Origin of the sequence: Microtetraspora sp. NBRC 13810 (genome assembly GCF_030268685.1) — a bacterium.
Lineage (GTDB): Bacteria > Actinomycetota > Actinomycetes > Streptosporangiales > Streptosporangiaceae > BSRQ01.
Map to the genome: position 1 here is coordinate 1 of NZ_BSRQ01000029.1, position 54,604 is coordinate 54,604.

59 protein-coding genes and 1 pseudogene (1 of these 60 cut by a window edge) are annotated in these 54,604 nt (G+C 71.8%); 37 read left to right on the forward strand and 23 right to left on the reverse strand.

Annotated elements, in window-relative coordinates:
• Positions 1-201 precede the first annotated feature (201 nt).
• The 8 genes and pseudogenes from QSK26_RS37750 (at position 202) to QSK26_RS37785 (ending at position 6,789) form a co-directional block, all read left to right on the forward strand.
• Positions 202-1,401: a cytochrome P450 gene (locus tag QSK26_RS37750; RefSeq protein ID WP_285780154.1), complete on the forward strand. Its 1,200-nt coding sequence runs from the start codon at positions 202-204 to the stop codon at positions 1,399-1,401.
• A 165-nt stretch (positions 1,402-1,566) separates the two neighbouring features.
• Complete coding sequence (locus QSK26_RS37755; RefSeq protein WP_285780155.1) at positions 1,567-2,370, forward strand: barstar family protein; 804 nt, start codon at positions 1,567-1,569, stop codon at positions 2,368-2,370.
• Positions 2,371-2,810: 440 nt separating this feature from the next.
• Positions 2,811-2,948 carry a hypothetical protein gene (locus QSK26_RS37760; protein WP_285780156.1) on the forward strand — a complete coding sequence of 46 codons (138 nt, stop codon included), beginning with the start codon at positions 2,811-2,813 and terminating at the stop codon, positions 2,946-2,948.
• A 163-nt stretch (positions 2,949-3,111) separates the two neighbouring features.
• Positions 3,112-3,783, forward strand: a complete 672-nt coding sequence (locus QSK26_RS37765; RefSeq protein WP_285780157.1) for a hypothetical protein — start codon at positions 3,112-3,114, stop codon at positions 3,781-3,783.
• A gap of 333 nt (positions 3,784-4,116) precedes the next feature.
• Positions 4,117-4,509: an LppU/SCO3897 family protein gene (locus QSK26_RS37770; RefSeq protein WP_285780158.1), complete on the forward strand. Its 393-nt coding sequence runs from the start codon at positions 4,117-4,119 to the stop codon at positions 4,507-4,509.
• 120 nt (positions 4,510-4,629) lie between these two features.
• Positions 4,630-6,108, forward strand: coding sequence for a HEAT repeat domain-containing protein (locus QSK26_RS37775; RefSeq protein WP_285780159.1), 1,479 nt, complete (start codon positions 4,630-4,632; stop codon positions 6,106-6,108).
• Between the two features lie 113 nt (positions 6,109-6,221).
• Positions 6,222-6,296: pseudogene (locus tag QSK26_RS37780) on the forward strand (hypothetical protein); the annotation flags it as partial.
• 163 nt (positions 6,297-6,459) lie between these two features.
• The gene (locus QSK26_RS37785) at positions 6,460-6,789 is read left to right on the forward strand and encodes a VWA-like domain-containing protein (protein ID WP_285780160.1); all 330 of its coding nucleotides are present in this window, start codon (positions 6,460-6,462) and stop codon (positions 6,787-6,789) included.
• A 190-nt stretch (positions 6,790-6,979) separates the two neighbouring features.
• Here the strand turns inward: QSK26_RS37785 and QSK26_RS37790 are convergent, their stop codons facing one another.
• Positions 6,980-7,228: an aroma-sacti cluster domain-containing protein gene (locus tag QSK26_RS37790; RefSeq protein WP_285780161.1), complete on the reverse strand. Its 249-nt coding sequence runs from the start codon at positions 7,226-7,228 to the stop codon at positions 6,980-6,982.
• Between the two features lie 216 nt (positions 7,229-7,444).
• Here QSK26_RS37790 and QSK26_RS37795 point away from each other — a divergent pair, with 216 nt between their 5' ends.
• Both QSK26_RS37795 and QSK26_RS37800 read left to right on the forward strand, forming a co-directional pair.
• Complete coding sequence (locus tag QSK26_RS37795; protein WP_285780162.1) at positions 7,445-8,107, forward strand: RNA polymerase sigma factor; 663 nt, start codon at positions 7,445-7,447, stop codon at positions 8,105-8,107.
• Positions 8,107-9,021 carry a CU044_5270 family protein gene (locus tag QSK26_RS37800; RefSeq protein ID WP_285780163.1) on the forward strand — a complete coding sequence of 305 codons (915 nt, stop codon included), beginning with the start codon at positions 8,107-8,109 and terminating at the stop codon, positions 9,019-9,021. Before QSK26_RS37795 ends, QSK26_RS37800 begins: the two co-directional genes overlap by 1 nt.
• Positions 9,022-9,078: 57 nt before the next feature.
• On the opposite strand, the gene katG is transcribed toward QSK26_RS37800, so the two are convergent.
• Together katG and QSK26_RS37810 are read right to left on the reverse strand one after the other, a co-directional pair.
• Positions 9,079-11,310, reverse strand: a complete 2,232-nt coding sequence (gene katG, locus QSK26_RS37805; protein ID WP_285780164.1) for a catalase/peroxidase HPI — start codon at positions 11,308-11,310, stop codon at positions 9,079-9,081.
• Positions 11,311-11,342: 32 nt separating this feature from the next.
• A complete protein-coding gene (locus QSK26_RS37810; RefSeq protein ID WP_285780165.1) occupies positions 11,343-11,780 on the reverse strand; it encodes a Fur family transcriptional regulator in 438 nt (145 codons plus the stop codon).
• Between the two features lie 120 nt (positions 11,781-11,900).
• On the opposite strand from QSK26_RS37810, the gene QSK26_RS37815 reads away from it, so the two are divergent.
• Positions 11,901-12,389 carry a GNAT family N-acetyltransferase gene (locus QSK26_RS37815; protein WP_285780166.1) on the forward strand — a complete coding sequence of 163 codons (489 nt, stop codon included), beginning with the start codon at positions 11,901-11,903 and terminating at the stop codon, positions 12,387-12,389.
• 68 nt (positions 12,390-12,457) lie between these two features.
• On the opposite strand, the gene QSK26_RS37820 is transcribed toward QSK26_RS37815, so the two are convergent.
• The gene (locus QSK26_RS37820) at positions 12,458-13,039 is read right to left on the reverse strand and encodes a TetR/AcrR family transcriptional regulator (protein ID WP_285780167.1); all 582 of its coding nucleotides are present in this window, start codon (positions 13,037-13,039) and stop codon (positions 12,458-12,460) included.
• Between the two features lie 79 nt (positions 13,040-13,118).
• On the opposite strand from QSK26_RS37820, the gene QSK26_RS37825 reads away from it, so the two are divergent.
• The 4 genes from QSK26_RS37825 to QSK26_RS37840 all read left to right on the forward strand — a co-directional run bounded on the left by QSK26_RS37825 (position 13,119) and on the right by QSK26_RS37840 (position 13,947).
• Positions 13,119-13,313 (forward strand): hypothetical protein, encoded by a 195-nt coding sequence (locus QSK26_RS37825; RefSeq protein WP_285780168.1) that lies wholly within the window; start codon positions 13,119-13,121, stop codon positions 13,311-13,313.
• Positions 13,295-13,525, forward strand: a complete 231-nt coding sequence (locus QSK26_RS37830; RefSeq protein WP_285780169.1) for an SDR family NAD(P)-dependent oxidoreductase — start codon at positions 13,295-13,297, stop codon at positions 13,523-13,525. The genes QSK26_RS37825 and QSK26_RS37830 overlap by 19 nt, the downstream gene beginning before the upstream one ends.
• 111 nt (positions 13,526-13,636) lie before the next feature.
• Positions 13,637-13,795, forward strand: a complete 159-nt coding sequence (locus QSK26_RS37835) for a hypothetical protein (RefSeq protein WP_285780170.1) — start codon at positions 13,637-13,639, stop codon at positions 13,793-13,795.
• 29 nt (positions 13,796-13,824) lie between these two features.
• Complete coding sequence (locus tag QSK26_RS37840; protein WP_285780171.1) at positions 13,825-13,947, forward strand: hypothetical protein; 123 nt, start codon at positions 13,825-13,827, stop codon at positions 13,945-13,947.
• Position 13,948: 1 nt separating this feature from the next.
• On the opposite strand, the gene trpD is transcribed toward QSK26_RS37840, so the two are convergent.
• The gene (gene trpD / locus QSK26_RS37845; protein WP_285780172.1) at positions 13,949-15,046 is read right to left on the reverse strand and encodes an anthranilate phosphoribosyltransferase; all 1,098 of its coding nucleotides are present in this window, start codon (positions 15,044-15,046) and stop codon (positions 13,949-13,951) included.
• 193 nt (positions 15,047-15,239) lie between these two features.
• Here trpD and QSK26_RS37850 point away from each other — a divergent pair, with 193 nt between their 5' ends.
• The 5 genes from QSK26_RS37850 (at position 15,240) to QSK26_RS37870 (ending at position 21,491) form a co-directional block, all read left to right on the forward strand.
• Entirely contained in the window at positions 15,240-16,316 is a 1,077-nt protein-coding gene (locus QSK26_RS37850; RefSeq protein WP_285780173.1) for a sialidase family protein, read from the forward strand.
• A gap of 140 nt (positions 16,317-16,456) precedes the next feature.
• The gene (locus tag QSK26_RS37855; protein WP_285780174.1) at positions 16,457-18,739 is read left to right on the forward strand and encodes a SulP family inorganic anion transporter; all 2,283 of its coding nucleotides are present in this window, start codon (positions 16,457-16,459) and stop codon (positions 18,737-18,739) included.
• Positions 18,740-18,854: 115 nt separating this feature from the next.
• Positions 18,855-19,784 carry an SDR family oxidoreductase gene (locus QSK26_RS37860; protein WP_285780175.1) on the forward strand — a complete coding sequence of 310 codons (930 nt, stop codon included), beginning with the start codon at positions 18,855-18,857 and terminating at the stop codon, positions 19,782-19,784.
• Between the two features lie 80 nt (positions 19,785-19,864).
• The gene (locus tag QSK26_RS37865; RefSeq protein WP_285780176.1) at positions 19,865-20,842 is read left to right on the forward strand and encodes an alpha/beta fold hydrolase; all 978 of its coding nucleotides are present in this window, start codon (positions 19,865-19,867) and stop codon (positions 20,840-20,842) included.
• A 106-nt stretch (positions 20,843-20,948) separates the two neighbouring features.
• Entirely contained in the window at positions 20,949-21,491 is a 543-nt protein-coding gene (locus QSK26_RS37870; protein WP_285780177.1) for a GNAT family N-acetyltransferase, read from the forward strand.
• Here QSK26_RS37870 and QSK26_RS37875 read toward each other — a convergent pair.
• Positions 21,465-22,034 (reverse strand): YceI family protein, encoded by a 570-nt coding sequence (locus tag QSK26_RS37875; protein WP_285780178.1) that lies wholly within the window; start codon positions 22,032-22,034, stop codon positions 21,465-21,467. The genes QSK26_RS37870 and QSK26_RS37875 overlap by 27 nt on opposite strands.
• Before the next feature lie 69 nt (positions 22,035-22,103).
• Here QSK26_RS37875 and QSK26_RS37880 point away from each other — a divergent pair, with 69 nt between their 5' ends.
• Entirely contained in the window at positions 22,104-22,616 is a 513-nt protein-coding gene (locus tag QSK26_RS37880; RefSeq protein WP_285780179.1) for a GNAT family N-acetyltransferase, read from the forward strand.
• Positions 22,617-22,620: 4 nt separating this feature from the next.
• Here QSK26_RS37880 and QSK26_RS37885 read toward each other — a convergent pair whose 3' ends face one another.
• The 3 genes from QSK26_RS37885 to QSK26_RS37895 form a co-directional block, all read right to left on the reverse strand.
• Positions 22,621-22,998, reverse strand: a complete 378-nt coding sequence (locus QSK26_RS37885) for a nuclear transport factor 2 family protein (RefSeq protein WP_285780180.1) — start codon at positions 22,996-22,998, stop codon at positions 22,621-22,623.
• A gap of 36 nt (positions 22,999-23,034) precedes the next feature.
• Positions 23,035-23,460, reverse strand: a complete 426-nt coding sequence (locus QSK26_RS37890) for an NIPSNAP family protein (RefSeq protein WP_285780181.1) — start codon at positions 23,458-23,460, stop codon at positions 23,035-23,037.
• 130 nt (positions 23,461-23,590) lie between these two features.
• Positions 23,591-24,388, reverse strand: coding sequence for a phage baseplate protein (locus QSK26_RS37895; protein ID WP_285780182.1), 798 nt, complete (start codon positions 24,386-24,388; stop codon positions 23,591-23,593).
• Between the two features lie 318 nt (positions 24,389-24,706).
• Between QSK26_RS37895 and QSK26_RS37900 the strand changes: the two genes are divergently transcribed.
• The 5 genes from QSK26_RS37900 (at position 24,707) to QSK26_RS37920 (ending at position 29,281) form a co-directional block, all read left to right on the forward strand.
• Positions 24,707-25,852 carry an acyltransferase family protein gene (locus tag QSK26_RS37900; RefSeq protein ID WP_285780183.1) on the forward strand — a complete coding sequence of 382 codons (1,146 nt, stop codon included), beginning with the start codon at positions 24,707-24,709 and terminating at the stop codon, positions 25,850-25,852.
• 41 nt (positions 25,853-25,893) lie between these two features.
• Positions 25,894-26,643 (forward strand): DUF429 domain-containing protein, encoded by a 750-nt coding sequence (locus QSK26_RS37905; protein ID WP_285780184.1) that lies wholly within the window; start codon positions 25,894-25,896, stop codon positions 26,641-26,643.
• A gap of 105 nt (positions 26,644-26,748) precedes the next feature.
• On the forward strand, positions 26,749-27,435 hold the full coding sequence (locus QSK26_RS37910; RefSeq protein WP_285780185.1) for a DedA family protein: 687 nt from the start codon (positions 26,749-26,751) through the stop codon (positions 27,433-27,435).
• A gap of 77 nt (positions 27,436-27,512) precedes the next feature.
• On the forward strand, positions 27,513-28,646 hold the full coding sequence (locus QSK26_RS37915; protein ID WP_285780186.1) for a sensor histidine kinase: 1,134 nt from the start codon (positions 27,513-27,515) through the stop codon (positions 28,644-28,646).
• Positions 28,637-29,281, forward strand: a complete 645-nt coding sequence (locus QSK26_RS37920) for a response regulator (RefSeq protein WP_285780187.1) — start codon at positions 28,637-28,639, stop codon at positions 29,279-29,281. Before QSK26_RS37915 ends, QSK26_RS37920 begins: the two co-directional genes overlap by 10 nt.
• Before the next feature lie 14 nt (positions 29,282-29,295).
• Here the strand turns inward: QSK26_RS37920 and QSK26_RS37925 are convergent, their stop codons facing one another.
• The 6 genes from QSK26_RS37925 to QSK26_RS37950 all read right to left on the reverse strand — a co-directional run bounded on the left by QSK26_RS37925 (position 29,296) and on the right by QSK26_RS37950 (position 35,990).
• A complete protein-coding gene (locus tag QSK26_RS37925; RefSeq protein ID WP_285780188.1) occupies positions 29,296-30,414 on the reverse strand; it encodes a F420-dependent hydroxymycolic acid dehydrogenase in 1,119 nt (372 codons plus the stop codon).
• A 74-nt stretch (positions 30,415-30,488) separates the two neighbouring features.
• A complete protein-coding gene (locus tag QSK26_RS37930; protein ID WP_285780189.1) occupies positions 30,489-31,190 on the reverse strand; it encodes a histidine phosphatase family protein in 702 nt (233 codons plus the stop codon).
• Positions 31,191-31,197: 7 nt separating this feature from the next.
• Entirely contained in the window at positions 31,198-31,959 is a 762-nt protein-coding gene (locus QSK26_RS37935; protein ID WP_285780190.1) for an SDR family NAD(P)-dependent oxidoreductase, read from the reverse strand.
• A 32-nt stretch (positions 31,960-31,991) separates the two neighbouring features.
• Complete coding sequence (locus tag QSK26_RS37940; protein WP_285780191.1) at positions 31,992-32,999, reverse strand: acetamidase/formamidase family protein; 1,008 nt, start codon at positions 32,997-32,999, stop codon at positions 31,992-31,994.
• A gap of 77 nt (positions 33,000-33,076) precedes the next feature.
• Positions 33,077-34,021: a D-2-hydroxyacid dehydrogenase family protein gene (locus QSK26_RS37945; RefSeq protein ID WP_285780192.1), complete on the reverse strand. Its 945-nt coding sequence runs from the start codon at positions 34,019-34,021 to the stop codon at positions 33,077-33,079.
• A gap of 61 nt (positions 34,022-34,082) precedes the next feature.
• On the reverse strand, positions 34,083-35,990 hold the full coding sequence (locus QSK26_RS37950) for a sigma-70 family RNA polymerase sigma factor (RefSeq protein ID WP_285780193.1): 1,908 nt from the start codon (positions 35,988-35,990) through the stop codon (positions 34,083-34,085).
• A gap of 536 nt (positions 35,991-36,526) precedes the next feature.
• Between QSK26_RS37950 and QSK26_RS37955 the strand changes: the two genes are divergently transcribed.
• From QSK26_RS37955 to QSK26_RS37975, 5 genes are all read left to right on the forward strand, one after another.
• Positions 36,527-38,029 carry a DUF1996 domain-containing protein gene (locus QSK26_RS37955; RefSeq protein WP_285780194.1) on the forward strand — a complete coding sequence of 501 codons (1,503 nt, stop codon included), beginning with the start codon at positions 36,527-36,529 and terminating at the stop codon, positions 38,027-38,029.
• 100 nt (positions 38,030-38,129) lie between these two features.
• Positions 38,130-38,771, forward strand: coding sequence for a DUF305 domain-containing protein (locus QSK26_RS37960; protein WP_285780195.1), 642 nt, complete (start codon positions 38,130-38,132; stop codon positions 38,769-38,771).
• 12 nt (positions 38,772-38,783) lie between these two features.
• A complete protein-coding gene (locus tag QSK26_RS37965; RefSeq protein WP_285780196.1) occupies positions 38,784-40,229 on the forward strand; it encodes a ferredoxin reductase family protein in 1,446 nt (481 codons plus the stop codon).
• A 51-nt stretch (positions 40,230-40,280) separates the two neighbouring features.
• Positions 40,281-41,681, forward strand: coding sequence for a dihydrolipoyl dehydrogenase (gene lpdA / locus QSK26_RS37970; RefSeq protein WP_285780197.1), 1,401 nt, complete (start codon positions 40,281-40,283; stop codon positions 41,679-41,681).
• 240 nt (positions 41,682-41,921) lie between these two features.
• Positions 41,922-42,845: an MOSC domain-containing protein gene (locus QSK26_RS37975; protein ID WP_285780198.1), complete on the forward strand. Its 924-nt coding sequence runs from the start codon at positions 41,922-41,924 to the stop codon at positions 42,843-42,845.
• A 21-nt stretch (positions 42,846-42,866) separates the two neighbouring features.
• On the opposite strand, the gene QSK26_RS37980 is transcribed toward QSK26_RS37975, so the two are convergent.
• Both QSK26_RS37980 and QSK26_RS37985 read right to left on the reverse strand, forming a co-directional pair.
• Complete coding sequence (locus tag QSK26_RS37980) at positions 42,867-43,100, reverse strand: DUF397 domain-containing protein (RefSeq protein WP_285780199.1); 234 nt, start codon at positions 43,098-43,100, stop codon at positions 42,867-42,869.
• A 150-nt stretch (positions 43,101-43,250) separates the two neighbouring features.
• Positions 43,251-44,132, reverse strand: coding sequence for a Sco1979 family transcriptional regulator (locus tag QSK26_RS37985; RefSeq protein ID WP_502888798.1), 882 nt, complete (start codon positions 44,130-44,132; stop codon positions 43,251-43,253).
• A 307-nt stretch (positions 44,133-44,439) separates the two neighbouring features.
• Here QSK26_RS37985 and QSK26_RS37990 point away from each other — a divergent pair, with 307 nt between their 5' ends.
• The 3 genes from QSK26_RS37990 to QSK26_RS38000 all read left to right on the forward strand — a co-directional run bounded on the left by QSK26_RS37990 (position 44,440) and on the right by QSK26_RS38000 (position 46,374).
• Positions 44,440-44,838: an ATP-binding protein gene (locus tag QSK26_RS37990; protein ID WP_285780201.1), complete on the forward strand. Its 399-nt coding sequence runs from the start codon at positions 44,440-44,442 to the stop codon at positions 44,836-44,838.
• Positions 44,839-45,062: 224 nt separating this feature from the next.
• On the forward strand, positions 45,063-46,127 hold the full coding sequence (locus QSK26_RS37995; protein WP_285780202.1) for a quinone-dependent dihydroorotate dehydrogenase: 1,065 nt from the start codon (positions 45,063-45,065) through the stop codon (positions 46,125-46,127).
• A 43-nt stretch (positions 46,128-46,170) separates the two neighbouring features.
• On the forward strand, positions 46,171-46,374 hold the full coding sequence (locus tag QSK26_RS38000) for a heavy-metal-associated domain-containing protein (RefSeq protein WP_285780203.1): 204 nt from the start codon (positions 46,171-46,173) through the stop codon (positions 46,372-46,374).
• Positions 46,375-46,381: 7 nt separating this feature from the next.
• Here the strand turns inward: QSK26_RS38000 and QSK26_RS38005 are convergent, their stop codons facing one another.
• From QSK26_RS38005 to QSK26_RS38020, 4 genes are all read right to left on the reverse strand, one after another.
• Positions 46,382-48,001 carry a beta-N-acetylhexosaminidase gene (locus tag QSK26_RS38005; protein WP_285780204.1) on the reverse strand — a complete coding sequence of 540 codons (1,620 nt, stop codon included), beginning with the start codon at positions 47,999-48,001 and terminating at the stop codon, positions 46,382-46,384.
• Positions 48,002-48,033: 32 nt separating this feature from the next.
• Complete coding sequence (locus QSK26_RS38010; protein WP_285780205.1) at positions 48,034-48,906, reverse strand: N-acetylmuramoyl-L-alanine amidase; 873 nt, start codon at positions 48,904-48,906, stop codon at positions 48,034-48,036.
• 65 nt (positions 48,907-48,971) lie between these two features.
• Positions 48,972-49,223, reverse strand: a complete 252-nt coding sequence (locus QSK26_RS38015; RefSeq protein WP_285780206.1) for a hypothetical protein — start codon at positions 49,221-49,223, stop codon at positions 48,972-48,974.
• Between the two features lie 283 nt (positions 49,224-49,506).
• Positions 49,507-50,595 carry a LacI family DNA-binding transcriptional regulator gene (locus tag QSK26_RS38020; RefSeq protein WP_502888797.1) on the reverse strand — a complete coding sequence of 363 codons (1,089 nt, stop codon included), beginning with the start codon at positions 50,593-50,595 and terminating at the stop codon, positions 49,507-49,509.
• A 154-nt stretch (positions 50,596-50,749) separates the two neighbouring features.
• On the opposite strand from QSK26_RS38020, the gene QSK26_RS38025 reads away from it, so the two are divergent.
• Positions 50,750-51,457 (forward strand): TetR/AcrR family transcriptional regulator, encoded by a 708-nt coding sequence (locus QSK26_RS38025; RefSeq protein WP_285780208.1) that lies wholly within the window; start codon positions 50,750-50,752, stop codon positions 51,455-51,457.
• A gap of 180 nt (positions 51,458-51,637) precedes the next feature.
• On the opposite strand, the gene bldC is transcribed toward QSK26_RS38025, so the two are convergent.
• Together bldC and QSK26_RS38035 are read right to left on the reverse strand one after the other, a co-directional pair.
• Complete coding sequence (gene bldC / locus QSK26_RS38030) at positions 51,638-51,841, reverse strand: developmental transcriptional regulator BldC (RefSeq protein WP_013133571.1); 204 nt, start codon at positions 51,839-51,841, stop codon at positions 51,638-51,640.
• A gap of 320 nt (positions 51,842-52,161) precedes the next feature.
• Positions 52,162-53,088, reverse strand: coding sequence for a DUF8083 family protein (locus QSK26_RS38035; RefSeq protein WP_285780209.1), 927 nt, complete (start codon positions 53,086-53,088; stop codon positions 52,162-52,164).
• A gap of 117 nt (positions 53,089-53,205) precedes the next feature.
• On the opposite strand from QSK26_RS38035, the gene QSK26_RS38040 reads away from it, so the two are divergent.
• The gene (locus tag QSK26_RS38040) at positions 53,206-54,309 is read left to right on the forward strand and encodes a Leu/Phe/Val dehydrogenase (protein WP_285780210.1); all 1,104 of its coding nucleotides are present in this window, start codon (positions 53,206-53,208) and stop codon (positions 54,307-54,309) included.
• A gap of 151 nt (positions 54,310-54,460) precedes the next feature.
• A protein-coding gene (locus QSK26_RS38045; RefSeq protein WP_285780211.1) for a DUF3073 domain-containing protein crosses the window boundary here: on the forward strand, positions 54,461-54,604 show its 5' portion. The gene runs 96 nt beyond the window's last position; 144 of the gene's 240 nt are visible here — the first part of the coding sequence; it begins with the start codon at positions 54,461-54,463; its stop codon lies beyond the right edge, outside the window.

The following is a 54,604-nucleotide window of genomic DNA, read 5'->3' on the forward strand; positions in this document are numbered from 1 at the left end:
GGTGCGCGCCTTCGCCGAGAACCAGCCGGTGACCTCCATCGTCAACGCCATCCGCGACCTGTTCACCCGGCAGCCGGTCGGCACCGACATCTGGATCGCCCTCGCCTGGTGCGTCGGCATCCTCGTCATCGCCTACGCCTTCGCCATGAACACCTACCGCCGCAAGATCTCCTGAGTTGCCAGGAACTCCGAGGAATGACCATGGAACACACCATCACGACGCTGCCGACCGCGCGTCGGTCCGGCTGCCCCTTCGACCCGCCGGCAGAGCTGATCGAGGCACGCCGGCACAGCCCCATCAGCCGCTTCCCCTTCCCCGACGGACACGAGGGCTGGCTGATCACCGGCTACGACCTGGTCAGGTCGGTCCTGGCCGATCCGCGGTTCAGCTCACGCAAGGAGCTTCTGCGCCACCACCCGCTGATGGACCTCAGCGGCATGGACTTCCCCCCGGCGCCGCCCGGTGAGTTCCTGCTGATGGACGAGCCCCAGCACAGCCGGTACCGCAAACCGCTGGTGGGCAAGTTCACCGTACGGCGGATGCGGCAGCTCACCGAACGCGTCGAGCAGATCACCGCCGACCAGCTGGACGCCATGGAGAAGGCCGGGCCGCCGGCGGACCTGGTGACCGCGTTCGCCAAGCCCATCCCCGTCATCGTGATCTGTGAGCTGCTGGGGGTGCCGTACGAGGACCGGGGGCGCTTCCAGGAGCAGATCGACTCGTGCCTCGGCGGGGAGACCAGTGAGGAGGAGCTGATCGCGGCCTACACCGCGACTCAGCAGTACCTCGCGGAGCTGGTGGCCGCCAAGCGCGCGAACCCCGCCGACGACGTGCTCAGCGACCTCATGGACAGCGATCTGACCGATGAGGAGCTGCAGGGGATGAGCCTGATCCTGCTGTCGGCCGGGTTCGACACCACGGCGAACATGCTGGGGCTGGGCACCTTCGCGCTGTTGCGGAACCCGGCGCAGCTGGCCGCGCTGCGCGCCGACCCCGCGCTCACCGACCAGGCCGTCGAGGAGCTGCTGCGGTATCTGAGCGTCGTCAAGACGTTCATGCGGACGGCACTGGAGGACGTCGAGGTGGGCGGCCGGACCATCAAGGCCGGTTCGGTGGTCATCCTGTCGTACAACACCGCCAACCGTGACCCCGAGCGCTTCGCCGATCCGCACGTTCTCGACATCCGGCGCCAGGCCACCGGGCACCTGGCCTTCGGCCACGGCATCCACCAGTGCCTGGGGCAGCAACTGGCGCGCGTCGAGATGCGGGTCGCCCTCCCCGCGCTGGTCAACCGCTTCCCCACGCTGCGCCTGGCCGTACCCGCCGACGAGGTCGATCTGCGGCCGGAGACCGCGGACGTCTACGGGGTCAAGAGCCTCCCGGTCACCTGGGACGGGTGACCGCCGGCCGGTGACCGGTGCGGCCGCGATGGTGGCGCAGGCAGGGGGATCGAAGGCAACGGGGGTTCGCCGCGGCACCGGCGGACCCCCTTCGAACCGGGGCAGGGGGCAGGCCGGCGCCCGCCGGGCCCTTCCTGGATGAAAAGGCGGTATTTCTAGAGTGTGATGCCTGGGGAATCTGTCCGGCCGAAGTTCCTGCTGATCGATGGGGATGACCTGGTTCTGGGGGAGTGCCTCGATGCCGAAGGACTCTTCGTCGAGTCGAGGGATGACGACGAGCCCGTGACGATTGAGCTGCTGGGGTGCCTGCCGGTCCAGCGGATGCGTGACTACCTCAGCGGGTCCAAGCGCTATCGCCGGCGGAACCCACTGGGCCTGGAAGGGTTGCGGATGCTCGACGCCGCTGGGGAACCGCTGGTGGACCTGTGGCTGAGTCAGATCATCGACTGTCGTCCGTCGGCGCTCGGTTCTGAGCGCGTGGATCTGGTCGGCGAGTGGGGATACGACAGCCCCCTTGCCTGCGCGCGTGATGTTTGGGAGCGCTGGCTGACGGCCAGACCTGACCGGCCCAATCTGTGGGCCGGATACGAGGGGGCGGCCAGAGAGGAGTGGCTGACTCTCGTCCGTCGCGACCGGCGCGCGCCCACGGACCGGCCTGACCGTTCCCCAGGGCGAACCTATGATCTCGACGGATCGCACATCACCGACAAGGCCGGCTTCTACCTCGCGATCGGAGAGGCGATCAACGGGCCGGGCGGCTACTTCGGTTGCAACCTCGATGCGCTGAACGACTGCCTACGCGGGAGGTTCGGGGCACAGACGCCGTTCACGCTGATCTGGCACGATTCCCACATCGCTCGGGAGTCGCTCGCGACTCCGATGGAGCGGCCGGACGGACACTCCACCTACTTCGACGTCATACAGGACATCTTCCGCGAGCACGGTGTGGACGTCACGCTGAGGCGATGAAGAGCCGGACGGCCGATCGGTCGATGACGCCGGCCACAGAAAGGTGCCAGGGCCCGTTCCTGATGCCGGACGCCGAGCCGCGCGGGTCGGATCAGGCGCTGGCCCTGGGAGGCCGCTGACGGGGGCGGGGGCGCGCTCCACCCATGTGGCGGTGTGGGGGTGGGTGAGACTGTTCGTACGCGGCCGGGTCGAACGCGGCGAAGTCGTCGCCGACACCCCGTTCCAAATGTGGAACTACAGGACGTCTTTGCGGGAAAACCCAGGTCAGGTAACGGATCCTGGCTTACCCCATGAACTTCATGGCGCTCTTCCGTCGCGAACGATCTCCCGGGCGGCACATACTGGAGGGGATGAAGCCAGCTAGCGGCGCGCCCCGTCGTCACCTGCCGACAAGTCCCTTCAAGCCTCCGCCCCCCGCCCCGCCTGCCGAGCGGTTCAGCATGAACGACCAGGTGACCCATGACCGATATGGTCTTGGCGTCGTCATCGGCGTAGAAGACGAGGTCGCCGTGTTGGTCGACTTCGGCTCGCGGCGGGAACGCATCACGACGCCATTCCACAAGCTGTACAAAATCTGACCCCTTTGCACCGTGGGGAAGCATCCGACGCGCGTACATCCACGCCGGTCGGAGATTTGAGCATGCTGTCCCGGCGGGCCTCCGACTCCGGGGGACAGGTGAACGAGGTGGGACGTCGCCGGCGTACGCGCACGCCTGGGCTCCCCTCGCCGACCGCGCCGGCATGGCACTTCGCACAGGCCCGGCGGGCCGCGTGATCACCCTGGAGGCGAGGATGCACACAGCCGCGCTCACCGATGACCTCGAACTGGTCACCGACATCATGACCGACGCGTTCAGCGGGCCCGACCCCGTCGTGTCGTGGATGATCCCGCAGGACATTCCGCGGCGTGAACGCTACGTACGTGGTTTCATGCGCACCTGGATCGAGTTCATGCTGGATCACGACGGCTTCGCGCTGGTGACCTCCGACCACTGCGGGGCCATGGTGGCGGAGCCCGCCAACCCGGTCACGGCGGCGGAACTGGAGCGATTCCACACCGCCATCGGCGACGCCACCGGTCCCGCGGCAGCCCGGTGCCTCGACCTGATCAGGCTGCTCGACGCTCGTTATCCGCAGGATCTGCCGCCCCATCTGCACGTGGCCCTGGCGGGGGTACGGCCGGCCGCCCAGGGCAAGGGCGGGGTGTTCGCGCTGACCGAGGAAATCGTCCGGTACTGCGTGGAAGCCAGGCGGGAAATCTATTGCGAAGCCTCGTCGAAGCGGAACTCGGCCTTATGGCAACGCCTCGCCGGCCTGAAGCCGCTCGGCGACGACATCGTCATCCCGGAGACAGAGGTGGCCCTGTACCCGCTGTTCTCCCGGCTGCCCTTCGACGCGAAACAGCCCGAGTAAGCCACACCGATCGACCGCGAGCCCCGATCATTCCCCCTGACCGGCCTCACGGAAGTCGCGCATGGCCGAGAAGGCCACGATGAAGGAAAGCGGATGCGGCTTCCACGCGCGCGTTCATCCATTGCGGCGCGATCCTTTTCGGTCGTATCGCCAGGCCAAAACGTCCGGTGGCCGACCTTCCAGCAATCCGCACTCCGCGATCGTCATCCGGATGTGTTCTCGTCAACGGCCGAATGCTCGGGCTTTCCGGCGGATCCCAGAAATTCGTGTGGAAGGGCACACGTGATCCGGTAAGTTCGTGCCCTGCATTCATCGCCAAGCAGGATAAGAGAGATGACGGAAACCCCCCAGCAGCCCACCACGTCCGGTCAGAAGGCAGTGCGTGCCGGCAAGTTCGTCGGTAAGCATGTCGTCGGCTATGCCATCGCCGCCGCCGTCGTCCTGGGCGCCGGCTTCGTCTACAGCCAGATGACCGGAGCCCCGGAGATCGCCGAGGCCGGCGATTGCATGGCCGGCTCCACGGCCGAAGAGTTCAAGGTCGTCGACTGCACCGACCCGGCCGCCACGATCACGGTCGCGGGCCGGGTCGAGGCCAAGACCCGGCAGGAATGGGACGCGGACGAGGAGGGCGCGATCTGTTCGGCTTTCCCCGACGTGGACCAGACCTTCTGGGAAGGCGAGGAGGGCAAAGAGGGCTACGTGCTCTGCCTGGCTCCCAAGAAATAGTGTTCTCTCCCGTGAGGCGCGAGCCGTACAGGGCGAGCTTGAGCGTAACCGTGGTGCATTCCTGAAAGAAGATGACGCGGGCCGGGGATTCGGTTGACGGGGCATGGCGATGAGCCGATGGTGAGGCGGCTGGCTCTCGCGGTCGTGCGTGGTGAGCGGGATTCTTTGGACCGGCTTGCCGGTGCCCTGTTCGGCGTCGTCTCCGATGATGAGCTCGCCGAGCGGGCCCTGGATGTCGTGGCCGCGACCGGACCGGAGATCTGGATCGATCTCGACTCGGCGCTGCGTGCGCGGGGGTACGGCTACCGCGACCGGCGCGTCTCGTCGGCGTGGGCCGCGGGGGACAACGCCCTCGCGGTCGCGCTGGCCGCCTGCGACCGGGACGGCCGCGAGCGAGAGCGCGCGGTCGCGCAGCCGGCCATGCGCAGTGATGTCCGGCTGCTCCCGGTGCTGGCCATCCGGGCCGCCGACTGGGCCGGCGCCGTCCGGGACCGGGCTCTGCGCGTCCTGGCGGATGTGCTTTCCCGGGCGGAGGTGGCGGCGCTGGCGGCGGTCGTTCCGGTGGCGGTGCGTCTCAGGGACCGGCAGCGGGGGCACGGTGTCATCGAGACGGTCCGCGAGGCCCTGCTGCGGGCCGACGACGACACGCTCGGCGTCGTACGCGGGTGCGCCGACCTGCGCGCGCGGCGGTTCGTCTTCGACGTTTTGCTGGAGGCCGGACGGCTGGATCGGCGGCGGCTCGCCGAGGCGGCGCTGCACGAGCCCGACATCCTCTCCCGGACCCGGTGCGCCGAGGTCCTGGCCGCCCAGGCGCTCTCCCGGAACCGGCCCGACCTCCTGGTGGAACTCCTGGACAGCGCCTCGGCGCGAGTCCGCGTCGAGGCGCTCACCGCGCTGGTGCGGCTCGGCCGTACCGACCTCGCCCCGCGGTTCCTGGGGGATGAGGCGTCGATGATGCGTCTGACCGCCCAGTGGGGGGTGCGCCGGGCGGGCGGTGACCCGGCCGAGCTGTACCGGCGCCGTCTCGAGGCCCCCTCCGGCCCGGGTCTGCGCGGGTTGCTGGCCGGGCTGGGCGACTGTGGCTCCCGCTCCGACGCCGATCTGGTTCTTCCCCGTCTCGACGACCCGCGCCCCCGGGTCCGGGCCGAGGCGGTGCGGACGCTTCGCCGCCTGGGCGTGCCGGTCGACCTCGCCGCCATGCTTGAGGATCCCGCGCCGGTGGTGGTGCGGCACGTGGCCGACACCCTGCGTGCGACAGGCGCCGGCGTACCGGTCGAGCGGCTGTGGGCGCTGCTGGTCACGGACCGCCCTCGGCACGTACGGCTGGCCGCCCACCGGCTGCTCACCGCACGGGACGGCTGGACCCGGGTCAGGGCGGATCTGCTCCTGATCGCCGGCCCGGACGAGGCACTGCGCGATCGCGCTCGCGTCGACCTCGTCTCCTGGTGCTCCCGTCATTCCGCCGAGGCTTCCCACGGACACTGCCCCGATCGTCTCCGCGGCGAGTTGGCGGACCTGCTGTCGGCGGCCGAGGGGTACGTGGGCGCCAGGACCGCCGGGCAGTTGCGGCGGCTGCTCCGAAGTGGTACGTCCCGATGACCGGGGAACGTCGCTCCGGTGGCCGGCCCGGCTGAAGAACGGCGTACGGCGCGCGCTCCGGCGATGTCCCGAAGGGGTGGCGGCGCTGGGCGGAGGAGGCGTTCCACCCGCCGCAGCCGTGGCGGGAACTGCTCGGCTCGGCGGTTCGCTCGGCGGTCTCCGGCCCGGGCGCGGGTGAGGACTACACCTACGGCAGGCCGTCGCGGCGGTCCGCCGGCCTGCCCGGCGTCGTCCTGCCGAGCCTGCGGCGCAGGCCGCCTCGGGTCTCCGTGGTCATCGACACCTCCGGGTCGGTCAGCGACGCCGAACTCGGCGAGCGCCCTCGTCGAGGTCGCCGCGATCGTCCGCGTCGTGGGCGGCCGGCGCGACCTGGTCAGCGTGCTGTCCTGCGACGCGGCGGCCCGGGTGGTGGACCCGCTGTGCCGCGCGGAGGGAATCACGCTGGTGGGCGGTGGCGGGACGGATCTGCGTACGGGCTTCGCCAAGGCGTTGCGGGCCCGCCCGCGGCCGGACGCCATCGTGATCCTGACCGACGGCCAAACCCCCTGGCCGGACACGCGGCCACCGTGCCGGACGGTGGTGGGACTGTTCCCCCGGACGAGAGGCGCCCGACCCGAGGACGATCCCGATTACCTGCCCGACGCACCACCGGCATGGGCGCGGGTGGTCGCCATCGGTTAGTGCTGTGACCGGAAACGTTCACCGGCTTGGGTCTGGCCAGTCGGCGGGCACGGTGTAGTGCCAGCCTGGTTGCCAAGGATCGGGAGGTCTTGCGATGCTCAACGCCGAACCCGGCATCGAGGTCGTCGGCCGGGCCGTGGACGGCCTCGACGCCGTCGCCAAGGTCGCCGGACTCGCTCCGGACGGCCGCTCAGTTCCCGACGGGGCCGTCATGGCCGAAGTGGGGGCAGCTGTAGGCCACGCACGGACTCTCCTCGCCGCCCTCCTCCGAGTGGGCCAGGACTTCCGGCTTCATGGCCTCCTTCATGCGCGCGCTGAGCGAGCCAAGGATCTGGACCTCGCTCTCACTCAGCTCGGCGAGAACGTGAAGCGCCGCCGGGGAGGTTTTCGCATGGACGATGCCCGCTTCGCGGAGCGCGTCCAGCGCGTTGAAGGTCATGACGTTCGCTGCCTTTCGACCGTGGGCTGGAAAGGGTCCTTTCATCGTCTGCGCGACCGCTCCGGCGGACCACCCGACGATCGTATGGCTCACGCCCTGGTCGAGCAGGCTACGGGACGCGGTCCGTCCTCCGCCGCTGGGTGTGAACGAAAAGGGAACCGTGGGGCCCTCTCGTGGCAATCACCGGTGTCATGACGGACACCCGAGAGGTAAGAGATGCGACAGGAGAGCCGGGCAGCCCCACCGCCCCTGCCCGCGGACTGGGAGACTCCGCCTGCGGACGGGGGAGCTCTGCCCGCGGACGGGGAGGCGGCCGACGACGCCGCGGTGATCGAACAGTCGCGGCACGAGCCCGAACGATTCGCCGCGTTGTTCGTCCGCCACGCGCCGGCGCTCAAGCGCTACGTCATCAGGCGGCTGGGGCAGGATCCCGCCGAGGACATCGTCGCCGAGACCTTCGCGGTGGCCTTCCAGCACCGGGAGTCCTACGACCTGACCCGCGGTGACGCGCGGCCGTGGCTGTACGGCATCGCGACCAACCTCGTGAGGCGGCACCGCCGTCGCGAGATCGGCCTGTACCGGGCGCTGAGCCGCACGGGGGCGGACCCGGTGATCGAGCCGTTCACCGATCACGTCGATCAGCGGGTGGCCACGGACGGCGCGCGGCGCCGGCTCGCCGCGGCGCTGGCGAAGCTCTCCCGGGGGCACCGGGACGCGCTGCTGCTGGTGACGTGGGCGGAGCTCACGTACGAGCAGGCCGCGCAGGCGCTCGGTGTGCCGGTGGGGACGGTGCGGTCGCGGGTGAACCGGGCTCGGAGCAGGTTACGGCGGGTGCTCGGCGACATCGATCCGACGGATGCGGAGGAAAGGACGAAGTGATGGATGAGGTCGAACTTCTCAACAGGTTGCGCGAAGAGGTCCCGATGCGGCCCGACCTGCGGGCCGAGGAACGCCGGCTGCTCGCCGGGATCAGAGGTGGTTCTCCGGCGCCTCGCCGGCGGCCCGCGCTTCGCCTGCGCTGGGGTGTCGCCCTGGCCGGGGTTCTCGCCGCCGTGGTGATCACGTCGCAGTTCGTCGGCGTGGAGGGACCGGGGGACCGGTCGCCGGTGGCCCGGCCGCCGGGCGCGGTAGTGGTGCTGGAGAACGCCGCGCTCGTCGCCGCGCGGGCCAAGCCCGCCGACATCCGCCCGGACCAGTGGTTCTACGTCAAGGAGTCACAGCACATGCCGGGCGGTGACCTGCCGACGTTCGAGCTCTGGAGCCGGATGGACGGCGAGAGGTCGGCCCTCCGTCAGGAGGGGAGCGAGCTGAAGATCGGCGACGGCGAACCGGACGCGCGGACGAACCCCGCCCGGACCCAGCGGGAGCTGGCGGACCTCCCCGTCGACCCGGACGCGTTGCTGGCGCACTTCCGCGCCTCCGAGAACGAGCGGATGGCCTGGTCGATGTGCCTGCCGGAGTGCCCGCCGGGAACCGAGGCCGATGCGAGGGCCTTCGGGACGATCGGGTGGTACATGAAGTACGGGCCCGTGATCCCTCCGGACAGGATCGCGACGATGTACCGGGCCCTGGCGAAGATCCCGAATGTCACGATCGAGGAGAACGCCACGGACCTGGACGGGCGCAAGGGGATAGGCGTCGTATTCGACACGGGAGACGCCGGTAAGCACTACTTCATCCTCGACGCGGTGGACTACCACTACCTCGGCAACAAGTCCGTGCGTGACGGTGAGGCGTTCGGCATGTCCCTGCTGGCCTCCGGCATCGTGGACGAGCCGGGCGAGCTGCCCTGATCAAGCGGAGGACGTCCAGGTCGGCCGGTGTGGGCCGACCTGGACGTCATGATCAGGTCAGACCAGGTCGAACCGGTCGAGGTTCATGACCTTGTCCCACGCCGCGACGAAGTCCCGCACGAACTTCTCCTTGGCGTCGTCGCTCGCGTAGACCTCGGCGAGCGCGCGCAGCTCGGAGTTCGACCCGAAGAGGAGGTCGATCCGGCTGCCGGTCCACTTGACCTCGCCGGTGGCGGCGTCGCGGCCCTCGAACGTGTTCGCGTCCCCGGACGTCGCCCGCCACGTCGTGCCCAGGTCGAGCAGGTTGACGAAGAAGTCGTTGGTCAGCGACCCGGGGGTCGTGGTGAAGACGCCGAGCGGCGACTGCTGGTGGTTCGCGCCCAGGACGCGGAGACCACCGATGAGGGCGGTCAGCTCGGGGGCGCTCAGGGTCAGCAGGTTCGCCCGGTCGATCAGCAGGTACTCGGCCGGCAGCCGGTTGCTCTTCCCGAGGTAGTTGCGGAACCCGTCGGCGGTCGGCTCAAGAGCGGCGAACGACTCCACGTCGGTCTGCTCCTGCGACGCGTCCACGCGGCCCGGCGTGAAGGGGACCTCGACGTCGAAGCCGGCGGCCTTGGCGGCCTGCTCGACGGCGGCGGCACCGGCGAGCACGATCAGGTCGGCGAGCGAGATCTTCTTGCCGCCGGTCTGCGCGGCGTTGAAGGACTCCTGGATCCCTTCCAGGGCGCGCAGCACCGTCGCGAGCTGGTCGGGGTCGTTGACCTCCCAGCCGCTCTGCGGCTCCAGGCGGACGCGCGCGCCGTTGGCGCCGCCGCGCTTGTCGCTGCCGCGGAAGGACGAGGCCGACGCCCACGCGGTGGACACGAGCTGGGACACCGACAGGCCCGAGGCGAGGACCTGGGCCTTGAGGGAGGCGACGTCCTCGGCGCCGACGAGCTCGTGCGTCACCGCGGGGAGGGGGTCCTGCCACAGCAGCGTCTCGGCCGGGACCTCCGAGCCGAGGTAGCGCACCACCGGGCCCATGTCGCGGTGGGTCAACTTGAACCACGCGCGGGCGAAGGCGTCCGCGAACGCGTCGGGGTTCTCAAGGAAGCGCCGCGAGATCTGCTCGTAGACCGGGTCCACGCGGAGCGCGAGGTCGGTCGTCAGCATCGTCGGGGCGTGGGTCTTCGACGGGTCGTGGGCGTCGGGCACGGTGCCCGCCCCGGCGCCGTCCTTCGGCTTCCACTGGTTGGCGCCCGCGGGGCTCTTGGACAGCTCCCACTCGTAGCCGAACAGGATCTCGAAGAAGCTGTTGTCCCAGGCCACCGGGGTGTTCGTCCACGCACCCTCAAGACCGCTGGTGATCGTGTCGCCACCCTTGCCGGTGCCGAAGGTGTTCTTCCAGCCGAGACCCTGCTCCTCGATGGAGGCGGCCTCGGGGTCGGGGCCGACGTGGTCGGACGGGCCCGCGCCGTGGGTCTTGCCGAAGGTGTGGCCGCCCGCGATCAGGGCGACCGTCTCCTCGTCGTTCATCGCCATCCGGCGGAACGTCTCGCGGATGTCGCGGGCCGAGGCCAGCGGGTCCGGGTTGCCGTTCGGGCCCTCCGGGTTGACGTAGATGAGGCCCATCTGGACCGCGGCGAGCGGGTTCTCAAGCTCCCGGTCGCCGGTGTAACGCTCGTCGCCGAGCCAGGTGGACTCGGGGCCCCAGTAGACGTCCTCGTCAGGCTCCCAGACGTCCGCGCGACCGCCGGCGAAGCCGAAGGTCTTGAAGCCCATCGTCTCCAGGGCGACGTTGCCGGCGAGGATCAGAAGGTCGGCCCAGGAGAGCTTCTGGCCGTACTTCTTCTTGACCGGCCACAGCAGGCGGCGGGCCTTGTCGAGGTTCGCGTTGTCCGGCCAGCTGTTGAGGGGGGCGAAGCGCTGCTGGCCGGCCCCGGCGCCGCCGCGGCCGTCGCTGATCCGGTAGGTGCCCGCGCTGTGCCATGCCATCCGGATGATGAACGGGCCGTAGTGGCCGTAGTCGGCGGGCCACCAGTCCTGCGAGGTCGTCAGCACCTCCGCGATGTCCCGCTTCACGGCGGGGAGGTCAAGGGTCTTGAACGCCTCGGAATAGTCGAACTCCTCACCGAGGGGGTTGGCCACGGCGGGGTTCTTCGCAAGGATCCTCAGGTTGAGCCGCTCCGGCCACCACTGGCGGTTGCCACCGCCCTGGGTCGGGTGCGGCGCGCGCCCGTGCGCTACCGGGCAGCCGCCTTCGCCCTCCGACTTCGGGTCGGTGACGATTGCATCATGGTTCTCAGACATGCGAAATCCTTCCGGATCAGGGATCACGGTGCTCAGGAACTACGGGCGGTGGAACAGGTGGGGCACAGGCCCCAGTAGATGACCTCGGCCTCGTCGATCGAGAAGCCGTGGTCACCGGGCACGGTCAGGCAGGGCGCCTCGCCGACCGCGCAGTCCACGTCGGCGACGACCCCACACGACCGGCACACGATGTGGTGGTGGTTGTCCCCGACGCGCCCCTCGAACCGGGCCGGGCTGCCTGCCGGTTCGATGCGGCGTACGAGCCCCGCCGCGGTGAGCGCGTGGAGGGCTTCGTACACGGCCTGGAGGGAGATGTGGCCGACGCGGTCGCGCACCCTGGAGGCGATCGCCTCGACGCCGAGGTGGTCACCGTCCCGGACGGCCTCAAGCAGCGCGACGCGGGCGGCCGTCACCCGCAGACCCGCACCTCGCAGCTCCTCGGCGGTGGTCGGAGTACTGGATACGGTCATGGCGCCATACCTACATGCATAAACGCGAATAGTACAAGACAACGAATGATCCAAGTCTAGTGCCTTGTCAGGTAAGGAATGCGGTTGCGGCACCCACCCGGCTGCCCCATGCTGGCGTTCATGCTGATCAGAGAGGCGATGCCGGACGACTGGCCCAGGATGTGGGCATTCATGGAGGGCATCGTGCGGGCTGGTAAGACGTTCTCCTGGGATCGGGACACCACCGAGTCCCAGGCCAGGGAGATGTGGTTCCCCAAGCCGCCGGGCCGCACCTTCGTCGCCGTGGACGCGGACGGAACCGTCCTGGGCACGGCCAACAGCGTCCGCAACCACCGTGGCGGCGCCGCGCACATCGCCGGCGCGAGCTTCATGGTCGATCCGGGCCACTCCGGCCGGGGCGTCGGCCGGGCGCTCGGCGAGCATGTCCTGGAGCAGGCGCGCAAGGACGGCTTCCGGGCGATGCAGTTCAACGCCGTCGTGCAGACCAACACCCGGGCGGTGGCGCTGTGGAGGTCTCTCGGCTTCGACGTGATGACCACCCTTCCGGAAGGCTTCCACCATCCGGTTCACGGCTACGTCGGACTGCACATCATGTACCGGCAGCTTTGAGTCACTCCGCCCGTCGAGCCGGTTCCGCCCTCTCGCCTCGGTGATACGGGCATGGGGCGGGGCCGCGCTCAGGCGCTCCGCGGCGGCTCCGGTACGGCCAGGCCGGCCCGGATCAGCGGGTAGACGCGGTGCATGAGTTCGCTGTCGCCGCGGAACCGCCGCATCGCCTGTAGCCCGACGATCAGGGTCTTGATGTCGGCCGCGTCCACGTCGGAGCGCACGGTCCCGGCGCGCTGGGACCGGGCGAGGATGTCGGCCACGGTGTCCATGAACTTCCGCTCGGCGTCCGGGAGCGCCTCGGCCAGGTCGAAGCCGACCCCCGCGACGGCGTCCGTCAGCCCCAGGTCGGTCGCGCCCTGCTCGGCCATCTGGAACAGGAACGCGTAGAGCCCCTCCCCGGGGTCGGCCGCAGCCTGGGCGAGGGCCCGCTCGATGACCTGGTGCATCCGGTCGGCCACGATCGCCTGGAACAGCGACTCCTTGGTGGGGAAGTGCCGGTACACGGTGCCCGCGCCCACGCCCGCCCGGCGGGCGATCTCGTCGATCGGGACCGCGGCGCCCTCCTGCGCGAACGTCTCGTAGGCGACCTGGAGCACGCGTGCCCGGTTGCGGGCGGCGTCCGCGCGCAGCGGCCTGGATCTCTCGGTCAACGACCCTCCTGGACAAACGGGGCGTGCGTTCCGGTATGGCCTAACCGGAACGGTCGCCCCGATTATACCTGGAGGACTCATGCCGCGATCGCGGTGGACCGCCGCCGACGTGCCCGGACAGCACGGACGGGTGGCTGTGATCACCGGCGCCAACACGGGTGTCGGCTTCGAGACCGCCAAGGTGCTCGCCGCGCGCGGGGCGTCGGTGGTGCTGGCCGTACGGGCGGTCCGCGCTGATTCCGGGCCGTCTTCGCCGTGCTCCGGCCACTGCTGATCCAGACCGCCGAGATGGGCGCCCTGCCCACGCTGCGCGCCGCGACTGACCCGGCCGCTCGGGGCGGTGAGTACTACGGTCCGGACGGGCTCGGCGAGAGCAAGGGGCACCCGAAGGTGGTCCGGTCGAGCGCACGGTCCCACGACGTGACCGCCCAGCGCCGGTTGTGGACGATCTCCGAGGAACTGACCGGCGTCACGTACCCGGTGTGACCGAGGTCCCTACCCGGCCCGCTCCCGGAGGGGAGAGCCGTCCCGCCGAGGTCCCGGCGGCGATGAGCGGCGTCGGCTTTCCCCGCTTCTTCCCGGGGCGGGATGTGCGCCGTGGGAGCGCTCTGGGTCATCGCCCCGGAGGCCACCGCCCTGTCGCTCGTCCTGGAAGACCCGTACGCCACGGCGTATCCGGGTGCGTCTGGCGTCCACCTGTTCGTCGGCCTGGTGCTGGTGCTCACGGCCTTCGTTCCGGTGCGTCCTCGGCAGTAGCCCGGTCCGGGCTCGCGCGCGGTGCCGAGGTGCGCGGGCGGCTGAAGGAGATCGCGGGGGAGGCCGCGGGAGAGGGTGACGAGCCTCCGGAACGCTGGTGGACGACCCTGGCGCCGCCGGACCTGGCGCTGGTCGGGGGCCGCATCGGGTGAGTCACTCCTGCCGGGCGGCTTCGACCCAGCGGTTCAGCGTCGCCCTGGCCGTACCGGAGTCCACGGCCTCCGCGCACCGGGCCAGCGCGGCGGCGAGCCGGTCGGCGAGCGGGACGGTGGACGGGGTGGTGGACGGGGTGGTGGACGGGACGGTGGACGGGGTGAGCGTCACCAGGGCGGCCGCGGCGTTGAGGAGCACCACGTCGCGGATCGGCCCGCGCCGGCCGTCGAGCAGCGCGCGCAGGACGGCGGCGTTGTGCGCGGCGTCGCCGCCGCGCAGGTCGGCGGGCTCGGCGCGGGGCAGGCCGAGGTCGCGGGGGTCGAGTTCGGTCGCCGTCACCCGGCCGCCGGTCACCGTCCAGACCTGCGACGTGGTCACCGTGGTGAGCTTGTCCAGCCCGTCGCGGCCCCGGACGACCAGGGCGGAGCAGCCGCGGGCGGCGAGCACACCGGCGATCACCGGCGCCATCCGGGCGTCGGCCACCCCGACCACCTGGCGCCCGGGGTCGGCCGGGTTGATCAGCGGCCCGAGGAGGTTGAAGGCCGTCGGCACCGCGAGCTCCCTGCGCGCGGCGGCGACGTGACGCAGCCCCGGGTTGAACGCGGGGGCGAAAAGGAACGTGATGCCGGCCTCGGCGGCCACCCGCGCGGCCCGCTCCGGGGTCGGTTCCAGCGATACGCCGAGGTGTTCGAGCAGGTCGGCGGCGCCGCACGACGTCGACGACGCGGCCCGGCCGCCGTGCTTGACCACGGTCACCCCGGTGGCCGCGGCGACGACGGCGGCCATGGTGGAGATGTTGACCGCGCCGGTACGGTCGCCGCCGGTGCCCGCGATGTCCACGAAGAGGCCGGGGATCGGCACCTTCGTGGCGTGCCCGCGCAGGGCGTCCACCAGTCCGCCGAGCTCCGAGGCGGTCTCGCCCTTGGCGCGCAGGGCGGTCAGGAAGCCGGCGATCTGGGCGGAGGTCGCCTCGCCGCGGACCACCCGGCCCATCGCCCATGCCGTGTCCTCGCCGGTGAGGTCCCGGCCGTCGAGCAGCATGCCGAGGATCCCGGCCCACGAGCGGGCGGGCGTGATGGGGGGTGTCGTCGATGTCATGGGCGTTCGTTCCTCGGGTGCTGGCCCTGACGAGGTCGCCGGTGACACGACGACGGCCGCCTCGTCGAGGCGGCCGGTGGGTGCGCGCAGGAGAAGGTGGCCGCCTAGGAGACGGGCCACCAGCCGTTCAAGCGCGTGATCATGCTGGGATTCTAACCTGAAGGACCCAGCCATCCCTCCGGGAGGACCCCTCATGGCTTCGATCCCCTTCAACGCCGGGGACGGCGGTTTCGCGCAGTTCCGGATCCCCTCGCTGGCCCTCACCTCCGCAGGGGTGCTCGTCGCCCTGTGCGAGGGACGCTGGAAACCGGGCGACGCCGGTGACATCAACATCGTGTCCCGGCGCAGCACGGACGGCGGACGCACCTGGTCGCCCCTGCGGGAGGTCCTGTCGCACGGCCACGACACCGCGGGGAACCCCGCCGTCGTGACCGACCCCGCCTCCGGCGACCTCGTCCTGCTGTCGTGCCGCAACCGGGGCGGCGACACCTGGTCGGAGATCACCTCCGGCGCGGCCCCGGCCCGCCGGGTGTACGTCCAGCGCTCGGCCGACGACGGGGCCACCTGGTCCGCACCCGCCGAGATCACCGGGCAGGTGCGCGCGGACTGGATGCGCTGGTACGCCACCGGTCCCGGGCACGGCGTCGCCATCGCGGCGGGCCCGCACGCCGGGCGGCTCGTCATCCCGTGCAACCACACCAGGGCGGGCACCGGCGCGCACCCGAAGTACTCCGGCGGGCACTGCGTCTACTCCGACGACGGCGGCAGGACCTGGACGCTCGGCTTCACCAGTTCCAACCCGAACAACGAGATCAACGAGGACGAGGCCACCGTCACCCTGCTGGCCGACGGGCAGACCCTCTACTTCAACTGCCGCTGCGCGAGCGACCGCCAGCCGGGCAACCGCGCCGACGCGATCAGCCGGGACGGCGGGCGGACCCTGGAGCGGCCCTACCGGCCGCAGACCACGATCAGCGGTGCGATCTGCCAGGGCAGCGTGATCACCCTCGGCGACGGCAGGCTGCTGTACTCCGGCCCGTCCCATCCCAGCCCGGACGCCTCCGGCCGCGCCGCCATGGCCCTGCGGGTCAGCGAGGACGACGGCCGCACCTGGCGGACCGGGTACGAGGTGTCCGGCCTGCCGGCCGCCTACTCCGCCATGGTGCTGCTGGACGCCGCCACCGTCGGCCTGCTGTACGAGACGGGCGACTGGACCCCGGACAGCCGTATCGCCTTCGAGGCCATCCCGGTCGCCGCCCTGGAGGGCTGACCGTCGGCGCTCGCCGGCTGCCGTCGCGCAGACCAGGATCACCCTGACGATTCCCGCTAATTTCTGATCTTTCCCCACATCCCGTAAAGCCCTCGCGCAGTGCGCGGAATCTGGTTGGTCCTCGTCGTAGGGTGCCAACCATGACGACGAACACTCACAGCGAGCGACCGACTACGGAAGGTGGCTTCGTCTCCGTGCTGCGGCACGACGTGCCCGCCTCCCTGGTGGTCTTTCTCGTCGCCGTGCCTCTGTCGCTGGGCATCGCGGTCGCTTCGGGGGCACCCCTGATCGCGGGGTTGGTGGCCGCCGTCGTCGGAGGAGTGGTCGCGGGTGCGATCGGCGGCTCCGTCGTACAGGTCAGCGGGCCCGCCGCCGGCCTGTCGCTGGTCGTCGCGGACCTCGTGCAGACGTACGGCTGGCGCGCGACCTGCATGATCACGTTGCTGGCCGGGGTCGCGCAGCTCCTCCTCGGCGTCTGCCGGGTCGCGCGGGCGGCGCTCGCCGTCTCGCCCGCGGTCGTGCACGGCATGCTGGCCGGGGTCGGCGCGGTGATCGCCCTGTCCCAGCTGCACGTGGTGCTCGGCGGCAACCCCCAGCGCTCGGCGATCGAGAACGTCGCGGAGCTGCCCGCGCAGATCATCAACAACCACAGCCACGCGGTCGGCGTCGGCGTGCTCACCATCGCGGTGCTCCTGGTGTGGGGCAAGGTTCCCAGCCCGCTGCGGACGATCCCGGCGCCGCTGGTCGCGCTGCTCGTCGCGGCGCTCACCGCCGCCGCCCTCGGCTGGGACGTCACACGGGTGGACCTGTCGCAGAGCCTCGACGGATGGGTGAGCCCGCTGTGGCCGCAGGGCGACTGGCACGGGGTCGTGTCGGCGGTCATGCTGGTCGCGCTGCTGGCGGGGGTCGAGTCGCTGCTGTGCTCGGTGGGCGTGGACCGGCTGCACGACGGCCGGCGCGCCGACCTGGACCGGGAGCTCACCGGGCAGGGCGTGGCGAACATCGTCAGCGGCGCGCTCGGCGGCCTGCCGGTGGCGGGCGTGATCGTCCGGAGCACGACCAACGTCCGCGCCGGGGCGCGCAGCCGCTGGTCGGCCATCCTGCACGGCGTGTGGGTGCTGCTGTTCACCCTGTGCTTCGCGTGGGCCGTCCAGCTCATCCCGATGGAGGCGCTGGCCGCGCTGCTCGTCTTCATCGGCGTCAAGATGGTCGATCTGGGCCACATCCCGCACCTGCGGGGGCACGGCGAGGCGCCCGTCTACATCGTGACGTTCGCCACCGTCGTCCTCGTCGGCCTGGCCGAGGGCATCCTGATCGGGCTCGTCCTCGCCGCCCTGCTGGCCCTGCGCCGGCTCACCTCGATCACCGTCCAGGTCATCCAGGACCCCGACGGGCGCTGGCACGGGCGGTTCGGCGGTTCGCTGACCTTCCTCGCCGTGCCGCGGATCACGGCCGGGCTGCGCGGCATCCCGAAGGGCGCGGCCGTCGACCTGGAGCTCAACATCGACTTCATGGACAACGCCGCCTTCGACGCCATCCACGCCTGGCGGCTGGAGCACGAGCGGTCCGGCGGCACCGTCGAGATCGACGAGTTGCACGACGAGTGGTACTCGCTGGCCGCCAGCGGGGCCAGGGTGCTGCCCTCGAAGAGCCCGCCGCGCGTTCCCGAGCGCTGGTGGCTGCCCTGGGCCTACCGCCGCCCGCGGTCCACGCAGGCCATCCCGGTCGAGATCCCGTGGGCGCACGGCACCGGCGCGGAAAGGGCCGGGCACCCCGTGCCCGGGGACGTCGCCCCCGAGCTGCTGGCCGGGGCGGGCGAGTTCCACCTGCGCACGGCGCCCCTCATCCGGCCGATCCTCACCCGGATGGCGCGCAAGCAGGAGCCCTCCCACCTGTTCATCACCTGCGCCGACTCCCGGATCGTGCCCAGCCTGATCACGTCGAGCGGTCCGGGCGACCTGTTCACCGTCCGCAACATCGGCAACCTCGTCCCCCGCCACGGGGCCGCCCCGCCCGACGACTCCGTGGTCGCCGCGATCGAGTACGCGACGCGGGTGCTGGGCGTCCGCACGGTGACGGTGTGCGGGCACTCGGGGTGCGGGGCGATGGCGGCGCTGCTCGCCGGCGGCGTCAAGGCGGCCGAGATGCCCGGCCTGGAGCGCTGGCTGCGGCACGGCGGGCACAGCCTGGACCGTTTCGCCGCCACGCCCGCCGCCGGCGACGTCGAACCGCTCGACCGCCTCTGCCGGCTCAACGTGATCCAGCAACTGGAGAACCTCGCCACCTATCCGGAGATCGCCGATCTCACCCGGCGGGGCAGCCTGGAACTCGTCGGCCTCTACTTCGACATCGCCGCCGCCCGCGTCCACGTCCTGGACCGCGGGCACTTCGAACCGGTCAGCGCCCACGACACCCAGGAGTGACCCGCCGCCCGCGAAGCCGTGTACCGCCGATGCCCGGATGAGCGGGGCATGGTCCGGAGCTGCCGCCGCTGCGACGGTGGTACTCCATCCATCCCGCTGACCAGGGAAGTCGCCGATGAAGGACGTATCCGTACCCGGCCTCGCAGGGAAGCTCGCCGTGGTGACCGGGGCCAGTGACGGGATCGGTCTCGGGCTGGCCGTACGGCTGGCGCGGGCCGGGGCCGAGCTGGTGCTGCCGGTGCGCGACCGGGCCAAGGGGGAGGCCGCCGCGGCCCGGGTGCGCGCGGCGGCACCCGGCGCCGTGGTCGCCCTCGCCGACCTGGACCTCGCCGCGCTGGACTCGGTGGCCGCGCTGGCGGCCGGGCTGACCGCCGAGGGGCGGCCGGTGCACATCCTCGTCAACAACGCCGGGGTCATGGCGCCGGCGACCCGGCACACCACGGCCGACGGCCTGGAGCTGCAGTTCGGCGTGAACCACATCGGGCACATGGCGCTGGTGGGACGCCTCCTGCCGCTGCTGCGGGCCGGCCGTGCCCGGGTCACCACGATGTCCAGCAGCGCCGCCCGGATGGGCTCCATCGACTGGGCGGATCTGCAGAGCGAGCGGAAGTACTCCCCGATCGCCTCCTACAACCTGTCCAAGCTGGCCAACCTGATGTTCGGCCTCGAACTCGACCGGCGTGGCAGGGCCGCCGGCTGGGAGATCGTCAGCAACGTCGCCCACCCCGGCACCACCCTGACGCACCTGTACGCGTACGGTCCCAACCTGGGCAGGACGCGGCCGTCGCGCCAGGAGTCGGTGATGCGGCGGCTGGCCCGCCTGGGCCTGTTCGTGCAGACCGTCGACCGGGGCCTGCTCCCCGCCCTGTACGCGGCCACCAGCCCGCTGGCCGGGGGCGGCCGGTTCTACGGCCCCGACGGCCTCGGCCAGTTCACCGGCGACCCGGTCGAGCTGGCCGTGTACCGGCGGGCCCGCGACCAGGCCGCCGCGGCCCGGCTCTGGGACGTGTCCGCGCGACTGGCCGGGGTGGATTTCGGCGATTGACGGCCGGGGGGTCGAGAACGGCCGGGCGGCTCCGACCGGTAGGTGACCAGGACGGGTGACCGAGCCGAGGAGGAACGAAGATGGAATCCGTGAAGACGAACACGCTTGAGGCGCCGGGTGCGGAGCTGTACTACGAGGTGCGGGGCTCCGGGCCGGTGCTGCTGCTGATCTGCGGCGGGGTCTATGACGCCGGGGGGTACGCGGGGCTGGCGGCGGAGCTGGCCGGGCGGTACACGGTGGTGACCTACGACCGGCGCGGCAACTCGCGCAGCCCGCTGGCCGGGCCGCCGGAGCCGCAGCGCATCGAGGTGCACGGCGACGACGCGCACCGGGTGCTGTCGGCCGCCGGGGTGACCGCGGACGCGCCCGCCTACGTGTTCGGCAACAGCTCGGGGGCGATGATCGGCCTGGAGCTCGCCGCCCGCCACCCGGAGCAGGTGCGCGCCCTGGTCGCCCACGAGCCGCCGCTGTTCGAGCTGCTGCCGGACCGCGACCACTGGCGCGGCGTCGTGCGCGAGGTGGCGGACGCCTTCCGCAAGGAGGGACCGGAGGCGGCGGGCGCGGTCCTGAGGGCCGCGTTCGCCGCCGCCGGCGTCCACGTCGGCGGGCCCGCGGAGGAGGGCACGCCGGGGGACATGGTGGTGGACACGCCGGGGGACATGGTGGTGGACACGCCGGGGGACATGGTGGTGGACGCGGCGGGGGACACCGGGCAGGAGCGGGTGCCGGGTGGGGGGCACGCGCCGCAGGGTGAGCCCGATCCGGAGACGATGGAGATGCTGGGGCGTTTCGCGAAGAACATGGAGTTCTTCATCGGTTACGAGGTGCCGCCGTTCTCCGGTTACACCCTCGACGTCGCGGCGCTGCGGGCATCCGGGGTGCGGATCACGGCGGCGGCGGGCGCGGACTCCGCGGGCGAACCGCCGAACCGGGCCGCCCGCGCCGTGGCCGAACTGCTCGGGACGTCGCCGGTGGTGTTCCCCGGCGACCACGGCGGCTTCGGCGCCCTGTCCGAGGCGTTCGCCGCCCGGTTGCACGAGGTGCTGTCGGCCTCCTGATCCACTCCGGGCAGCCGCCGGGGTAGCCGGGCAAAAGGGCGTGCCGTACGGTCCCGTCGGCCGTAAGATCGCCATTTGTCGTGACACCGGGGGATCGGGGACTGAGATGCTGAGCACCGAACGCCTGCTGCTACGGCGGTGGACGGAGGCCGACCGGGAGCCGTTCGCCGCGCTCAACGCCGATCCGCGGGTCATGGAGTTCTTCCCCGCCCCGCTGACCCGGGAGGAGAGCGACGCCCTGATCGACCGGATCGAGGCCGGGCTGGACGCGGACGGGTTCGGGTGGTGGGCGCTGGAGGTCCGCGCCACAGGGGAGTTCGTCGGGTTCACCGGGCTGGTGTGGCAGCGTTTCCCCGCGCACTTCACCCCGGCGGTCGAGGTGGGCTGGCGGCTGGCCCGCCCGGCCTGGGGGCACGGATACGCGACCGAGGCGGCGCGGGCCGCGCTGGCGCACGGGTTCGGGGAGGCGGGGCTCGCCGAGGTCGTGTCCATGACGGCGGCCGTCAACGTGCGCTCCCGCGCGGTGATGGAACGCCTGGGCATGACCCGCGACCCGGCCGACGACTTCGACCACCCGCGCATCGCCGAGGGCAACCGCCTGAGGCCGCACGTCCTCTACCGGCTACCCGCCACCCGCTTCGTCCCCTGAGGTGTCCTGTGGGGTGAGGGCGAGGTCGAAGTGGATCCTGACCTCGTCGTTGAGTTTCAGTGCCCCGAAAAGCCCTGAATAAGGGCGGATCCCCCACTGGGTCTGCACGACGGTGGCCGAGCCACGGACGCGGCCGTCGGCGAGGGTGCCGTCCACCGTGACCGGCCGGGTGACACCCACGAGGGTGAGCTCGCCCTCGACGCGGAACGACTCCGCGGTCCCCTCGACCCCGGTGGACCGGAACGTGATCGTCGGGTGCCGCGCGGAGTGCAGGATCTTCTCCCGGATGTTCTTTTTGATCTCTCCCCGATCGGACCCGGTGAGCGGTTTGACGCCTCCGGTCCCCTCCCGGACCTCCAGTGAATCCACGTCGATCTCGACGGTCACCGAGGAGCGGGCCGGGTCGGCGGGCTCGACGGACGCTTCGCCACGCCAGCGGGTGGCCTCGATGGTGAGGTCGTGCCCGGCCTTCGCGCCCAGCCCGGTGCGGGTCGTCTGGACGAGGAGCCGGCCGGATCCGGGGCCCAGCACGTAGACGTCCATGTCTCCAGGCTAACCCGGGCCCGCGGGGCTGCCAGGGGGGAGTCGTACCAGGTGGGCCATAATGCCGCCATGCATGACACTACCCCCGCCCAGATTGTGTCGACGCCGGTCATCCGGCCCGCGGAGCCCGCTGACGTCGATGTGCTGCACCGGTTCGTCGTCGAGCTCGCCGAAGTGGAGAAGCACCCCGAGCCGGTCGCCGCCCGGCCGCAGGACCTGGCGGACGCGCTGTTCGGCCCGCGGCCGGTGGCGGAGGCCGTGGTGGCGACGATCGACGGCCGGCCCGCCGGGTTTGCGCTGTTCTATCCCAGTTACAGCACCATCCTCGGCCGCCCCGGCATCCACCTCGACGACCTGTATGTCAGCCCCGAGCACCGGGGGAGCGGGCTGGGCCGGGCGCTGCTCGCCCATCTCGCCGACCTCGCGCTGCGGCGGGGCGGCGGCCGGCTGGAGTGGTGGGTGCTGCGCACCAACGATCCGGCCATCCGCTTCTACAACCGCCTGAACGCCCGCGAGCTCGACGAGATAGCGATCATGAGGTTGGCGGGCGAGGCCCTGGAGGAGGCCCGCGACCTGGGATGACATGTCACAACCGCTGGACGTAGCGGGAGCGCCACTCGGGTGAGGGGTCGGAGCCCGGCATGGTCCAGTATTCCCGGCCACGGGTGATCAGCCCGTCCCGGACCGTCCAGAACGACGCCACCCGGTGCAGCCCCGCGCTGTCGTGCGGCACCTCCACCTCGGAGACGACCTCCTGCCCGCCGGCCACGATCCGGAGCACCTTGATCGACCAGCCCTCGGGGTATTCGGCGTTGACCCGCACGTAGTCGTCGCGGCCGGTGATCCACTCACCGCTGACCGGCCACTCCACCACCAGGTCGGCGGCGAGCAACTCGCCGAGCCCGGCCCAGTCACGCGCCTGCATGCGGTCCCACAGCGCCTGAACGATCTCTGATGGCTCCATGGCCGCATCCTGCCAGAGCCCACCGACAGGAACCGGTCACCCGAAACCCTCGGGCCGCGCCCTGCGGCACGCCGTGTGCCGGTCAGCGGAGCCGGGATCTGGCGGTGGGGGCAGCGCGGTCGCGCCGGCCGGCGGCCGGGCGGCCTGCCCCGGCAGCGGGGCGCACGGGCGCAGCAGGAGCACGTCGGACGAGTCCTCCATCGTCGCGTTGGCGGCCGGTCCGTGCTCCTTCCACACCGCGCCGTCGAGGTAGAACGCGGTCAACGCCGCACGCCGGGACTCCATGTCGGCGAAGCCGCGGAGCCAGACGAAACGGTCCGGGTCGTCCTCGTCCCTGAACTGCCCGGCGACGCTCATCCCGAGGACCTCCTGGGACTCCACGAACTCCCGGTCGAACAGCTCGATCAGGACGTCCCGCCCGTCGGGCCGCAGGGTGTACTGCCGCAACTCGATCACGTTCATGCCGGCAACTCTGCCGACGCGGCCCCGCCGCGACGAGTGGCCCGGTCGCCAATACTCGAAAGATTCCAGCCAGGACCGGGAACGCGGCCAGGTCCACCCGCGCAGGCGTGCGGGACCTGGCCGCGCGGGATCAGACGAACTCGCTCTTGTAGAAGACGCTGGTCTGCCGGACGCCGCCGGTGTTGGAGTGGAAGCCGAAGGCCAGCCGGGGACCGCCGCCGGACAGCCAGATCGCCATGCCCTGGGGTTCCCGGCCGGGCAGCGACTGGCCGGCCGTGGTCGGGAACCGGTCGTGCACGATGTTCTGCCCGACCTCGTTGAGGTCGATGGTGGTCAGGTAGGAGGTGTCCTCGACGCCGCCTTCGAGCAGGTAGGCGTACCGGCCGTAGGCGGCGAAGCCCTGGAAGGGGTGGGCGGTGCCCCAGCTTCCCCGGGACGGCAGCGCCCGCTCCACCAGGCGGTATCCGCTGGTGAGCCGGCCGGCCCGGGCGTCGCTCATCCGGAACGCGACGATGCGCGGCAGGTCGGCGCCGATCTTGTACCGCACCACCAGGCGATCGGTGGACGGGTCGATCGCGGGCTGCGGGTTGACCATGTCGCCGATCTGCGGCGTGCGGTCCTGGATGGAGCCGGCGCCCTGCTCCAGCACCGTGCCGTCGGCGAACCTGAACCGCCCGATCCTGGTGCCGAACCCGGTGTCGCTCGTCCGCCACTCCGTCCACAGGTAGACGGCTCCGTTGTAGTTCTCCACCCCGATCTGCACGCCGTGCCCGAACCCGTGCAACGCCATCGAGCCCAGCTCGTTGCCCGCGGTGTCGGTCTTGGTGACCCACAGGTCGCCCACGTGGTCAGGATCCGTGTTGGTGCTGTTGCGCTGCACGAAGTAGATATGGCCGGCCGTGTTGTCGTATCCGAAAGATTGCAGCACCCAGTTGGCGTGCAGCGATTTCTTCCAGATGGGATTGCCGCCGGCTCCGTCGAGTCTGAACCTGGGCGAGGAGGGGACATCGGCTCGCGGGACGGCCGCCAGGGCGGCGACACCGGCGCCGACCTGGAATAATCGGCGGCGGGTGAGAGGTAGGTTTGACTTTTCCGGGTCAGATGAAGGCATGGGACCTCCGGTGTTTCGTGTCAACCCGAATTCAATGTAACCGCGTGTCCGGCGTTTCCCTAGAGTGAAGATCGAGGGCGGGCGGGCCCCGAGGCGGCGCCCGGCGACCCGCGTCCATCGCCTAAAGTCGGGCGAATGGCCCCGACCCCTTCCCGGCTGGGCTGGCTGGACGCGCTGCGCGGCCCCGCCGCGCTGGCCGTCGCCCTGCACCACTCCGGCTGGACCTTCATCCCCGGTCTGTGGGCCGAGGTGGACCGCAGGATCGACGTCGGCACCTGGGGCGTCTTCGTGTTCTTCCTGGTCAGCGGCTACATCATCCCCGCGTCCCTGGAGCGCCGCGGCGACCTGCGGGCCTTCTGGATCGGCCGCGCCTTCCGGCTGCTCCCGCTGCTGCTCACCGCGATCGCGCTGGCGCTCCTCCTCGCCGCGGCCGGCGCGATGACCCTGCACCCGGGGCTGGGCGAGCGCCCGCCGCCGCTCGTCGTCCTGGGCAACGTGACGATGCTCCAGGAACTTCTCGGCGTGCCGGCCGTCATCGACGTCATGTGGACGCTCTCCTACGAGATGGCGTTCTACCTGCTGGTCGTCGGCCTGTTCGCGGTACGGCAGGCGCACCGGTCGGCCGGGATCGCGATCGCGCTCGCGGTGCCGGCCGTGCCGCTCGGCCTCCTGGTGTCCCGCCCGGTCATCGGCGGCGGCGCCGACCTGGCCGCCGCCGTCCTCGGCCTCCTGGCGGTCGCGCTGGTCGTCATCTCGGTGCGGGCCGGCGGCGGGGCGCGTACGGCTGCCGCCGTGGCGGGCGGTGTGCTGGGTCTGGCGCTGGTGGTGCTGGGCAGCCGGATCGGCCCGTGGCAGGGGCTGACCATCCTGGCCATGATGTTCGCCGGCACGGCGGTGTACCGCGCCGAGCAGGGCGCGATCCGGTGGCGTACCGCCGTCGCCGCCGTGCTGACCGTCCTGGCCTGCGGGGCCTTCGCCAAGGACGACCCGGGCTGGGCGCCCGCGCTGCTCGCCGCCGCCGCCTTCTTCGCGGCGGCCTACACGCTGCGCCACCGGTCCTTCCCGCGCTGGCTCACCCACCTGGGCGTGATCAGCTTCTCCCTCTACCTGCTGCACCCCCTCCTCCTGCGCCTGGCCCCCGGCTTCGCGGCGTTCTTCCTCCTCCTGATCCCCCTCTGCTATCTCACCCACCGTCTGATCGAGGCCCCCGCCCAGCGTCTCGGCCGCCACCTGTCCCGCCCCGCGACCGGCGGTACCGCGGTGGGCGAACCCGCGCGATGAGTCCCGGCTCGCCGCACGGGGGCGTGGTCTAGCGTGAGGGGGTGCTCACGGTAGGCGTGGATCTCGCGGCCGAGGCCGAGCGGACGGCGGTCGCGTGGATCGACTGGGCGGCGGACGGGGCCCGGGTGGGCCGGGTCGAGGTGATGGCCGGCGACGAGCTCGTCATCGAGGCGATCATGGCGGCGGACAAGGCGGGCGTGGACTGCCCGCTCGGCTGGCCGGACCGGTTCGTCGACTTCGTGGTGGCCCACCGGGCCGGGCACGTGGTGCCGCCCGCGCGGGGCGTCGCCGGGCGGGACTGGCGCAGGAACCTCGCCCTCCGGGTCACCGACCAGGTCGTCCGCGACCTGACGGGGCGCATCCCGCTGAGCGTCTCGGCCGACCGGATCGGGCACACCGCGATGCGCTGCGCCGGGCTGCTCGCCGAGCTCGCGGCGCGCGGGCGGCCGGTCGACCGCGGCGGGGACGGCGTCGTGGTGGAGGTCTACCCCGCCGCCGCGCTCCAGTGGTGGGGGCTGCCCTCCCGGCGGTACAAGGGCGCGGTCAACGCCGCCGAGCTGGGACGCGTGGTGGACGGGCTCCAGGCGGCGGCTCCGTGGCTGGATCTCGGCGACTTCGAGCGGCTCTGCCGGGCCTCCGACGACGCCGCCGACGCGGTCGTCGCCGCGCTCACCGCCCGCGCCGCCGCCCTCGGAAAGGTGACCGGCCCGGCTCCCGAGCAGGCGGCCGTCGCGCGTACCGAAGGCTGGATCGTGCTCCCGACCTCGCCCCTGAGTGACCTCCACGGATAAGGGGTGTGGTTTTCCGCACCCCGGAAGTGAGGCGAATGCCACGAACGTAAATGGCATTCTTCATGTTTCCCGCAAGCGGATGTCTCTACCTTGATCTCTATGCATATGGCACCTGTAGAACTGGACGGGATCGCCGGTTGGGCGATCGGCTTGATGGAGACGATGGGCGAGGTCGGCGCGGGCATCGCGATCGCGCTGGAGAACCTGTTCCCGCCGCTGCCCAGCGAGGTGATCCTGCCGCTGGCCGGGTTCGCCGCGAGCCGGGGGGACATCAGCCTGTGGGGCGCGGTGCTGTGGACCACCGTCGGCTCGGTCGTCGGCGCGCTGGCGCTCTACGGAGTCGGCGCCCTGCTCGGCCGCGAGCGCACCCTCGCCCTGGCCGCGAAACTGCCGCTGGTGAAACTCGACGACATTGAGAAGGCCGAGGGGTGGTTCCTCCGGCACGGCGTGAAGACGGTGTTCTTCGGGCGGATGATCCCGATCTTCCGCAGCCTCATCTCGGTTCCCGCGGGCGTCGAGCGGATGCGGATCTGGACGTTCCTGCTGTTCACGTCGCTGGGTAGCCTCATCTGGAACACCGTCTTCGTGATGGCCGGTTACCTGCTGGGCGAGAACTGGAGCCTGGTGGAGCAGTATGTCGGCGTCCTGTCCAAGGTCGTGCTCGGCGTCTGCGTGCTGGCCGTGGTGTGGTTCGTGGTGACGAGGTTCACCCGCGAGCGGAGGTCCGGCCGGCACCGGGCGGATCGGGAGAGCGAGGAGCAGTGGCACGGGGAACCCCGGCAGCGGGTCTGACCGGACCCGGCGACAGGCCGGGGAGCGCAGGGGCCCGGCCGGAGCGGGGCGGGGTCCTGCGGCGGTGGGGGCGGACGGTGGCCGGGCTCGCGCTGGGCGGCGCGGGGGCCTTCGCCGAGCTGGGCCTGCTGCTCGCCGCCGGGCTGGCGCTGCTGCCGGTGCTGGCGTGGCCGGACGGTCGGGCCGGGGTGCTGCGCCGGGTGCGGGCCGCCGCGCGGCGGCTGGCCGAGTGGCAGCGCCGCCGCATCGCGGCCTACCTCGGCGGGGAGAACGCGCCGGACTACGACGGCGGTCGCGCGATCCGGTACCTGCTGGTGCGCTGGCCGGTCGGGCTGCTCGGCCTCGCCGTCCTCGGTCTGCTGGCCCTCGGCGCCGCGTCCGCGCTGTCGATGCTGCTGGCCTGGACGACCGGGTTCCCGTGGGCGTTCATCGAGGACACGGGCGGCGGCGTGAGCACCGGGACGATGCTGTGGGCGCTGGCGCCCGGCGTGGTGCTGCTCTATCTCAACCTGACCGGGGTGGCCGGCGTGGCGGGCCTGGACAGGGAACTGGCCAGGCGGGTGCTCGGGCCGAGTCCCAGGGAGCTGCTGGAGCGGCGGATCACCGAGCTGGCCGCCACCCGGGCGGGCGTGGTCGCCGCCGTCGACTCCGAACGCCGGCGGATCGAACGCGACCTGCACGACGGGGTGCAGCAACGGCTGGTCGCACTCGGCATGCTGCTCGGCAGGGCGCGCCGGCAGGGCGACTCCGAGCTGCTCGAACAGGCCCACGAGGAGTCCCGCGAGGTGCTGCGCGACCTGCGCGAGGTGGCCTGGCGGATCTACCCGACGGCGCTGGACTCGCTCGGCCTCCAGGACGCGCTCGCCGCGGTCGCCGAACGGTCCGCGGTGCCGGTGCGGATCGGGTACGGTCTCGTGGACCGGCCGCCGGGCCGGGTGGAGACGGCGGCCTACTTCGTGGTCTGCGAGGCGGTCACCAACGCCGCCAAGCACGCGGGCGCGGAGCGGATCGACGTCAGCGTGCGAAGCGAGGAGCGGAAGGGCCCGGTGATCGTGGTGCGGGTGAGCGACGACGGCGTGGGCGGCGCCGACCCGGCGGGCGGCGGGCTGTCCGGCCTGGCCCGCAGGGTGGCCGCGCTCGACGGCCGGTTCAGCGTGCACAGCCCGGCCGGCGGCCCGACCGTGGTCAGCGCGGAGCTGCCATGCGGGTGATGCTGGCCGACGACTCAACGCTGCTGCGCGAGGGGCTGGTCCGGCTGCTGGCCGAGGAGGGTCACGAGGTGACGGCGGCGGTCGGCGACGCGGCGGCGCTGCTGGCCGCGGTGGAGGCCGCGCCGCCCGACGTGGCCGTGGTGGACGTGCGGATGCCGCCGTCGCACACCGACGAGGGCCTGCGGGCCGCGCTGGCCATCAGGGAACGCCGGCCGGCCGTGGGCGTCCTGGTGCTGTCGCAGTATGTGGAGAAGCGCTATGCCACCGAACTCCTCACCGGCGACACCGGAGGCGTCGGTTACCTGCTGAAGGACCGGGTGATGCAGGTCGGCGAGTTCCTGGAGGCGCTGGAGCGCGTGGGCGCCGGGGGAGCGGCCTTCGACCCCGAGGTGGTCCGCCAGTTGCTGGCCCGCACGACCCGGGTGGACCCGCTGAACAGGCTCACCCCGCGCGAACGGGACGTCCTCGGCGCGATGGCTGAGGGGTACGCCAACCAGGCGGTCGCCGAGCGGCTGCACATCTCGCAGAGCGCGGTGGAGAAGCACGTCAACGCGATCTTCGAGAAGCTGGAGCTGCGTCCGGGGACCGGTTACAGCCGCCGGGTGCTCGCCGTCCTGCGGTACCTCGGCTCGTAGGCCGCGGGCACCGGTCAGCGGTGCAGGTGCGGCAGCACTTCGCGGCCGTAGAAGTCGATCACCCGCTGCTGGTCCGCCTGGCCCGTGTGCACGAACGGCGTGGCCCCGGCGTCGAGCAGCCGTTGCAGGGCCTTGATGTGCGTCTGCGGGTCGGTGCCGCGCGGCCAGTCCCGGTACACCCGCGGCAGCGGCCAACGCTGTTCGGCGATGCGCTGGATCGTCACCGGGTTCGGCTGGTAGAGCAGGTCGCCGAAGCCGTGCACGGTGAACCGCCACTTCCGGGCCGCCTGCTCGGCCTCGGCCCGGCCGCCCACGACGACCCAGGTCTCGGCCAGTTTCGGCATGGTGTCCGGGTTCTTCCCCGCGGCCCGCGCGCCCCTGGCGAACTCGTCGTGCAGCCGGGGGCTGCCGGTGACGTCCCCGGCCTGGACGACCCAGCCGTCGCCGTACCGCCCGGCCAGGTAGGCGCTCTTCGGGCCGCTGGCCGCGACGTAGATCGGCACCGGCCGGGCGGGCACGTCGTACAGCTTGTACTGGTCGGTCTGGTAGTACCTGCCGTGGAAGGTGACCCGGTCGCCGGTCCACAGACGCCTGATGAGCTGGATGGCCTCGATCAGCCGGTCGTGCCGTTCGGGATAGCGGTCGAACCGGCCGGTGGTGGCCTGCTCGTTGAGCGCCTCGCCGGTGCCGACGCCGAGGAACACCCGGCCGGGTGTCAGGATGCCGAGCGAGGCGAAGGACTGGGCCACCTGGGAGGGGTGGTGCCGGTAGAGCGGGCAGGTGACGCCGGTGCCGTACGTGAGACGGGAGGTGTGGTCGCCGACGAGGGCCAGGGTGTGCCACGGGAACATGGCGTGGCCTTCGTTGTCCTGCCACGGGTGGGCGTGGTCGCTCGTCCAGACGTATCCGAACCCGGCGCGCTCGGCCCGTTCGGCGAAGCGGACGAGGTCCGGGGTGCGGAACTGCTCGTGGCCGAGGACGAAACCGGCCGGGGCCGCCTTCCCGGCCGGGGTGGGCGCGGCGGGGCTCAGGTGCCGGGCGAGGGCCGCCCCGCCCAGGGCCGCGGCGCCCAGCGCGGAGAACTCGCGTCTCGACATGCCCCCGTTCGTGCCCCGTTGCTCGTGGTCGCTCATGATTGGTCTCCCCGAGATCGACACAAGATCGACCTACCCCCGCAAACCACCAAAAAACGAGACAAAAGCGACAGTCAGAGGTGGCTGACGTCGCCATACTGCGTCAGCCGGGGGTGCCCGGCGCCCCGGACCCACGAGGAGACCGACGCGTTCGGCACCGGCTGGTACCCGGCGATCCGCGCGACGTCCGGCGACTCGCCGCCCGCGAGCAGGAACCGCAGCAGCGCCACCACCGCGTCGTGCGCGACCACCAGCACCCGGTCGTCACCCGCGCCGAGGACGTCCGCCACCTGCCGCAGGCGGTCCGCCATGTCGCCGAAGGACTCACCGCCCGGCGGCCGGTAGGCGTACTCCCCCTCGGCCGCCCGGCGCCGCGCCTCCAGCGGGTGGGTGCGCTCGACGGCCGCCGGGGTCATCAGCTCCAGGATCCCGGTCCGCCGGTCGCCCAGCCGGTCGTCCGTGCGCACGGGCGGCGGCGGGCCGTCCAGGTGGCCGGCCGCGATCTCCCAGGTCTCCCGCGCGCGCAGGTAGGGGGAGCACCAGACCGCGTCCGGCCGGTAGCGGGCGAGGCGGCGGCCCAGCGCGGCCGCCTGCCGCCGGCCCAGTGGGGACAGCGGCACGTCGGCGTCGCGGCCGGGCAGGGTGACCGGCAGGCCGGCCGCCACGGCGGCGCCGTAGGCCACGTTGGCCGTGCTCTCGCCGTGCCGTACCGCGACGATGTCGGGCCTTCGCTCCCCTGAGACGATGTCGGGCCTTCGCTCCCCTGAACCGGTCAACCGGACCTCAGAACTGCACGCCGCGGGTCAGCGCGCCGTCGACGACGAGGTTGGTGCCGGTGACGAAGCTGGCCGCCGGGCTGGCCAGGAACACCACCGCGCGGGCGACCTCCTCCGGCCTGGCCATCCGCCCGGTCGGGTTCAGCGCCAGCGCCTGGCGGTACAGCTCCGGGTTGTCCCGCTCGATGGTCTCCCACACCCCGCCGGGGAAGTAGGTGTTGCCCGGCGAGACCGTGTTGGCCCTGATCCCCTTGGCCGCGAGCTGGTAGGCGAGACCCTGCGTGTAGTGCACGATCGCCGCCTTGAACGTGCCGTACGGCCCCGCGGCGAAGTCGATCTCCCGGCCGGACACGCTGGACACGGTCACGATGGCCGGCGCCGTGCTCTTCTCCAGCAGCGGCAGCGCCGCCTCGACCAGCCGGACGGTGCCCAGCATGTCCACGTCGAAGCTCCTGCGCCAGTACTCCTCGCCCTCGCCGATGGCCAGGGCGCTCACGTTGGCCACGACGATGTCCACGCCGCCCAGCTCGGTGGCGCTGTCGGCGACCCATCGGCTCAGCGCCGGGCCGTCGCCGACGTCCACCGCGGCGCCGACGACCGTGGCGCCCTTCGCCCTGAGGTCCTCGACCGTCGCGGCCACCTCGGAGGCGGTCCTGGCGCACAGCGACACCGCCGCGCCCTCCGCCGCCAGCCCTTCGGCGATCGCCCGGCCGATTCCCTTGGTGCCGCCGGTCACCAGGGCGCGCAGCCCGGTCAGGTGCAGGTCCACGAGTGTCCTCCTTGCGTGGTGTGTGCCGGGGGTCAGCCCGCGGAGATGAGCGCGGCGGTCTCCCGCAGGTGGCGGTGCACGCCGCCGTACACCTGGGCGGGCGGGAGCAGCGACTTGGCGACCTTGGTCACCACGCTGTAGTTCGTGTCCACGACATTGGCGAGGGGCACCTGGCTGATCTGGCTCAGCAACTGGTAGGCGTCGAGCCGGTCCAGCCCGAACAGCTCGCTCAGCCACAGCACCATGTCCACCTGGCCGGCCCGCCAGGCGTCCTCCAGCGGGCGGCTCGACCCGACCACCATCAGGTGCTCGTCGTTCTCGATCCGGGGCCACGCCGGGGCGCCGCCCTTGATCAGCTCCACCACCAGGGTGGTGAGCATCGCGCCCTCCACCGCGGTGCCGCACGACTCGCCCTCGCCCTGGCGGTAGTGGCCGTCGCCGATGGAGAACAGCGCGCCCTCCACGTTGACGCCGAGGTAGCAGGTGGCGCCGGGCCGCATCTCCGGGGTGTCCATGTTGCCGCCGAACTTGTCCGGCACGAGCGAGGTGCGCACCTCACCGGACGCCGGCGCGACGCCCACCGTGCCGAGCATCGGCGCCATCGGCAGTTCGAGGCTCAGCTCGCTGCTGCGCGCCTGGAAGGTCACGGTGCCGCGCCGGGAGTCCACCTGGTAGATCCAGGTGCGCTCGGGCAGCGGATCCTGGAGCGTCGCCGTGCGGTCCGTACTGGTCAGGCCGCCGAAGAACGGGATGGTCGCCGAGGCGCCCCACGAGCGGGCCGGCGTCATGTCCACGAAGTGCAGCGCCAGGGTGTCGCCGGGCTCGGCGCCCTCCACGTGGAAGGGGCCGGTCTGCGGGTTCAGGTAGCGCGCGTCCAGCGAGGAGCTGGCCAGGTCGGTGATGTCGCGCAGCCGCCCGGCGAACGCGTCGTCACTCCACAGCCGCAGCACGGTCCCCGGCTTGATCCGGTGGGTGGGCGCGGTCCCGCCGAACGTCCACGCGTACTGCTCGGGCTGCGGGGTGAACTCCAGGATCTCCATGCGCGAGGGGTTCTCCTATGTATCGGCGACCCGAGGTACCCGCACAATATGACATTCCGGCACGATCTGGCCAAGAGTCAACTGATCACCCGTACCGGCTCCCCGGCGAGGAAGGCTTCGATGTCCGCCACGGCCTCCCGGTAGAAGATCCGGTAGTTGGCCGCGCTCACGTAGCCGAGGTGCGGGGTCGCCAGCACGTTCGGCAGGGTGCGCAGCTCGTGGCCGGGCGGCAGCGGCTCGGTCGCGTAGACGTCGAGGCCCGCTCCGGCGATCCGGCCCGCCCGCAACGCCGCCACCAGGGCGGCCTCGTCCACGATGGGCCCGCGGGAGGTGTTCACCAGGAACGCCGTCGGCCGCATCAGGCCCAGCTCGCGCTCGCCGATCAGGCCACGGGTGCGCTCACCCAGCACGAGGTGGACGGACACGACGTCGGACTCGGCGAGCAGCGCGTCCAGGCTCGGCGCCAGCCGTACGCCGAGTTCGGCGGTGCGCTCCGGGGTGAGGTTGCGGCTCCACGCGACGACGTCCATGCCGAAGGCGCGGCCGAGCGCGGCCATCTGCGCGCCGATCCGGCCGAGGCCGAGCAGGCCGAGGGTGCTGCCGTGCAGGTCCATGCCGACGGTGTGCTGCCAGGGGCCGTCCTGCCGCATGGCGGCGGACTCGGGCAGCAGGTGCCGGGCCAGGCCGAGGATGAGCGCCCAGGTCAGCTCGGCGGTCGAGGTCGAACCGCCCGCCGTGCCGCACACGGTCACGCCGTGCGCCCTGGCCGCGTCGAGATCGACCGAGGCGTTGCGCATGCCGGTGGTGACGAGCAGCCGCAGGTTCGGCAGCCGGGCGAACACCTCGGCGGGGAACGGCGTGCGCTCCCGCATGATCACCACGATCTCGTGGTCCACGATCGCCCGGACGAGGTCGTCCGGCGAGCCGAAGTGCTCCCGGAAGCTCGTCGCCCGCACCGCCGACCAGTCGGCCAGGCCCAGCGCGACACCCTGGTAGTCATCGAGTACGGCACAACGCAACATGAGGCCGGATCCTACTCCCGGCGCCACCGGGTACTGGCGGTCTCCGGCGGACCCGGAGACCTCAACGGGCCCGCTGGAAGGCCCGGCCGGTCTGGGTGGCCGCGCCGTCGCCGCGGAACAGGCCGCTGCCCGGCTTGCCGTCCTCCGAGGGCAGGCCGAACCACGCGTAGCGCCGCACATAGGGGAGTGACGCGAGCATCTTGGCGGAGGCGGTGACGAAGGCCGCCTGCTGGGCGTCACTGGCGTAGCGGGTGCCGTCGGAGAAGTCGATCAGGGCGTACTCGGTGAGCCAGATCGGCTTGCGGTAACGCTGGTACACGGCCTGGATGTAGGACTTGAGCTGGTTCACCGCGGGCCCGGTGCGGAAGTCGGCGCCGTACCAGTGCAGCGCGATGAAGTCGACCCGGTAGTCCCGCTCGGCCGCGCCCTTCATGAACCGGTCCAGCCACCCGCCGGGCGTGTCCGCGCCGAACGCCACGCCGGGGCTGCCGAGCACCTTGCCCGCCTCCATGAGCCGCGGCCACAGCTCCAGCGCCTCCTCCACGGACATGTTGGCCTGCGCCTGCATGTCCGGCTCGTTGAACCCGAGCAGGTACGGCCCGGCGCGCCTGGCCTGGGCGAGGTTCGCCTCTGTGACGCTGCCCGACCCCCAGATCATCGGGACGAACTTGACGCTCGCCGGGACGTCGATCCCGTCCGGCCGGGTGGACCACGTGTAGTACCAGCTCGCCCCGGACTTCGCGAGGGCCTTGCTGACCCCGGGCATCTTCCACACGCTCACCCCCTTCTTGACCGACGACGCCACGGGGACCGTGACGGGCCTGCTCCTGGCGGGCCCGGGCGTGCGGGAGGCGGTGCGGCGGGCGGGCGTGGGGGTCGGGGAGGGGGCGGTGCTGGCGGTGGGCGTGGAGACGGGGGTCGCGGTGGAGACCATGTGCGGGGCGGCCTCGCGGCGCGGCGGGTCGGCCGGGCCGGTGAGCTGGGCGGTCACGATGGCGCCGGCGACGACGACCGCGACCCCGGCGGCGGCCGTGGTGGCGACCGGGTGGTTCGTCAGCGAGGAGAACAGGCCGCGCGGCGGCGGCGCGGCGTGCGCCGCCTGGGAGACGCCGTGATCCAGGGCGTGATCCAGCGGGAGGTGCCCGGCGACGTGCGCGGTGGCGGGGACGGCAGAGAGGTGGTCGAACAGGAAACCCGCGGGCAGCGGCAGCAGCGGCAGCCCGCCGAGCAGCCGGTCGATGGGCAGCATGCCGACGGTCCGCCGCCCGCAGACCGGGCAGTCGCGGACGTGCCGGGCGAAACGCTTGCGCCACAGCGGGCTGGGCACGCCGTCCCAGGTCCACGTCATGGCGCGCAGGTCGGTGCACCGGGGGTCGGCCTGCAACGCGCGCACGACGGTGCGGGAGATCTGGATCTGCTCCTTCATCCGCTGCACCCGCACGGCGGCGTGCCGGGCGGACAGGCCGAGGGCGCTTGCCAGGTCGGCCCGGCCCAGTTCGCCGGTCTCCTCCAGCCACCACAGGGACAGCAGCGCCCGGTCGTCGTGGTCCAGCCAGCGGGTGGCCTCGGCGACCTCGCGCCGCTGGTCGGTGAGGCCGAGCCGGAGGATGGTCACCGCGGCGAAGTCGGAGGCCGGGTCGACCATCTCGTCGGCGCTGTCGAGGTTCTCCCTGCGGTTCTGGGTGGTGCGCCGGTCCTGCTCGTGGTCGCGCACCTGGCGGACGGTGATGGCCACCAGCCAGGACCGGTACGCCTCGGGGTCGCGCAGGCCGTGCAGTCCGTGCACGACCCGGAGCAGCGTCTCCTGGACCACGTCGTCCACGTCGGTGTGCCCGTTGAGCGCCCGGCCGACGATGTTGTAGACGAGTGGCAGGGAGTCGGCCACCAGGGCGTCGAGGGCCCGCTGGTCCCCGTCTTGCGCGGCGGTGACCACCGCCGTGTCAGGTCCGCCCCTACCGGTTCCCGGCATCGCACTCCGCTTTCTGTCGGTGACCCCGTGCTGTCGGTGACCCCGTGCGCCCGTGTGCGGCGAGCATGGGCGCATTCCGCCCATAAGGGGTGGCTCGTGAGTCTTCCACTAAGCGGAGACCCGGTGTGCCCGGTTACGGACAACGAAAATCCTCAGAAGTCGTCCGAAGTTTTCGTTATCCCGGGCCCACCTGCGGGTCTCCGTTACAGGAGCGAAAGCGTCCCGCGCTGGGCGCGACGACAGGAGAGGCACCCGACGATGCTGTACGGACGGGCTGTGCGGAGGTGGACGGCGGCCCCGCCCCAGGCGACCGAACGAGCGAGTGAACGACCTGGTCGCGGCGGTGGCAGTGATTCCGTCCCGGCCCTCCCCGGCCCGCGGCGCCATGCCCGCGACCGCACCGCGGGCGACACCGCCGAGCGGCACCGTCACTCCCGCGTCGCCCCCCGGCGGCGGCCGGTGGAACCTGACCCGGCCGGTCCGGGACGCCGGAGAGCTCCCACCCCTACTCCCTTCCGCGAAGGACCTCATCACTCATGAGTCACAGCAATCCGCGTGTCACCGCGGCGGCGCCGCGAGCCCGCCGTCTGGCGCTCGCGGGCGTCCTCGCCGTCGTCGTGGGCGCCTCCGTGGCGAATGGAGCCGTCCCCGCCAGCGCGGCGGCGGCGGTCCCGCTGTCGCAGGACCGTCCGGCCACCGCCTCCTCGGCCGAGCGGGGCGACCTGTCCGCGTCGGCGGCGGTGGACGGCGACACGAGCACCCGCTGGTCGAGCAGGTTCGCCGACCCGCAGTGGTTGCAGGTGGACCTGGGCAGGGCCACCGCGATCAAGAAGGTCGTGCTGCACTGGGAGCGCTCGTACGCCAAGGCGTTCCGGATCCAGACGTCCGACGACGGCACGCAGTGGAAGAACGTCTACTCGACGACGGCCGGCAAGGGCGGTGTGGAGACGGTCAACGTGTCGGGCAACGGGCGGTTCGTCCGGCTGTACGCGACGAAGCGGGCCGGGCAGTACGGCGTGTCCCTGTTCGAGTTCCAGGTGTTCGGCAAGGCGGGCGCCACGACGCCCGAGCCCACGCCGACCTCGCAGCCGAGCACCACCCCCAAGCCCACCGGCTCCCCGAAGCCGACCACCACCCCCAAGCCGAGCACCCCGCCGACCAGCACCCCCAAGCCGACCGCCACCCCCAAGCCGACCGTCACCCCGACCGCCACCTCGACGAGGACGACCCCGCCGACCACGCCGGATGACGGCCTGCCCAAGGGCCCGGTGCCCGCGGGCGCGGTGCGGGTGGCGGAGTTCCTGGCCGAGTGTGAGTTCTCGCACCGCCTGGCCGACGACCCGATCGTGCTGCCGGGACTGTCGGGCGCCTCGCACATGCACGACTTCTTCGGCAACGACACCACCGACGCCAAGACCAACCTGGCGAGCCTGCTCCAGGGCGACAGCACCTGCGACCCGAAGATCGACCTGTCCTCCTACTGGGTGCCGACCCTCTACGACGGCGCCAAGGAGGTCGCGCCCAGCAGCGCCACGTTCTACTACCTGGGTGAGGGCGTCCGCGACGAGCTCGCCGCGCAGACCCGGGCCTTCCCGCAGGGGCTGCGGGTCGTGGCCGGCAACGCCAAGGCCACCGGCCCGGACAGCACCAGCAGCGCGCGCTGGTCGTGCCTGCACGCCGGCCAGGTCGGCGCGTCCAAGAACTTCGTGACCTGCCCGGCGGGCACGAAGCTGGAGACCTACCTGGACTTCCCGCACTGCTGGGACGGCAAGAACCTGGACTCCGCCGACCACAAGAGCCACATGTCCTACCCGGTGGGCAACGCCTGCCCGGCCACGCACCCGGTCGTGGTGCCGAAGCTGCGCATGGTGCTGCGGTACACCCTCAACGGCAACCCGGCCGACTTCAAACTCGCCTCCGGCCCGGGTTACACGATGCACGGCGACTTCTTCAACGCCTGGCCGACCGGAGAGCTGGAGCGGCGGATCCGCGACTGCATCCGCCCGAAGGTCAAGTGCGGCGCCGACGGCACCCCGTGACCCGGCCCGCCTCCCGGCGGTGACCTGCTCGTAAGACCCCGCGCGGCGAGGCCCGGTGTGATGCCGGGCCTCGCCCCGCGCCCCGTCGGAAGGGGACGACATGAAAGCGGCCACTGTGGGCGCGCCGGTGCTCGCCGTACTCTCCCTGCTACTGGTGGCACGATGCGTCGCGGCCCAGCCGACGCACTCGGCCGCCGACCACCTGGCCGTGGCCCAGCCCGCCGTCACGCCGGTCGTCACGGCGTCCGGCGCGGCGGCGACCTTCAACGCCACCGACGTCGCCTGGCTGCAACTGCTCATCCCGATGACCGAGCAGGCGCTGCCCGTGCTGGACGCGGCGCGCGGCAGGACCACCGATCCCCGGCTGCTCGGGCTCGCCGCGCGGATGGGCGTGGAGCACCGCGCCCAGCTCCGCACGTTGCGGGACCTGCTGCGGCGCAGCGGCACGCCCGGCGTCAACGTGCACGAGGGGCACAACATGCCGGGCATGGTGACCCCCGCCGAGCTGGCGGACGGCGAACGGGCCGAGGGCGCCGGCTTCGACCGGTTCTTCACCGAGCACATCGGCGAATACCTGCGGCAGTCGGTCCTGGTGGCCGAGGGCGAGAAGGGCTCGGGCGCCGACCGGGACACCAAGGCGTTCGCCGCCGCCATGGGCAGGGCCCGCGCCGGGGAACTCGCCCAGCTCACCTCGGACCCGGCCGGACCGCCTTCGCGGACGCCCGCCGGTACGGCCCGCTGATCGAGAGGTAACGTGCGCACCGCCGACCGCCAGCACGCCGTACGCGTCTCCGGCTCCGCCGCCGCGCCGACCCCGCACGCCCGGCGCCACGCGGCGGCGGCGGCAGGACGGCGGCGGCGCGACGAGCCGCGGCGGACGCCCGCGCGGGCGCAGGCGAACCCGCGCCTGGTGCTCGCCGCCGTCCACGCGGGCGCGGCGCTCGCGACCACGGGCTGCTGGACCGGCCTGGGCTCCCTGGCCGGGCCCGCCGACTGGTTCGGCTGGACGGGACGGCTGACCGGGCTGCTCGCCGGGTACGCGTGCGCCGTGCTGCTCGTGCTCGTGGCCCGGATCCCGGCGCTGGACCGGGGGATCGGCACCGACCGGCTGGCCCGCTGGCACGCGGCCGGCGGCCGGTACACGATCGTCCTGACCCTCGTCCACCTGGTGTGCGCCACGGCGGCGCATGTCGCCCGCGAGGGCGCCGGGGCGGTCGAGGGGACCATCCGCCTCGTCGTGGACGGCCCCGGGATGCCCGAGGCCGTCGCCGGCACGGCGCTGCTCGTCGGCGTCGCGATCGTCTCGGTCCGCGAGGCGCGGCGCAGGCTGAGCTACGAGATCTGGCACTACCTGCACTTCGCGACCTACGCCGCGGTCTTCCTCGCCTTCGCCCACCAGCTCACCGGCCCCGACTTCGAGGACAGCCCGCTCATGCGCCTGCTCTGGCGCGCCCTGTACCTCTCCGCCTGCGCCGCCCTGCTCTGGCACCGCTTCCTCACCCCGGTACGGCGGGCGCTGCGGCACCGGCTGCGCGTGGCGCACATCCAGCTCGAATCACCCGCCGTCGTCTCGGTCTACCTGACCGGCGAGCACCTGGACGAGCTGCGCGCCGAACCCGGGCAGTTCTTCCGCTGGCGGTTCCTGGCCCCCGGGATGTGGTGGACGGCCAACCCCTACTCGCTCTCCGCGCCCGCCAACCCGCGGTTCCTGCGCATCACGGTGAAGGGGGTCGGCGACCACAGCCGCGCCCTCGGCCGGCTGCGCCCGGGGACCCGGGTCTGGGCGGAGGGACCGTACGGCGCCCTCACCGCGGCCCGGCAGCGCGGGCGCAAGGTGCTGCTGATCGGCGGCGGGGTGGGCATCAGCCCGCTGCGCACGCTCTTCGAGACGCTGCCCGGCGAGGTGACCCTCGTCTACATGGCCCGCAGGGACGAGGACCTGGTGCTCCGCCGGGAACTGGACCACATCGCCGCCGTGCGCGGAGCCACGATCCACTACACCGTGGACGACCTCTACGGCTCGACCAACGGTCGTTCCGTGCCCCTCACCGGACGTCATCTGCGCACCCTGATCCCCGGGCTGCCCGGCTACGACGTCTACCTGTGCGGGCCGAGCGGGATGACGACCGCGGCCCGGCACGCGCTGCGCCGGGCGGGCGTGCCGAGCCGCCGGATCCACCTTGAGTGCTTCGATTTCTGAACGCGGGACCCGATGCGGCATCAGGGACCGATGGCGCATATGGTCCGGTTCATGAGCAGTCACTATGACGTGGTGGTGCTGGGCGCGGGTCCCGGCGGGTACACGGCGGCGGTACGCGCGGCGCAGCTCGGGATGAGCGTGGCCGTCGTCGAGGAGCGTTACTGGGGTGGGGTGTGCCTCAACGTGGGCTGCATCCCGTCCAAGGCGCTGCTGCGCAACGCGGAGCTCGCCCACCTGTTCACCCAGGAGGCCAAGACCTTCGGCATCCAGGTGGAGGGCAAGGTCACCTTCGACTACGGCGAGGCGTTCAGGCGCAGCCGCAAGGTCGCGGACGGCCGGGTCAAGGGCGTCCACTTCCTGATGAAGAAGAACAAGATCACCGAGTACGACGGCCGGGGCACGTTCACCGACGCGAACACCCTCCAGGTGGCCAGAAGCGACGGCGGCACGGAGACGGTCACCTTCGACCACTGCATCATCGCGGCCGGCGCGACCACCAGGCTGCTGCCGGGCACCTCGCTGAGCGAGCGGGTCGTGACCTACGAGGAGCAGATCCTCAGCGACGAGCTCCCCGAGAGCATCGTCATCGCCGGGGCGGGCGCGATCGGCGTGGAGTTCGCCTACGTGCTGCACAACTACGGCGTCAAGGTGACGATCGTGGAGTTCCTGGACCGCCTGGTGCCGCTGGAGGACGAGGAGGTCTCCGCCGAGCTGGCCCGCCGGTACAAGCGGCTGGGGATCGAGGTCCTGACCTCCACCCGGGTCGAGTCGATCGACGACTCCGGGGACAAGGTCCGCGTCACCGTGTCCAGGAACGGCGAGAAGCAGACCCTGGACGCCGACAAGGTACTCCAGGCGATCGGCTTCCAGCCGCGGGTCGAGGGCTACGGCCTGGACAAGACCGGCGTCCGGCTGACCGAGCGGGGCGCGATCGACGTGGACGGGCGGTGCCGTACGAACGTGCCGCACATCTTCGCGATCGGTGACGTGACGGCCAAGCTCATGCTGGCGCACGCGGCCGAGTCGATGGGCATCATCGCCGCCGAGACCATCGCCGACGAGGAGACGATGGAGCTCGACTACGTGATGATCCCGCGGGCGACCTACTGCCAGCCGCAGGTGGCCAGCTTCGGCTACACCGAGGCGCAGGCGCGGGAGAAGGGCTTCGACGTGAAGGTCGTCAAGTTCCCCTTCACCGCGAACGCCAAGGCGCACGGCCTCGGCGACCCGGTGGGCTTCGTCAAGATCCTCAGCGACGCGAAGTACGGCGAGCTGCTCGGCGCCCACCTCATCGGCCCGGAGGTCACCGAGCTGCTCCCCGAGCTGACCCTCGCCCAGCAGTGGGACCTCACGGTCAACGAGGTCGCCAGGAATGTGCACGCGCACCCCACCCTCGGCGAGGCGGTCAAGGAGGCGATCCACGGCCTGGCCGGACACATGATCAATATGTGAGCGCCTTATTCATCCGGCGGTCCGGGAAATGGCGGGTGCGGAATTCGCCGGTGGAAATACCAGCGGAATGGCTGGCTATATGGGTTTTACGCCCGCTCGCCGGCGGCCGGGCAACACGCCGGCGACGATGCACGACGCCCACCGGATCGCCTCCGCCGTGGGGCCGCCGCCGTGCCGAGGTCGTGCCCGGCCGGTGACGAGGCTATGGCGACGGCGGTGCCCGCGGGGCAGGCTGATGCCATGCACATCACCGACATCCGCACATATCCGCTCAAGTCGGCTGCCGGGTGGCCGGTGGACGAGGCGGTGGTCGAACCCTGGGGGCTGCGCGGCGACCGCCGGTGGGCGGTGATCGACGAGCGGGGCGCCCCACTGACGGCGGCCGACTGGCCACGGATGCTCGCGGTGACCGCCACCCACCTGCCTCGCGGACCGCTGACCGTCGCCCACCCACCTGGCGGACCGCTGACCGCCGCTCACCCGCCCGGCGGACCGGTGACCGCCGCCCGCGCGCCCGGCGGGGTGGTGGACGGCGGTCTGCTGGTGGCCGCCCCCGGGCTGCCGGAGCTGGAGATCCCCGTCCCGGCGGGCGGCGGGCACGTCCCGGTCGGGTTCAGCGGTCTGGAGCGGGCGGTACCGGCCGGCGACCCGGCGCACGACTGGTTCACCCGCCTCCTGGGCCGCCCGGCCAGGCTCGTCTGGCTGGACGACCCCGCCCGCCGGTCGATCGACCCGGCGCACGGCGGCCGGCCGGGCGAGGTGGTGAGCTTCGCCTGGGACGCGCCGCTGCACCTGATCTCCGCCTCCTCGCTCGACCTGCTCGACCGCTGGATCGCCGAAGGCGCGGCGGAACGCGGGGAGGAGCCGCCGGGCCCGCTGGACCCGGCGCGCTTCCGGCCGAGCGTGGTGGTCGGCGGCGCGGAGCCGTACGCCGAGGACGGGTGGCGGCTGGTGCGGATCGGCGAGATCGACTACCGGGTCTCGGAACGCTGCGACCGGTGCGCCATGACCACGATCGATCCCGTCAGCCGGGACCGGGGCAAGGAGCCGCTCCGCACCCTGGCGAGGCATCGCAGGTGGGACGGGAAGACCTGGTTCGGCATCCGGCTGGTGCCGCGCCGGCCGGGCACGCTGCGGGTGGGCGATCCGGTCGCCGTCCGGTGAGGGGCAGGGGGACGGGCCGGTTCAGGTGATCAGGTCGTCGAACTCGCCGTCCTTGGCGCCCAGGATGAAGGCGTTGATCTCGGCCGCCGTGTAGACCAGCGCGGGGCCGTCGGGGTGGCGGGAGTTGCGCAGCGCCACCTCGCCGTGGGGCAGGGCCGCGACCTCGACGCAGTTGCCGTTCGGATTGCTGAAGCGGCTCTTCCGCCACGTCACCGTGAGCCTGTCGGCGGCGATGCCGTTGATGATCTGCTCCATGCTGCGCTCCCCGGGAGATCATATGGACGTGCGGATGCACGTGCATTTGGCCTTGCAAACCGCAAGATACGGCATGGAACGATCAAAGATCCGGCATACCGGGGGATTGTGGGGCTGGTGTGACGGAAGGAACATCGCACGCAGCACGGGTCAGAGCTCGTCAAGCAGCTCCTTCAGGAACCGCCTGCTGGCGGAGACCGAGTCGGCCTGCACGCACAGCCGGTCCATCACCTGCATGTAACGGTCGGTCTCCTCGCGCTTGTCCAGATAGAGGGCGCTTTCCAACTGCTCCATGTAGATGACGTCAGGCAGCTCGGGCTCGGCGAAGCGCAGAATGGAGAACGGCCCACCGGCCGCCGCGTGGCCGCCGCGCTCGAACGGCACGATCTGCACGGTCACATTGGGCAACCGGGTCAGCTCCAGCAGGTGCTCGATCTGGCCGCGCATCACGCTCCTGCCGCCGATGGGACGCCGCAGCACGGCCTCGTCCAGCACGGCCCAGATCATGGGCGGCTGATCCTGGGTGAGCCGGGTCTGCCGCTGCATCCTCAGCGAGGTCCGGCGGTCCAGTTCCTCGGCCGGTGCCGTGGTGTGCGCCAGCATGATCACCGAGCGGGCGTAGTCCTCGCTCTGCAACAGCCCCGGCACGAACTGGATCTCGTACGACCGGATGGTGGTGGCCGCCTCCTCCAGGCCCACGTAGACCTCGAACCAGTTCGGCAGCAGGTCGCTGTACTTGTGCCACCAGCCCGGCGTGTTCGCCTGCCGGGCCAGCGCGAGCAGCGGAGCCCGCTCCTCCTCGGCGACGACGCCGTAGAGGGTCAGCAGGTCGGCGACGTCACGTTCCTTGAAGCTCACCCGGCCCAGCTCCAGGCGGCTGATCTTGGCGTGCGAGGCGCGGATCGAATGGCCGGCGTCTTCGCGGGAGATGCCTCTGAGGGTGCGCAGCCTGCGGAGCTGGGTGCCGAGCAGCATCCGGAGGATGGTGGGGCCGCCGGTCCGGGGATAACCGGCGTTGGTTAAGAGGGGTATCGGTCCTGGTTCCGCACGTTCTACACTCACCTGTTCGCTCCGGGGGCTGGATGAATAATCAACTAGTTTGACATGTCTGATCACGAACGTACAGGACTCGCACATGCATGAGCACATGCAGACGTAACGGTCGAATAGCTCTTGCATCGGTACGGAAGCGATGTACTTGCATCGGAATTGACGCGCGGGAAAGATGGCATGGAAACGACTTGCCTGCCTGTGTGCACCATCCGATCGTTCTGGGGACTTGATGACGACACCCGTAGCACGACGGCAAGCCGCGACGGGGGACCCACCTCCAGGCTGGTTGCTCACGGCCCTGGTCGACGATCGCCAGGCCGTACTGCCCGAGCTGGACACCGGAGACCCGGCCTCGGCCGCGATCGCCCGGGACTTCACCTGTGCCACCCTGACGGAGTGGGACGCGCAGGACCATACCTTCGACGCCCAGCTCATCATCTCCGAGCTCGTCACCAACGCGATGCGGCACGTCGGCGGGCGGATCGGCGTCTACCTGCTCCGCGACGGCTCCCGGCTGGCGTGCGCGGTGACCGACTCCGGCTCCTCGCTTCCCGTCGTCGGCGCGGAGGACTGCTTCGCCGAGTCCGGACGCGGCCTCCAGCTCGTCCAGGCCATGAGCTCCGCGTGGGGCTGCATGCTGGACCATGGCCGCGGCAAACTCGTCTGGGTCGTCCTCGCCCCCTGACGCCACGGGTCGTCCTCGCCCCCGGCAACACGGGTCGCCCTCGCCCCTGACGACGTGGGGCGTCCCCACCTCCTGAGCCGTCGCCGGGAAACGCAACCCCGGCCGCGGAGTTTTCGGGCGCGGAGACCGGCGTCGGCGGCTTTCCGCCGCTTTCTCGCCGCGGCGACGCCCCGCGTGCCGGGTCCGCCGGGCGGGCGCCGGGGGGACCGGTAATCTGAGCGCTGATGTATCGCTTCCTGTTCACGCTGGTCCTGGCGCGGTTCGACGCCGAGGACGTCCATCATCTGACGATCAGGGCCCTGCGCCTGCTCTCGATCCTGCCGGTGGTGCGGCGGCTGCTGCACCGGGCGCTCGCGCCGCGCGACCCGGCGCTTCGGGTCAGGGCGTTCGGCGTGCACTTCCCCGGGCCGCTCGGGCTGGCCGCCGGCTTCGACAAGGACGCCGCCTGCGTGCAGGGGCTCGGCGCGCTCGGGTTCGGCCACGTCGAGGTGGGCACGATCACCGCCCACGGGCAGCCGGGCAACCCGCGCCCCCGGCTGTTCCGCCTGACCGGGGAACGCGCGATCATCAACAGGATGGGCTTCAACAACGCCGGGGCGCAGGCCGCGGCCCGGCGGCTGCGCAGGCCGCGCGCCCTGCCGGTGGTGGTCGGGGTGAACATCGGCAAGACCAAGGTCGTCCCCGAGGCGGAGGCCGTGGCCGACTACGTCGCCAGCGCCAAGGAGCTGGCGCCGCTCGCCGACTACCTCGTGGTCAACGTCAGCTCGCCCAACACGCCCGGCCTGCGCGATCTCCAGGCCGTCGAGCTGCTCCGTCCGCTGCTCCAGGCGGTCAAGCAGGTGGCGGACGGCACGACGCGGCGTACCCCGCTGCTCGTGAAGATCGCCCCCGACCTCGCCGACGACGACATCGACGCGATCGCCGACCTCGCGCTGGAGCTCGGCCTGGACGGCGTCATCGCCACCAACACCACGATCGGCCGCCCCGGCGTCACCTCCACCGAGACCGGCGGCCTGTCCGGGCGCCCGCTCAAGACCCGGTCCCTGGAGGTCCTGCGCCGGCTACGGTCCCGCGTCGGCGACCGGCTCACCCTGGTGTCCGTGGGCGGCGTCGAAGACGTGGACGACGTGTGGGAGCGGCTGCTCGCCGGGGCCACCCTGGTCCAGGGATACACCGGGCTGATCTACGGCGGGCCGTTCTGGGCGTCGCGCATCCACCGGCAGCTCGCCCGGCGGCTGCGCAGGCACGGCGCCTCCTCGGTGGCGGAGGTCGTCGGCCGCACCGCGTGACGATATACCCTTAGGGGGTACCAGTTCGTCATAAGGAGGGCCCATGAGCACCGCCACGTACACCGTCACCGGCATGACCTGCGGCCACTGCGTCGCCTCGGTCAAGGAGGAGGTGGGCGAGGTCCCCGGCGTCACCGCCGTCGAGGTCGACCTCGCCACCGGCCGGGTCGAGGTCACCAGCGACACCCAGGTGGACGACGGCGCGGTGCGCGCCGCCGTCCAGGAGGCCGGTTACCAGGTCGCCTGAGAACCGGTCAAAGGCTGCTGTGGGTGGAGTCGGCGCTGAGGGTCATCCGGTCCAGCCGGTCCATGACCGCGCCGATCTCGACGGCACCGGGCCGGTGCCCCCGCCGCCCGGCGCCGCCCCGCTGCCAGGGGTGCGGCCCCGCGAGCGGGCGGTACTCGACCCCCATCGCGTCGAGCCGGGCGAGGTGGCCCGGTAGCCGGTCACCGATCGGCCCCGGCCCCGCCCAGGCCACCTCGGCCAGCGCGCAGCCGCGCGGCCAGGCCCGGTAGTCCAGCGCCCGTGCGTCCGGGATGCGCTCGCTCCACAACTGGAACTGCGCGCCGATCACCCGCGCCGACTCCGCCGGCTCCCACGACCCCGGCGCCGGGTCGAACGCCGCGACGTCGTCCACGGTGATCGCCTCACCGATCGCCAGCGGCTCATCCGCCGAGGCCGCCTCGGCGTAGTCGAAGTACAGCGGGAAGACCGGCGTCATGACGACGTCGTGCCCGGCCGCCGCCGCCCGGCGGGCCACCGCCATGCCGCGCCAGGGCATCACGACGGTGTCCTGCCGCAGCGTGCCGCTGACGAACGCCTCGTCCCACACCACCGCCCGGCTGCCCCGCTCGGCCAGCACGTCCGCCAGGCCGCGCAGGAACCACGCGTGCAGGTCGCCGGGCGTCCCGAGACCCAGGGACGCCTGGTAGGCGGTGATCTCGGCCGACACCGCCCACCCGTCCAGCACGCACTCGTCCCCGCCGATGTGCACGTAGGGCGCGCCGCCCAGGGCGCCGAGCAGCTCCTCGAACACCGTGGTCAGGAACTCCACGGTCGGCGGCAACGGGGACAGCAGGGCGGGCGAGATGCCCCACCGGTCCAGTACGGCGATCTCCTGCGCCGGATTAACGCCGTACTCCGGGTAGGCCGCGAGGATCGCCGAGGCGTGGCCCGGCACGTCGATCTCCGGCACGACGGTGACCGCCCGGGCCCGCGCGTAGGCGGCGATCTCGGCGAGGTCGGCGAGCGTGTAGTGGCCGCCGTGCGGCACCTCGTCGAAGACGGGCTCCTCGCCGTAGTGGGAGGCGATCGTCCGCGGCCGGTGCGAGGCCACCTCGTGCAGCCGGGGGAAGGCCGGGCTCTCCACCCGCCAGCCCTGGTCGTCGACGAGATGCAGGTGCAGCCGGTTAAGTTTGTGCGCCGCCATGACGTCGACCATCCGGAACAGCTCCCGCTTGGGCAGGAAGTGCCGGGCCACGTCGACCATCGCGCCCCGCCAGCCGAACCGCGGCGCGTCGCTCACCCGGCCCGCCGGGACGGTGAACGAGCCTTCGGGGGCCACGGCCCGGTAGGCCGCCGGGCCGAGGAGCTGGCGCAGCGTCTGCGCGGCGTAGAACGCCCCGGCCCGGTCGCCCGCGGCGACGGTGATCCCGTCGCCGGTGACGGTCAGCGTGTAGGACTCCGCGCCGAGGCCGGGCTCGTGCCGGACCGTGATCGCGCCTTCGCCGGCCACCCGCAGGTCGAGGACGGGAAGCGCGGTGCGCACGCCGTCCACCAGCGCGGGCGGCCCCGACACGGACGCGCCCGGCGCCAGCTCGAAGGTGCCCGTCGCGGGCTCGAAGGATCTGGGCCGGGGCAGGAGATCGCTCATGCCATCCGATCCTGCCACGGCCGCGCCGGAGGTCAGGTGAGGTAGTTCTGCAGGCCGTCGGCCAGGGCCTGGGCGATCTTCTGGCGGAACGCCGGGCTCCTGAACTTGGCGGCGTCACCGGGATTGGCCATGTTGCCGCACTCCACGAAGACCTTCGGGACGGTGGACAGGTTGAGCCCGCCCAGGTCGTCGCGGTAGTCGAGGGCCTTGCTGCCGATGTAGGTGGAGTAGGGCAGGCCGGTGCCGGAGCGGAAGGCGTCGCGGATGGCGACGCCGAGCTTGCGGGAGGCGCCCACCACCGGATCGACCGGGCCGTCGATCTTCTTGGGCATGATCACGTGGAACCCGTGGTCGCCCGAGGGGGCGCCGTCGGCGTGCACCGACAGCGCCGCGTCGGCCTTCGCCTTGTTGCCGATCGCGGCCCGCTGGGTGATGCACGGGCCGACGCCGGTGTTGCCGGTCCGGGTGAGCTTCACCTTGGCGCCCCTGGCCTCCAGGATCTTCACCAGCCGCTTCGAGACGTCCCAGTTGAAGGCCGCCTCGGTGTAGCCGCTGCGGGTCGCGGTGCCGGTGGTGTCGCACGCCTTGTGCTCGGTGAGCACGTCGACCTGGCGGTTGATGTAACCCGGGTCCCTGTAGTTGCCGCCGTTGTGGCCGGGGTCGATCGCGATGACCTTGCCGGCCAGCGGCTCGGCGGGGGCTGACGCGGACGCCGAGGTGCCGGCCCGCGGCGCCGCCTCCGTGGCGGCGGCCGCGGTCCCTATGGCGCCTTCGGCCACCGCGCCGCCGGCCGGGCTGGGCTGGGGGAGGGCGGGTGCGCTCGTGCCGCCGGCCGCGGCGCCGCAGCCCACGACGGCCATGCCGCACAGGGCGAGGACCCCTGTGACAACTGCTCGATTTCGCACTTCAACCCCCCTTGACGAACCCTTGGCCCTCCAACATACGCGTCGTGGTGGCGTGACCGGACCCGTTATCCCCAGACCCGCTCGCGCACCTCGAGCTTCTGCAGCAGGGCCGCCAGCTCTCTCGCGTCCTCGGCGTCGAGGCCGAGGACGACCCGGGGGCGGCCCCAGGGGTGATCGATGGAGTGGGCCACATAGCTGGCCACGGACTCCGCGCCGCCCTCGCCCTCCCTGCCCCGGGAGGACCGCCAGTTCGCCCACGCCCGCTCGAGCTCGGCCGCCGCGCGCTGGGCACAGGACACAAGTTCTGGATCACGCATGTGTTACCCCCGGTCAGACGAGCCGTTCGCCCGGCGGGGATGCCCCCGGCTCGCTGCCCCCGTGACAGGCGAGCGGTCCGGTCCTCGGGAAACCGGAAGGGGCGGCCCGCCGGGGGCCGACCTCACGGCTCAGAGTGAACACCGGCCGCCCGCCGCCACGATGGGAATTGACCCGTTCTTGGGCATCCCTGGGGGTGCTGTCTAGGATGCGGCCCTCGCCGCCGCCCGGCGGGCCGGGGGTGCGGCCCCTGCCCCGGGCCGGAAGAGGCCCTCGTTCACCCGGTCAGCCGGGCATCACCGGGCCCGTGCTCCGCCGCGCCACGAGCCTGGGGGTGACCTGGCGGGTGCGCGCGGCCTTGCCCGGGTCGCCGATCCGGTCGCTGAGGAGCGCGGCGGCCGACCGGCCCATCGCGCGGCGCGGCTGGTCCACCGTGGTGAGCGAGATGTGGTGGACGGCCGACAGGTGGGTGTTGTCGTAGCCGGCCACCGAGAGGTCCTCGGGCACCCGCAGGCCGAGTTCGCTCGCTGCGGCGAGCACGCCCAGGGCCACCATGTCGTTGGCGGCGAAGATCGCGGTGGGCCGCGGATCGCGGGTGAGCAGCGCGTGCGCGGCGCGCCGCCCGCCCTCCTCGCTGAAGTCGCCGTGCTCGACCATGATGTACGGCGCCAGCGCGTGCCGGCGCATCGCCACCAGATAGCCCTCGCAGCGGAACCGCGCAGAGGACGAGCGCGCTCCCTCGATGTGCGCGATGCGCCGGTGGCCGAACTGGACGAGGTGGTCGACCGCGAGGCGGGCGCCGAGCCGGTCGTCGTCCACCACGAGGTCGACGCCGCGCAGCTCGGTGTCGGGCTCGCCGACGACGACGGTGGGCGTGTAGGACGTGGCCTCGATGAGGGTTCCGCCGACCGGCGCGATCCCCAGCAGCACGAGCCCGTCCACCCGCAGTTCGAGGAACGCCTCGACGGCCTCGTCCTCCAGGGCGGGTTCCCACTGGCTGTTGCCGATCAGCAGGCGGAGCCCTTCGCCGTGCAGGCTCTCCTGCAGGCCGTCGAGGAACTCCGCGTAGAAGGGGTTGTGCAGGTTGGCCACCAGGGCGCCGACCAGGTGGGTCCTGCCTTCGACGAGGCTGCGCGCCACCGCGTTCGGCCGGTAGCCGAGCTCCCTGGCCGCCTGGAGCACGGCCTGCCTGCGGTGTTCGCTCACGTGGGGTGAGCCGCGCAGCACCAGGGAGACCAGCGATTTCGAGACGCCGGCTCGTTCGGCCACGTTACGGATGGTGGGCCGAGGGCGCGGGCCTAAACCGTCGGTCGCGACGGCCTCGGCTACCTCCCTGACCCGGGAGGCGGTGGTGTTGACGGGCGGTCCTGACATGTGTCTCCCCGCGATGCGTGGATGGGCACCTGCCACACCAAACGATCGAGATCCGGACAGGGTACGGCTCAGTATGAGAACCCGGGTTTTCCGCCCTCCGTTACCCCATCCCGTGCTGACCGCTACCCCGGGGGCCCTCGGATAGCCTCGGGATGTGGGTGGGACATCCGAGGCCGCCGGGCCGGGCGGGCCCGCGGGCGCGCGGCCGGCCCGCCGCAGGCTCAGCGTGGACCGGCGGCGCGAGGAGCTGATGGCCGCGGCCCTGGAGCTCTTCAGCCGGCACGACGCCGAGGAGGTGTCGATCGACGACGTCGCCTCCGCCGCGGGCGCGTCGCGCGCGCTGGTCTACCACTACTTCGGCGGCAAGCAGGAGCTCTACGCCGCGGCGTTGAGAAGCGCGGCGGCCCGGCTTGAGGAGACGCTGTGCCTGCGGGACGGCGGCCGTCCGCTGGACGAGCTGGCCGGGGGGCTGCGGCGGTACTTCGACTTCGTCGAGGAGCACGCCACGGGGTTCGCCGCGCTGTTGCGGGGCGGCCAGGCCGGTGAGGTGGGCGAGATCGTCGACGGCGTGCGCCGTCGGCTGTACCAGCTCGTCTCGCGGCAGATCTGCGCGGCCGAGCCGGGCGCGTTGCTGCGCATCACGCTGCGCTCGTGGATCGCGTCGGTCGAGACCGCGGCGCTCGACTGGCTGGAGCACCGTGACGTCGAGCGTGCCGTCGTCGAGCGGGTGCTGGTGGACCAGATGGTGGCGCTGCTGGAGATCGCGGCCGGGCACGACCGGGAGGCGGCACGGGTGCTGAAGAGCCTCACCCTCGAACAGGTGGTCGCTCCACCGGTTGGGGATATGGAGGCACACGGATGAGGGGGAGTCATGAGCCGGGTGGCGCCGGGTGAACGACGCCACTTTCCAGCGTCCGTTGACTACGGAGCGTAGGCGCCCATGGCTGCGGGCGGCTACCTGGGATCTGACGAGCGCGCTCACATCGATGGAGATGACGCGAGCGCGCCTCTGACCCCCCCTAGGTCCGTGACGACTCTCGCTTCACTCTGAGCGCTGCTGCGGAATGCCCGCGAGCAGGGCGCGAACCTCGGTTTCCCGGTAGCGCCGGTGACCACCCAGGGTGCGAATGGAGGTCAACTTGCCCGCTTTGGCCCACCTGGTAACCGTCTTGGGGTCGACGCGGAACATGGTTGCGACCTCTGCAGGCGTGAGCAATGGCTCGGCCTCGGGTGTACGAGCTGACATTAGTGCGGCCTCTCCTCCGTGTGGACCGGCGAGCGATCCTGCGACTGCTTCTGCGCTTGTCACGGATGTCCCCTTATGGCCTTTCGCGTGCGGCTTTCCAGGCCATATGCGGCATCACCCGATGTGACCATACAGCCACGTAGAGCGATTGGCGAGCCCTTCTGGGGTCCAACTCCATGTCCACGTGGTGATGTCACGCTCGGTGATTCTAGCGACACGTTTCGTGGTATCGCAGTGAAAACGGCAAACTACTCAGTTCGCAGAAGCGTGGGAGGGGTCCACCTGACCAACAGATGCAGGTCACACCGACGATTTGGGGCTCAGTTGGCTGATTCCAGGAGCTGTATCGACTTCCACCTGAGGATCACCCTCTGGTACATGGCGAAGGCAAGTTCTTCCTGACCTGTGTCTAAACCCGTGAGAGCGGCCGTCAGCTCGGCCACCGACTGGTCCGAGCGCAGGGTCTCGTCGTCCATGAGGTGCACGAGGCCGCCGTAGTCGAGCTCCACCAGCGAGTGCGGGTGGAACTCCTCCAGCCACCGCCCCACCTGTTCGACCTCGCTCGCCGTGGCCACCTCGCCGACGTGCCGGCGGATCACCGACAGCGCCCGCGCGACCCGCCTGCGGGCCTGCGCCATCGAGGTGACGTAGAGCAGGTTGCGCGGCGGGGTGGTGGTCGTCGAGCCCGGCTCCTGGCCGGCCGGCGGCTTCGCCACCCCGGCCGTGCCCTCGCTGCCCGGGGTGCGGCCCTCGCCGCCCGGGTCGTCGATCACCAGCCACCGCTCGGCGCCGTCGAAGGGCACGAACCACGCCGTGGGAACGTGCCATGTGCTGGTGTGGATGAAGGTGCGCAGCGCCTCCGAGCCGCCCTGCTGCTTGAACCGGTCGAAGTCGTCGGCGGTCTGCTCGACGATCGCCTTGGGCAGGAAGCGGTCCATCATCTTGACCGGTGTGGTGCCACGAAGCCGTGAGAAGGCCAGCCACGAACGCAACCGGCTCTGCCATGGGCAGACATACAGGACGTCCTCAACGCGGCGTAGATAGGCGTTGGGGCTCTCCTGGGCGGGTGCGGGGGTCGGGGGGACGCTGAGCAGACGGCGGACCGACTCGCCGTGCTCCGCGTGCAGGGCGGTGGCGCGGCGTGGCCGGTCTCGGGAGGAAGCGTAAGCGGCCCACATCTTGCGATCGGACTCGGTGAACGCGCTCAGCGGCTCGTAGACGCGAAGGTACGCGGCATAGGGCAGCACGAAGGCATCGTGTCATGAAGCACCCCCTGTTGTCCGGTCTCAAGTTCCCGCCTTCTCGATACGCTGAGACAGATCTCCGCCGCGACGGGGCGGCGGACCGGACCGGGAGTCACCACAGTGACCGACGTCTTCGGGCTGTCCCACAAGGACACAGGGCCCGGCAATGCCCAGGTATCGCACGAGCAGGTGGTGTTCTGCGCCGACGAGCGCAGCGGCCTCCGGGCCATCATCGCCATCTACAACACCGCCCTCGGCCCCGCCCTCGGCGGCACGAGGTTCTATCCCTACGAGGACGAGCAGGCGGCCCTCGCCGATGTGCTCAATCTCTCACGCGCGATGGCCTACAAGAACGCGCTGGCCGGCCTCGACCTCGGTGGCGGCAAGGCCGTCATCATCGGCGATCCCGACAGGGACAAGAGCGAGGCCCTGCTACGCGCCTACGGCCGCTTCGTGCAGTCGCTCGGCGGTCGCTACTACACCGCCTGCGACGTGGGCACCTACAGCGAGGACATGGACCTCGTCGCCCGCGAGACGCCCTTCGTCACCGGGCGCACGGTCGCGCACGGCGGGGCGGGCGACTCCTCCATCCTCACCGCCTTCGGCGTCTTCCAGGGCATGCGCGCCGCCGCCGAGCACACCTACGGCACGCCGACGCTGCGCGGCCGGCGGGTCGGCGTCGAGGGCGTCGGCAAGGTGGGCCACCGCCTGGTCGGCCACCTGATCGAGGACGGCGCCGAGGTCGTGGTCTGCGACGTCGGCGAGCAGGCGATCGAGCGCGTACGGCGGCGCCACCCGCAGGTGGAGGTGGTGGCCGGGCGGGCCGAGATGGTCGCGCAGGACATCGACGTCTTCGCGCCCTGCGCCCTGGGCGGCTCCCTCGACGACGCGACCGTGGCCGCGCTCCGCGCCCGGATCGTCTGCGGTGGCGCCAACAACCAGCTCGCCCATCCCGGCGTGGAGAAGCAGCTCGCGGAGCGGGGCATCCTCTACGCTCCGGACTACGTCGTCAACTCCGGCGGCGTGATCCAGGTGTCCGACGAGATCGAAGGGTTCAAGATGGAACGAGCCCAGGCAAAAGCGGCACAGATCTTCGATATGACTCTCAAGATTTTCCGGATGGCCGACGAGGAGGGGGTACCTCCGGCCGTCGCAGCCGATAGGCTAGCGGAGCGCAGAATGTCGGAAGTCGGGCGGATTAGGGCTATTTGGTTGGGCCGCTGACGGCCCACGCCCATCCGGCGTACCGAGCTGGGCGCAAAACAGGTACGGTAATAGGCGAACGAGGAGCTGACGCCGTAAGTCAGGTGGCGTCAGTGCGTGGTGCGTTAGCGACGAGGGGTCGGGCACGGCCCCGCATGAGGGGGTCGAGCCGATGGGGCGCGGCCGAGCCAAGGCCAAGCAGGTGAAGGTTGCTCGCCAGTTGAAGTACAACAGTGGCGGCACCGATCTTGATCGTCTTCGCGAGGAGCTGGGAGTCAACCACGGCTCCAACCACAACGACGACGACGCTTATGAC

Bases quoted from the DNA above. Each gene is read 5' to 3' on its own strand.
- QSK26_RS37750 (WP_285780154.1), top strand. From the start codon at position 202: ATGGAACACACCATCACGACGCTGCCGACCGCGCGTCGGTCCGGCTGC.
- QSK26_RS37755 (WP_285780155.1), top strand. From the start codon at position 1,567: ATGCCTGGGGAATCTGTCCGGCCGAAGTTCCTGCTGATCGATGGGGAT.
- QSK26_RS37760 (WP_285780156.1), top strand. From the start codon at position 2,811: ATGAACGACCAGGTGACCCATGACCGATATGGTCTTGGCGTCGTCATC.
- QSK26_RS37765 (WP_285780157.1), top strand. From the start codon at position 3,112: ATGGCACTTCGCACAGGCCCGGCGGGCCGCGTGATCACCCTGGAGGCG.
- QSK26_RS37770 (WP_285780158.1), top strand. From the start codon at position 4,117: ATGACGGAAACCCCCCAGCAGCCCACCACGTCCGGTCAGAAGGCAGTG.
- QSK26_RS37790 (WP_285780161.1), bottom strand. From the start codon at position 7,228: ATGACCTTCAACGCGCTGGACGCGCTCCGCGAAGCGGGCATCGTCCAT.
- QSK26_RS37795 (WP_285780162.1), top strand. From the start codon at position 7,445: ATGCGACAGGAGAGCCGGGCAGCCCCACCGCCCCTGCCCGCGGACTGG.
- QSK26_RS37800 (WP_285780163.1), top strand. From the start codon at position 8,107: ATGGATGAGGTCGAACTTCTCAACAGGTTGCGCGAAGAGGTCCCGATG.
- katG (WP_285780164.1), bottom strand. From the start codon at position 11,310: ATGTCTGAGAACCATGATGCAATCGTCACCGACCCGAAGTCGGAGGGC.
- QSK26_RS37810 (WP_285780165.1), bottom strand. From the start codon at position 11,780: ATGACCGTATCCAGTACTCCGACCACCGCCGAGGAGCTGCGAGGTGCG.
- QSK26_RS37815 (WP_285780166.1), top strand. From the start codon at position 11,901: ATGCTGATCAGAGAGGCGATGCCGGACGACTGGCCCAGGATGTGGGCA.
- QSK26_RS37825 (WP_285780168.1), top strand. From the start codon at position 13,119: ATGCCGCGATCGCGGTGGACCGCCGCCGACGTGCCCGGACAGCACGGA.
- trpD (WP_285780172.1), bottom strand. From the start codon at position 15,046: ATGACATCGACGACACCCCCCATCACGCCCGCCCGCTCGTGGGCCGGG.
- QSK26_RS37850 (WP_285780173.1), top strand. From the start codon at position 15,240: ATGGCTTCGATCCCCTTCAACGCCGGGGACGGCGGTTTCGCGCAGTTC.
- QSK26_RS37855 (WP_285780174.1), top strand. From the start codon at position 16,457: ATGACGACGAACACTCACAGCGAGCGACCGACTACGGAAGGTGGCTTC.
- QSK26_RS37860 (WP_285780175.1), top strand. From the start codon at position 18,855: ATGAAGGACGTATCCGTACCCGGCCTCGCAGGGAAGCTCGCCGTGGTG.
- QSK26_RS37865 (WP_285780176.1), top strand. From the start codon at position 19,865: ATGGAATCCGTGAAGACGAACACGCTTGAGGCGCCGGGTGCGGAGCTG.
- QSK26_RS37870 (WP_285780177.1), top strand. From the start codon at position 20,949: ATGCTGAGCACCGAACGCCTGCTGCTACGGCGGTGGACGGAGGCCGAC.
- QSK26_RS37875 (WP_285780178.1), bottom strand. From the start codon at position 22,034: ATGGACGTCTACGTGCTGGGCCCCGGATCCGGCCGGCTCCTCGTCCAG.
- QSK26_RS37880 (WP_285780179.1), top strand. From the start codon at position 22,104: ATGCATGACACTACCCCCGCCCAGATTGTGTCGACGCCGGTCATCCGG.
- QSK26_RS37885 (WP_285780180.1), bottom strand. From the start codon at position 22,998: ATGGAGCCATCAGAGATCGTTCAGGCGCTGTGGGACCGCATGCAGGCG.
- QSK26_RS37890 (WP_285780181.1), bottom strand. From the start codon at position 23,460: ATGAACGTGATCGAGTTGCGGCAGTACACCCTGCGGCCCGACGGGCGG.
- QSK26_RS37900 (WP_285780183.1), top strand. From the start codon at position 24,707: ATGGCCCCGACCCCTTCCCGGCTGGGCTGGCTGGACGCGCTGCGCGGC.
- QSK26_RS37910 (WP_285780185.1), top strand. From the start codon at position 26,749: ATGGCACCTGTAGAACTGGACGGGATCGCCGGTTGGGCGATCGGCTTG.
- QSK26_RS37920 (WP_285780187.1), top strand. From the start codon at position 28,637: ATGCGGGTGATGCTGGCCGACGACTCAACGCTGCTGCGCGAGGGGCTG.
- QSK26_RS37925 (WP_285780188.1), bottom strand. From the start codon at position 30,414: ATGAGCGACCACGAGCAACGGGGCACGAACGGGGGCATGTCGAGACGC.
- QSK26_RS37940 (WP_285780191.1), bottom strand. From the start codon at position 32,999: ATGGAGATCCTGGAGTTCACCCCGCAGCCCGAGCAGTACGCGTGGACG.
- QSK26_RS37945 (WP_285780192.1), bottom strand. From the start codon at position 34,021: ATGTTGCGTTGTGCCGTACTCGATGACTACCAGGGTGTCGCGCTGGGC.
- QSK26_RS37950 (WP_285780193.1), bottom strand. From the start codon at position 35,990: ATGCCGGGAACCGGTAGGGGCGGACCTGACACGGCGGTGGTCACCGCC.
- QSK26_RS37955 (WP_285780194.1), top strand. From the start codon at position 36,527: ATGAGTCACAGCAATCCGCGTGTCACCGCGGCGGCGCCGCGAGCCCGC.
- QSK26_RS37960 (WP_285780195.1), top strand. From the start codon at position 38,130: ATGAAAGCGGCCACTGTGGGCGCGCCGGTGCTCGCCGTACTCTCCCTG.
- lpdA (WP_285780197.1), top strand. From the start codon at position 40,281: ATGAGCAGTCACTATGACGTGGTGGTGCTGGGCGCGGGTCCCGGCGGG.
- QSK26_RS37975 (WP_285780198.1), top strand. From the start codon at position 41,922: ATGCACATCACCGACATCCGCACATATCCGCTCAAGTCGGCTGCCGGG.
- QSK26_RS37980 (WP_285780199.1), bottom strand. From the start codon at position 43,100: ATGGAGCAGATCATCAACGGCATCGCCGCCGACAGGCTCACGGTGACG.
- QSK26_RS37995 (WP_285780202.1), top strand. From the start codon at position 45,063: ATGTATCGCTTCCTGTTCACGCTGGTCCTGGCGCGGTTCGACGCCGAG.
- QSK26_RS38000 (WP_285780203.1), top strand. From the start codon at position 46,171: ATGAGCACCGCCACGTACACCGTCACCGGCATGACCTGCGGCCACTGC.
- QSK26_RS38005 (WP_285780204.1), bottom strand. From the start codon at position 48,001: ATGAGCGATCTCCTGCCCCGGCCCAGATCCTTCGAGCCCGCGACGGGC.
- QSK26_RS38015 (WP_285780206.1), bottom strand. From the start codon at position 49,223: ATGCGTGATCCAGAACTTGTGTCCTGTGCCCAGCGCGCGGCGGCCGAG.
- QSK26_RS38020 (WP_502888797.1), bottom strand. From the start codon at position 50,595: ATGTCAGGACCGCCCGTCAACACCACCGCCTCCCGGGTCAGGGAGGTA.
- bldC (WP_013133571.1), bottom strand. From the start codon at position 51,841: ATGTCAGCTCGTACACCCGAGGCCGAGCCATTGCTCACGCCTGCAGAG.